Origin of the sequence: Microbacterium sp. NPDC019599, assembly GCF_040632175.1 — a bacterium.
GTDB lineage: Bacteria > Actinomycetota > Actinomycetes > Actinomycetales > Microbacteriaceae > Microbacterium.
Genome location: NZ_JBEYBL010000001.1, coordinates 226464 through 283334, shown reverse-complemented (window position 1 = coordinate 283334; position 56871 = coordinate 226464). Strand labels below are relative to the sequence as shown.

The following is a 56871-nucleotide window of genomic DNA, read 5'->3' as shown; positions in this document are numbered from 1 at the left end:
CAGGAAGCCGTAGATGCCGGTGCCGAAGGGGCCGAGTGTGACGATCCACTCACCGAACACGACGAGGCCGCCGTACACCCAGGGCCAGACGAAGTAGAGCACGATGGCGACGACGAGCGAGAAGGCGGCAGTGACGATGGCGACGGAACGCTTGCCTGAGAAGAACGAAAGCGCGTCCGGCAGCTTGGTGTCCTTGAACCGGTTGTAGCAGAAGGCGCCGATCAGACCGCAGATGATGCCGACGAAGACGTTCTGCACTTTGAGGAAGGCCGGGTCGACTTCGTTGACGTCGGCGACGCCGGTGTAGAGCGCGACGGTCTCGGGCTTGAGCATCGTCGTCACGACGAGCCACGACACGAGTCCCGCCAGGGCCGATGTGCCGTCGCCCTTGCGCGCCATGCCGAGGGCGATGCCGACGGCGAACAGCAGCGCCATGTTGTCGAGCAGAGAGCCACCGGCGGCTCCGAGGAACGCCGAGGCCACATTGGGATTGGTGCCGCCCTGGCTGATCCAGTAGCTGATGCCGGACAGGATGGCCGCGACCGGCAACACGGCGACCGGCAGCATGATCGACCTGCCGAGTCGTTGAAGGAACTTCATGCTCTTCTCCTCCTTGAAAAGTGGGGCTTACAGCCCCTGCCAATCCGGCTTGTTGTCGTAGGCGTACCGGTAGTAGTCGAGGTTCTCCAGCTTCGACGCCGCGGCTTCGTCGACGACGACGGTCGCGTGCGGATGCAGCTGGATCGCCGAACCGGGAAGCGACGACGTGATGGGGCCCTCGACTGCGCCGGCGACCGCGTCGGCCTTGCCCTCCCCGAATGCGAGCAGCACCAGATGCCGGGCGCGCAGGATCGTGCCGAGTCCCTGGGTGATGCAGTGCATCGGCACCTGGTCGATCGAATCGAAGAAGCGCGCGTTGTCGCTCCGAGTCTGGGCCGTAAGCGTCTTCACGCGGGTCTGCGACGCGAACGAGGACCCCGGCTCGTTGAATCCGATATGCCCGCCCGTGCCGATGCCGAGGATCTGCAGCTCCACGCCGCCGGCGGCGAGGATCGCCGCCTCGTAATCGTCCCCGGCGTGCTCGATGCCCGCGGGGTCGCCGTTCGGAGTGTGAATCAGGTCGGGGTTGAGACCGAGCGGCTCGACCACCTCGCGCGTGATGACGTTCCGATAGGTCTCGGGATGCCCCGGGTCGAGCCCCACGTACTCGTCCAGCGCGAATCCCCGCACGCGGGAGACGTCGACGCCCTCCAGGCGCGAGGGAAGCGCCTCGTAAACGGGAGTGGGCGTCGAACCCGTCGCCAGTCCCAGCACCACATCCGGCTGACGCCGGATCAGCGCGGCGATCTCGTCGGCGATCAGCGCGCCGGCGGCCGACTTGGAATCCACGACCACGACTTCAGCCATCGAGCACCCCGACTCCGCGGCCTCTGCGCCGCGACCGGTGCCCACGTTAGTGGGTTCCCCACCCCGGCGCCAGGGTGGTGCCGGGAACGCCGAAAACCCCCGCTCAGCGGGGGTTTTCGTGTGGCTGGGGTACCTGGACTCGAACCAAGAACAACTGAACCAGAATCAGCCGTGTTGCCAATTACACCATACCCCAAGGCGTCCGACCGGAACCGGTGCCGAGGATCAAGCTTAGCCGACGCTCGACCCTCGGCCAAACCGAGGGGTCAGGCCGGGCGCGTCACGCCGGGCGGGCCTCACCGGACCGTCACGCCGGGCGCGTCACGCCTCGCGCGTCACGCCGGGCGCGTCACGCCGGGCGCGTCACGAGAGCCCCGAGGCGACGGAGGGTCTCGGGCTTGCCGAGAAGCTCCATCGACTCGAAGAGCGGCGGCGACACGCGACGCCCGCTCACGGCGACACGCAGCGGGCCGTAGGCGACGCGGGGCTTGAGTCCGAGACCCTCGATGAGCGCGGACGACAGCGCCTCCTGGACGGCGGCCGTCGTGAACTCGGACTCGGGGACAAGCTGAAGCGCCGAGACGGACGCGACGAGCACCTCGCTCGTGTTCGCGGGGAGCGACGCGAGCGCATCGGCCTCGTGTGCGACCTCGTCCGCGAAGAGGAAGCCGAGGAGCCCGGGGACGTCGCCGAGCAGCTGAACGCGCTCCTGCACGAGCGGAGCCGCCGCGTCGATGATCGCCTGCTGCTCGGCCGTGGGCGGCACGCTGACCAGACCGGCCGCCGCAAGGTACGGCACGATGCGCGCGGCGAAGTCGGCGGGCTCCAGCATCCGGATGTGGTCGCCGTTGATCGACTCGGCCTTCTTCTGATCGAAGCGGGCGGGGTTCGGATTGACGTCGACGATGTCGAAGGCGGCGATGAACTCCTCCAGCGAGAAGAGGTCGCGGTCGGGACCGATCGACCAGCCCAGCAGGGCGAGGTAGTTGAGCAGGCCCTCGTGGATGAAGCCGCGCTCGCGGTGCAGGAACAGGTCGGCCTGCGGGTCTCGCTTGGAGAGCTTCTTCGTGCCGGTCTCGCCGAGCACGAGCGGCATGTGGCCGAAGCGCGGCACGAACGGCGTCACGCCCGCGTCGATGAGCGCCGCATACAGGGCGAGCTGGCGCGCCGTCGACGGCATGAGGTCCTCGCCGCGGATGACGTGCGTGATGCCCATGAGCGCATCGTCGACAGGGTTGGTGAACGTGTAGAGCGGCTGGCCGCCGGCGCGCACGACGACGAAGTCGGGGAACGAGCCCGCGGGGAAGGTCACCTCGCCGCGGATCAGGTCGATGTAGGTGAGGTCCTCGTCGGGGACGCGGACGCGCCAGGCGGGCTCTCGGCCCTCGGCACGGAAGGCGGCCTTCTGCTCGTCGGTCAGATCCCGGTCGAAGTTGTCGTAGCCGAGTTGCTTGGCGCGCCCGTTGGCCTCATTCCGGGCGTCGATCTCCTCCGCCGTCGAGTAGCTCTCGTAGACGGCGCCCGCCGCGATCAGCTGCTCGAGCACGCCGGCGTAGATGTCGAGGCGCTGCGACTGGCGGTAGGGCTCGTGCGGCCCGCCCTTCTCGACGCCCTCGTCCCAGTCGATCTCGAGCCACGTCAGGGCGTCGACGAGCTGGCGGTAGCTCTCCTCGCTGTCGCGTGCGGCGTCGGTGTCCTCGACCCGGAACACGAGCTTGCCGCCCGTGTGGCGCGCGTACGCCCAGTTGTAGAGCGCCGTGCGGACCATGCCGACGTGCGGCAGACCGGTCGGCGAGGGGCAGAAGCGGACGCGCACATCGGCGCCGGCTGCGGTCGTGGTGCGAGGATCGGGTGCGGCAGACATCCGGTCCAGTCTAGTTGCGGGATGCTGTCCCCTCCGGGCCCGCGAGCACCCGAGCGAGAGCCTCCAGTACCGTGCGCACCGACGGGACCCGCTCGGCGCCGTGCGCGGTCACGAGGTGCAGCGTGCGGCGCTCGCTCGACGGCAGCGGCCTCGTCACGACGCCCGGGAGCTGCGGGAACGACTCAACAGCGAGCCGCGGCAGCGTCGCGACGCCGATCCCCTGGGCCACGAGGCTCTCGACCGCGACGAAGTTGTCGGTCTCGAACGCGATGCGCGGCTCGAAGCCCGATCGGCCGCACAGCTCGAGGAGGTGCCCGCGGCACCGCGGACAGCCGGCGATCCAGTCCTCGTCCGCGAGCAGAGAGACGTCCACGAGATCGCCGTCGGCCGCGGCGTGGCCGGCCCGCAGCACGACGAGGAGGTCGTCGGCGCCGACGGACCGGACCGAGAGCCCGCTGGCGCTCGACCGGTGCGGATCGTCGCGGTCGCCGGGATAGCTGAAGGTGAGCGCGATGTCGGCGCGATCCTCACGAACCGCCGCCACGGCTTCGGGCGGCTCGGCTTCGAGGTACGTCACGGAGACCCCGGGATGCCGCTCCCCCAGCAGGGCGAGGAGCCGCGGTACGAGAGTCGGGGATGCCGAGGGGAACCCGACGAGGCGCACACGGCCGGCGCGCAGACCTCGGAGCTCCGCGAGCTCGCCGGCGGCAGCATCCAGAGCCGTCGTGACGGCGGGAGCGTGCCGCGCGAGCACTCGGCCCGCCTCCGTCAGCCGCACGGATCGGCCGACGCGCTCGACGAGCGGCACGCCCAGTCGCGCCTCGAGGCGCCGGAGCTGCTGGCTCACGGCGGGCTGGCTGTAGCCGAGGGCGCGGGCCGCGGCCGTGATCGAGCCCTCGTCCGCGATCGCCTTGACAACGCGCAGCGACTGGACGTCGAGCTCACCTTCTCCGGGAGGCCAATCGGTCATGGATGAAGCATAACGGTGCGTCATGGAATGCATGAGACACCTGTCGTGGACGAATGAGATCGGAAACGCGCAGACTCGAAGCATGACGATCGTCACCGAGAGCGCGCGGCACATCGACGTGGCACGCGACCAGTTCCCCGGCGGTCGCGGCTACCTCGCCGCGTGCACCGTCGGTCTGCCCTCCCTCGCGTCCCGCGCGGCGATCGTCGCCGATCTCGACGCGTCCCTCGCGGGACGCCCCGACCCGGCTTCGTACACCGCGGCCGTCGAGCTCTCGCGCCGCCATTTCGCCCGGCTGGTCGGCGTGGACGCCGAGCGGGTCGCGATCGGATCGCAGGTCTCGGGATTCGCGGCGCTCATCGCAGCCTCCGTGCCGACCGGCGGCGAGGTCCTCGTCCCGCAGGGTGATTTCTCGTCGGTGCTCCTGCCGTTCGTCCACGCCGGCCGCGACCTGCGTGTGCGGGCCGTCCCGCTCACAGATCTCGCCGGCGCGATCACTCCGCGCACCTCGCTCGTCGCCTTCTCGCTCGTGCAGTCGGCGACCGGCGAGGTCGCCGACGTCGATGCCATCCTCGAAGCCGCCCGCGGCGCCGGAGCGCGGACCTTCTGCGACGCGACGCAGGCCGTCGGCTGGCTTCCCGTCGACGCCGGCCGGTTCGACGCGCTCGTCTGCCACGCGTACAAGTGGCTCTGCGCGCCGCGCGGCGTCGCGTTCCTCGCGATCTCACGCGAATTCGCGGCCAGCATCCCTCCTCTGCACGCCGGCTGGTACGCGGGAGCCGACCCCTGGGCGTCGTGCTACGGCACCGAGGTCGAACTGGCATCCGACGCGAGCCGCTTCGACCTCTCCCCCGCGTGGCAGGCCTTCGTCGGCGCGGAGCCCGTCCTTGCGCTGTACGCGTCGCTCCATCCGGCTGAGCTCTACACGCACGCAGCCGGTCTGGCGGCGGCCTTCCGCACGCGGCTCGGGCTCCACTCCCCTGTGCGCGACAGCGCCATCGTCACATGGGAAGACCCGGACGGGGGCGACCTCGCGCGGCTCACCGCGGCGGGAGTCGTCGCCTCCGGTCGCGCGGGGCGCGCCCGCGTCGCCTTCCACATCTTCAACGACCTCCTCGACGTCGACCTCGCGGCGCGCAGCCTCGGGCGCTGAGCCCAAGACGCCTGCGCGTCGACCTCGCGGCGCGCAGCCTCGGGCGCTGAGCCCAAGACGCCTGCGCGTCGACCTCGCGGCGCGCAGCCTCGCGCTGACCCGCAGTCAGCCGCGCTCGACGGCGGGCGCGGGTGTGCGCCCGAGCGGCGCGAGCCCGACGACCGCGATGACGGCGATCCCCACGACGAGTGCGAGCCCGCCGTAGCCGATCCAGCCCAGCACTACGCCGGCCAGGATCGCCCCGGCCGCGGCGACGATGCTCATGACGAAGTCGCTGAGCCCCTGGCGGCGCGTGCGCATCGCCTCGGACGACGCCTCGGTGAGCAGCGCCGATCCTGCCACGGTCGACGCGCTCCACCCGAGCCCGAGGAGCATGAGACCGACCGTCACGGCGAACGTCGAGTCCTGCCCGAACGATGCCGTCAGCAGCGCCGCGACGAGGAGTCCCTGGCCGATGAGGATCGTCTGGACCCTCCCCACGCGGTCGGACAGGATGCCGAACACGGGCGAGAACGCGAACATCCCGAGCACGTGCAGGCTGATCGTGAGCCCGATGATCGTGAGGTCGGCGCCGTGATGCAGCAGATGCACAGGCGTCATCGCCATGACCGAGACCATGACGCCGTGCGCGGCCGCGACGGCGAAGATCGCGTAGCGGGCGACGACGGGCTGATCGGCCTTCGCGATCGCGTTCGAAGTGCGGGCGCTCGCCTCCTGCGCGACCGCGTGCTGGGCGGTCAGCAGCGGATCGGGCCGAAGAGCGACGAGGTAGAGGGCGATGCCCAGCACCTGCGCGACGATCGTGAAGACGTACGGGCCGGTCAGAGGCGGCATCCCGAGCGCCGCGCCGACCGCCTCACCGGGACCCGTGAGGTTCGGCCCGAGCACGGCGCCGATCGTCGTGGCCCACACGACGATCGAGAGATCTCGGCCACGCGAGGCGTCGGTGGCCAGGTCGGTCGCGGCGAAGCGGGACTGCAGATTCGCCGACTGCCCCGCCCCGATGATGAGGAAGGCTGCGAGCAGCAGCGGGAACGACTCGATCACGACCGCCGTGACGACCAGCACGACGCCGATGAGGGCGATCGCCATCCCCGCCGTGAGCGACAGCCGCCGGCCCGAGCGCCGCGCGAGCGCCGCGAGCGGGATGGCGAAGACGGCCGTGCCGAGGGTCACCGCCGCGGCGGCGAGACCCGAGAAGGAGTCGTTCCCCGACAGTTGCGCCGCGAGGACCGCGCCGAGCGACAGCGTCGCGCCGAAGGCGAGCCCGCCGAGCACCTGTCCCGCGGAGAGGATCCACACGGTGCGCCGCTGGACACGGCGCAGGTCGTCTGCGGTCAGAGCCGCAGCATCCGATTCCCGACCGTCCAAGGGGTGCCTCTACGCGGCGCGCGCGGTGTTGCGCAGGGTGCCGAGACCGGTGATCTCGACCTCGACGGTGTCGCCGGCGACGATCTGGCCCACGCCGGCCGGCGTGCCCGTGAGGATCACATCGCCGGGCAGCAGCGTGAAGGCGGCCGAGGCGAACTCGATGATCTCGGCGAGCGGGAAGATCATGTCGCTGATCGGACCCTGCTGACGGACCTCGCCGTTGAGGCGGGTCGTGATGACTGCCGATCCGGTGACGTCGAACTCCGTCTCGATCGCCGGCCCGAGCGGGCACGACGTGTCGAACCCCTTCGCGCGCGCCCACTGCCCGTCGGACTTCTGCCAGTCCCGTGCGGTCAGGTCGTTGGCGATCGTGCAGCCGAAGACGTAGTCGAGTGCGTTCTCCGCCGAGACGTTCTTCGCGATCCGCCCGATCACCGCGGCGAGCTCGCCCTCGAAGCTGATGAAGTCCGAGTGCTTGGGCAGCACGACGGCATCGCCCGGGCCGACGACCGACGTGTTCGGCTTGAAGAACAGCATGGGGGCGGCGGGTACCTCGTTGCCCAGCTCCGCCGCGTGATCGCGGTAGTTGCGGCCGACGCACACGACCTTCGAGCGCGGGATGACGGGCGCCAGGAGCGCGACGTCGCCCAGCGGCACCCGCTCCCCCGTCGTGTCGTAGCCCGCGAACATCGGGTCCCCGGCGAGGACGACCAGCTCCCCCTCGTCGACGATCCCGTACCTGATGGCGTCCTGGTGGCTGAAGCGGGCGACTCTCATCCGCTCAGCCTATCCACGCGCGAGCGTTCGCGAACGAGGCTCAGCACGCGCGCGAGCACCAAGAAAGGGGGACGGATGCCGCAGCATCCGTCCCCCGAAAGACCCGGTCAGGGCGAGGTCAGGCGTCCAGGCGGACGAGCCAGCCGTGCTTGTCCTCGCGACGGCCGTACTGGATGTCGGTGAGCTCTTCGCGCAGCTCGAGGGCGAGCGTCCCGGAGGGCTGCTCGTCGAAGAAGTCGCGGCCCTTGAGCGCGCCGATCGGCGTCACCACGGCGGCCGTGCCGCACGCGAAGACCTCGACGATGTCGCCGGAGGCCACGCCCCTGCGCCACTCGTCGAAGGCGACGGCCCGGCGCTCCACCTTGTGGCCGCGGTCCTCGGCGAGCTGGAGGATCGAGTCGCGCGTGATGCCCTCCAGGATCGACTCGGACTGCGGGGTCACGAGCGTGCCGTCCTTGAAGACGAAGACGACGTTCATGCCGCCGAGCTCCTCGACGTTGCGGTCCTGGTCGAGGAAGACGACCTGGTCGCAGTCGTTCTCGTACGCCTCGGACTGCGGCAGGAGGCTCGCGGCGTAGTTGCCGCCCGTCTTGGCTGCACCCGTGCCGCCCTTGCCGGCGCGCGCGTAGTCCTCGCTGAGCCAGATTGAGACCGGCTTGGCGCCGCCCTTGAAGTAGGCACCGGCAGGCGAGGCGATGAGGTAGTACGCGACCTTGTGCGCGGGGCGCACGCCGAGGAACGCCTCTTTGGCGAACATGAAGGGGCGCAGGTACAGGCTCTGGTCGGCCCCCGAGGGCACCCAGTCGCCGTCGACGGCGATGAGCTCGCGCAGCGACTGCAGGAAGTACGCGACCGGAAGCTCGGGGAGCGCGAGGCGGCGCGCCGAGCGCTGAAGGCGGCGGGCGTTCTGGTCGGGCCGGAAGGTGTGGATCGAGCCGTCCGCGTGACGGTACGCCTTGATGCCCTCGAAGATCTCCTGACCGTAGTGCAGGACCGCCGCGGCGGGGTCGAGCGTGATGGGGCCGTAGGGCGAGACTCGCGGACGGTGCCAGCCCCCGCGCGTCGACCAGCAGATGTCGACCATGTGGTCGGTGAAGCTCGTGCCGAAGCCCGGGTCCGCGAGGATCTCCTCGCGCTGCGCGGGAGACTTGGCGGCGAGGTTCTTCGTGACGGCGAACTCGAGCGGGGCGAGTTCGGTGTCGGTGTCGATGAGGGTCATTTCGTGTCCTGACTGAGGTCTGGCTGCGGCGACGTCGGCGCGGCTTCCAGGTTACGCCTGGAGCCGCGCGACCTATGCCTGGAGCCGGTCGGCTATCGCGTCGCCGACCTGCGCGGTGGTGCGGGCCGAGGCTCCGCGTGCGGCGATGTCGTCCTCGACCGCGCGGGTCACGCGGCCGGCTTCGTCCCGCAGCCCGAGGTGGTCGAGCAGGAGGGCGATGGACAGGATGGCGGCCGTGGGGTCGGCCTTCTGCTGTCCCGCGATGTCGGGCGCCGAACCGTGCACGGGCTCGAACATCGAGGGGAACGCGCCGTCAGGGTTGATGTTGCCCGAAGCGGCGAGGCCGATGCCACCGGTGACGGCGCCTGCCAGGTCCGTGAGGATGTCGCCGAAGAGGTTGTCGGTGACGATCACGTCGAAGCGACCGGGGTTGGTGACCAGGTAGATCGTGGCCGCGTCGACGTGGATGTAGTCTACGGCGACCTCGGGGTGCTCCCCCGCCACTTCGTCGACGACGCGCTTCCAGATGCCTCCCGCGTGCACCAGGACGTTGGTCTTGTGCACGAGCGTCAGCTTCTTGCCGCGACGCTCGGCGAGGTCGAACGCGTAGCGGACGACCCGCTCGACGCCGAACGCGGTGTTCACGGACGTCTCGTTCGCGACCTCGTGCGGCGTGCCCTTGCGGATCGACCCGCCGTTGCCGACGTAGGGGCCCTCCGTCCCCTCGCGCACGACGACGAAATCGATGTCGCCGGGCTCCGCGAGCGGGCCGGGCGCACCCGGATAGAGCTTCGAGGGACGGAGGTTCACATAGTGGTCGAGCTCGAAGCGGAGCTTCAGCAGCAGCCCGCGCTCGATGTTGGCGTCCTTGAGGCGCGGGTCGCCGGGCACTCCCCCGACGGCGCCGAGCAGGATCGCGTCGTGCCCCTTGATCGCCTCGAGGTCGGCATCCGTCAGCGTGTCGCCGGTCTCGAGGAAGCGCGCGGCTCCGAGAGAGAACGGGGTCTTCTCGAAGCGGATGCCGCTGCCTGCGGTCGAGGCATCCAGGACCTTCTCCGCTTCGGCGATGACCTCGGGACCGATGCCGTCACCCGGGATGACAGCGAGCTTCACGACGCGCGACATTGCTCTCCTTACTGGGGGCGCGCACGCCGATCAGTGCTCTGCGGGCGCGGTGCGGGACCTTCCCAGGGTAGTGGCCGCGACGACCGCCGCGATCGCGACGAGGACGGCGCCGATGAGGGCCGTCACCGTGACGCCCGAGTCGAATGCGTGGGCCGCGGCATCCCGGACAGCCTGGCCGAGAGCGCCGCCCAGGCTGTCGGCGGTGTGCATCGCGCCGGCGAGCGTCTCGCGCGAGGCATGTGCGGCGTCGGCCGGCAGCCCTGCAGGCAGGGCGAGCTGCGCGCGGTACAGGGCTGTCAGGAGGCCGCCGAGCACGGCGGTGCCGAGGACGGCGCCCAGCTCGTAGGCCGTCTCGGACACGGCGCTGGCCGCTCCCGCCTTCTCGGGCGGGGCGCTCGAGAGTATGAGCTCGTTCGAGACGGTCTCGGCCATGCCGATGCCGATGCCGAGCGACACGAAGGCCGCGATGATGGCACCCGTGCTGCCCGATCCGGCCGTCACAGCCACGACGAGGTAGCCGACGATCGACAGGACGAGGGCGCCGGGTACGACGACGCGCGCCGAGAACCGCTTCGAGATCGGGACGACGACGAGCCCAGCGACGATCATCGCGGCGAGCCCCGGCACGAGGGCCAGGCCCGCCTCGAGCGGGCTCAGCCCGACGATGAGCTGCAGATGCTGCGCCACGAAGAAGAGGAACCCGACGAGCGCGACGACGCTCAGAAGGTTGACGAGCAGGGCGCCGGTGAACGTGCCGCGGCGGAAGAGCCGCATGTCGAGCATGGGCGTCTCGGCGCGCAGCTGGCGACGGACGAACAGGATGCCGAATCCCAGGCCGACCCCGAAGAGCACCGCGATGGTGGCACTGAGGCCGTGCACCGCGAGCTCCTTGATGCCGTAGACGATCGGGACCATCGTGCCGAGCGACAGCGCGATGCTGACGGGGTCGATGCGGCCGGGATTCGGGTCGCGGCTCTCGGGGACGAGGAGCGGCGCGAGCACGAGCAGCGGAACGAGCACGGGGACGGCCATGAGGAAGACCGAGCCCCACGCGAAGTGGGCGAGGAGGATGCCGCCGACGATGGGTCCGAGCGCCGAGCCCGCCGAGAACATCGAGGCCCAGATCGCGATCGCGAGCCGGCGCTGGTCGCGGTCCGTGAAGATGCTGCGCAGGAGCGACAGCGTCGAGGGCATGAGCATGGCGCCGAACACGCCCATGGCGGCGCGCGCGGCGATCAGGAGCGCGGCGGTCGGGGCGAACGCCGCGAGTGCCGACACGACGGCGAATCCGGTCGCGCCGATGAGCAGCATCCGTCGCCGTCCGAACCGGTCCCCCAGCGTGCCCATCGTGACGAGGAGGCTCGCGAGGACCAGCGGGTAGGCGTCGATGATCCAGAGCTGCTCGGCGCCGCTCGGCTCGAGGTCCAGGGCGATCTGCGGCAGCGCGAAGCTCAGCACGGTGTTGTCGACCGAGACGAGCAGCACCGGGAGCATGAGCACGACGAGCGCCGCCCAGCCGCGCACACCGACCTTGGTGGCGCGCTCGTCGGCGATGCGGAGTTCCTGTGTGAGTGTCATCATTTCTAAACCGTCCAGCCGGTACAGTATCACGATGCGCGCTCCCCGCGCCAGGCCGTGCGGCGGATACGATCGAGCCATGAGCCGCCCTCCCCGCGCCCGCGAGAGCGTGCTCGACGCGTTCGAAGCGACGCTCATCTCGAGCGGTGAGCGCGCCGCGACGATGGATGCCACGGCTCGCGCCGCCGGAGTGTCCAAGGGCGGGCTGCTCTACCACTTCGCGTCGAAGGACGCGCTCGAGGCGGGTCTCCTCGAGCGTCTGAGGCTTCTTGTGGAGCAGGACATCACCGACATGGCGGCCGCTCCCGAGGGGCCCGTCGCCTACTTCCTGCGCACGTCGGTCATGGACGACGACGCACTGGACCGCGCGATCATCGCCGTGTCACGCCTCGCCCAGGGCGGCAGCGCCGCGGCGACGTCGGCCCTGCGCGACATGCGGACGCAGTGGCAGGAGGCCCTGCGACCGCACACGAAGGATGCCGCGGCCCTCGATCTCGTGATGCTCGTGAGCGACGGGCTCTACTTCAACAACGCGCTCGAGGGCGGTGTCATCCAGGGCGCGGTGCCCAAGGGAGAGGATCTGGACCGGCTGGTCGCGCTCGTGGAGGCCGCGGCGCGCGGCTGATCGGACCGACCGCTCCGACGCGGGGCAGGGCATCCCACGCCCGCGCAGGGTCGCGCTCGCCCAGATGCCAGAAGTTCTGGCCTCCCGACGTCGAAATGCCACAAGTTGTGGCACCTCGACGACGCTAGTCAGACCTCGGCGATCTCGATCTGCTGGAAGAGGTCCGCGCCGACGGCCTTGCGCATCTGGGCGAGGATGTCGTCCGGCACGGGCGAGTCGACCGTCAGCACCGAGAGCGCGCGTCCCGTGGCGTCCGGGTGAGCGACCTGCAGGCCGCCGATGTTGATGTTCGCGTCGCCGAGTTCCTTGCCGTAGATCGCGACGATGCCCGGCCGGTCGGCATAGCGCATCACGACGTGGTAGCGCTCGAGGGGAACCTCGATCTCGTAGCCGTTGATGCCGACGACCTTGGGCACCATGCGCGTGCCGGCGAGCGTGCCGGCGACGGTGAGCACCGTGCCGTCGGCCAGCGTGCCGCGCAGGATCGTGATGTTGCGGTAGAGCGGGCTCTCGGCCTCGACGATGAGCCGGGTCTCGATGCCCCGCTGCTCGGCGAACAGCGGCGCGTTCACGTAGGACACGTTCTCGCTCACGATGTTCGTGAAGATGCCCTTGAGCGCGGCCAGCTTGTAGACGCTCACGTCGTAGGCCGCGAGCTCGCCGCGCACCTCGATGTCGAGGCTCGTGAGGGCCGAGTGCGAAAGACCCGTGAAGAACTGGCCGAGCATCTCGACGAGGGCGATGCCGGGGCGCACGAACGGATCGATGACACCGCCCGCGACGTTCACGGCGTCGGGGACGAGATCGCCCTCGAGAGCGAGCTTGACGGAGCGGGCGACCGAGACGCCGGCCTTCTCCTGCGCCTCCTCGGTGCTCGCGCCGAGGTGCGGAGTGCTCACGACGTTGGAGAGCGCCACCAGGCGCGCTGCGGCGGAGTCGGGCTTCGGCGGCTCGGCGGTGAAGACGTCCAGGCCGGCGCCGGCGATCTCGCCCGACGCGAGGGCCGCGAGCAGCGCCTCCTCGTCGATGAGGCCGCCGCGCGCGACGTTGACGACGTACGCCGTCTTCTTCATCATCTTCAGCTGTGCTTCGCCGATCATGCCCGTCGTCTCGGGCGTCTTCGGCATGTGCACCGTGACGAAGTCGCTCTGCACGAGCACGTCGTCGAACGAGAGCAGCTCGACGCCCAGCTGCTGGGCGCGAGCCGGCGTGACGTAGGGGTCGTAGCCGACGACGCGCACGCCGAACGCGCGCAGACGCTCAGCGACGAGGGCGCCGATACGGCCGAGGCCGAAGATGCCGACGGTCTTCTCGAAGAGCTCCGTGCCGGTGAACGAGCTGCGCTTCCAGGCGCCGCCCGCCAGCGACGCGTGGGCGGCGGGGATGTGACGGGCGAGGCTCAGGATGTGCCCCACGGTGAGCTCGGCGGCCGAGATGACGTTGGAGGTCGGCGCGTTCACGACCATGACGCCCGCGGCGGTCGCCGACTTGATGTCGACGTTGTCGAGTCCGACGCCGGCGCGCGCGACGACCTTGAGAGCGGGGGCCGCGGCGAGGGCCTCGGCGTCGATCTGGGTCGCCGAGCGGATGAGCACGGCGTGCGCCTCGGCGAGGGCTGCCAGGAGCGCGGGGCGATCGGTCCCGTCGACGTTGCGCACGTCGAAGTCGGGCCCGAGGGCGTCGATCGTGGCGGGTGAGAGTTCTTCTGCGATCAGGACGACAGGCTTGGACACGGCGAAAGACCTTCGGGGCGGTGCACGACGGCAGAGGCGGTGGGACGCGCGCCACACATCAACGGGGCGGGCGGTGCCAGCCTACCGCCACCGCGCCGTGCGGCCCGACCGTATGACGGCCGTCAGCCGTACAGCGCGCTGGAGGCGGCCGCGTACGCGAAGATGTTCAGCCAGAACGCCGCGATGAGCGCAAGACCCGTCAAGAGGACGATCGCGAACTGCCCCGCGCTGCGCCGCCAGCCGATCGCGAACGCGACGCCGAACACGACGAGCGGGAAGACGACCGGCAGCAGCAGGACGAACCAGCCGTAGCCGCTCAGCCCCTCCACACCCGAGGCCTGCTGGGTGAGGAAGCCCAGTGCCGTCCAGACGACGTAGGCATAGAGCAGTGCGAAGACGCCGGCGATCGTGACGATGAGCCAGACCGGGAGGCTGGGCTTGCGTGCGGAGGAGTCGACGGCGGTCACAGCGCGGCTCCTGCCAGGACGAAGGGCCAGGGGATGAGCAGGACCGCCCCCGCGACGAGGAGCGTGAAGCGGATCCACGATCGCGTCCCCCGAGTGAGCCAGAAGACGGTGACGAACCACAGCGGCAGCGCGAGCACGGCGAGCCACAGCGTGATCTGGAAGGCGGCCGGCTCGAGGAACAGCGACGCGACGAGCTGCAGGCGGGCCGCCCCGAGCAGCCAGCCGATCGTGAGGAGGAGATAGACGCCCGCGAGGATGCCGATGCCGATGAGCGCCGCGTTCCCGAGCTGCTGCCGCGGCGGCTCGGCCCAGGTCACGGCACGCGGCTCTTCCACCGTCGGCGGGCCCACGAGGTCGCTGCCCTTGCCGACCGCGGTGTAGCCGTCGGGCAGCACCGTGGTCGCGGCATCCGTGTCCTCTGCGTGAGCGTCGGGAACGGACGAGGTCTTGCCGACGTCGAGCGTCGGGTCGTCGTCTCCGTCCCAGCTCAGGGCGTCGTCGTCGCGTCCGGGAGTCACGCATCCAGCGTAGTGGCGCCGTCCGACGGGATGACGGAGGCCCTCGCGACGGCTAGCCTCGGCTTGCACGGCGCCACGGCCGGCGCCGCGACACGGGGGTGATCGCATGTGCCGCTGGCTCGCGTACGCGGGAGAGCCGCTCCAGCCGTCCACACTGATCCTCGAGACCAAGCACTCGCTCGTCGCGCAGTCGCTCAACTCGCCGCTCGGGTTCGAGACGGTGAACGGCGACGGGTTCGGTGTCGGCTGGTACGGGAAGGATGCCGCTCCCGGCGCGCCGCCCGCGCTCTTCCACAGCATCGAGCCGGCGTGGCACGACGAGAACCTGCGCGAGCTGACGCAGGCGATCGAGAGCCCGCTGTTCCTCGCGCACGTGCGGGCTGCCGCCGGCCCCCCGATCCAGCAGACCAACTGCCACCCGTTCCGCTACGGGCACTGGCTCTTCATGCACAACGGCGGCCTCGCGCACTTCTCACGCCTGCGTCGCGACCTCATGCTCGCGGTGGACCCCGAGCTCTTCCCGCACATCCGCGGCACGACGGACTCCGAGGTGCTCTTCCACCTCGCGCTCACGTTCGGGCTGCAGGAGGATCCCGTGCGGGGCCTCGGTCGCGCCATCCGCCGCGTCGAGGAGGTCGCCGACAGCCACGGCATCCGCGACAGCGTCCAGGGGACGTTCGCCGTGTCGGACGGTGCGACGCTCTGGGCCTTCCGCTACTCGACGGCGGGGCGCTCGCGCACGCTGTTCCACTCCGCCGACATGTCGACGCTGCACGAGACGTATCCGCACAACGACCGCCTGCGACGGTTCGGGGCGAAGGCGCGCGTCGTGGTGTCCGAACCGCTCAGCGACCTGCCGGGCGCCTTCGTCGAGGTCGGCGAGTCGACCGTCACGATCCTCGACGCCGACGACTTCCGAACCGGGCCCTTCCTCGCCGCGTGACGCGCTGCACAGAGGAGCGCCGGGTGAACGGCCATTGATGGTCTTGCATTCACCCGGCGCCGAAGCATCCGACCGGCAGCGCACTCACTCGGTGGCCGGAACCGTGCAGACGAGGTGGTAGCTGCCGTCGGGGTGCTCGACCACCGCGTGCCGCCGGCAGGCCGACGAAGGAAGCTGCCCTTCGCGGATGCGGCGCTCGATGTCTTCGGCGACCCGGTCGGCGGGCCGGCCGGCGTACTCCTCGATGCGACTCTGATCGACGGGTCCCCGCTGCGGCACCGAGATGGGCTGGACGGAGGGCTGGGCGCCCGTCTGGCACGCGGTCAGTCCGAGCGCTCCCGCGGCGATCGCGGTGATCACGATGATGCGGGCGATGGTTGTCTTTCGCATTTCTGCGTCTCCTTGCTCTGCCGGCTCCGGGATCGGCCGGTCCTTCGATATCGACGGTGCGCCGCGCTCATATCCGATCGACGATCGCGCGATATCCAGTCGATATCCGGCGTCGAGCGGAGCCGTTGACCGATATCGCCTCCCAGGTCGACACTTCCCTCATGGTCGTCAAGGTGCTCGGCCCACTGGACACCGGCACTGACCCGCTCAGCCCGAGAGAGCGGACAGTGCTCTCGGCGCTGATCGTGCGCGCCGGATCGACGATCGCCCCCTCGGAGCTGGCCGAGGCCTGGTGGGGCGACGCGCCGCCGCGCACATGGGAGCAGCAGATCCGCAACTCCGTCGCCCGCATCCGGGCGCGGCTCGGCAGGGGAAGCATCGAGACACTCGGCTGGGAGTACCGGCTGTCGCTCGACGCCGACTCGATCGACGCCTTCCGTTTCGAACGCCTCGTCTCCACCGCGCGGGGCCACGTGCTGCGCGGCGAGCACGAGCGCGCCGTCGACGCATACGGGCGGGCGCTCGCCCTTTGGCGCGGCGCGCCGCTCCAGGATGTGACGCGATGGGAGCCGGGCGTCGTCGAGGCGATGCGTCTGGGCGAGATCCGCGCGAGCGCCGAAGAGGAGCTCCTGGATGCCCGGCTCGCCGTCGGCGAGCATCGCTCCGTGATCGCGGACGCCGAGCGGCTCCTGCGCGAACAGCCGCTTCGCGAGGACCGCTGGACGATCGTCGCGCTCGCGAACTACCGCGCGGACCGTCAGGCCGAGGCGCTGGCCGTGCTGCGTGCCGCGCGGGAGCGCCTCGCGGACGAGCTGGGGATCGAGCCGGGACCGAGACTCGCGTCGCTCGAGCTCGCGATGCTGCGCCGCGATCCGGCCCTCGACGTGCCCGCCGCCTCCGCACGGACCATGACGGCGTGCCCCTACCCGGGTCTGAGGCCGTTCGGGCCTGACGACGCAGATGTCTTCTTCGGCCGCGAGGACGATGTCGAGGCGCTCCTCGAACGGGTCGCACCGCGCGGCATCGTCACGATCGCCGGCGCGTCTGGGACGGGGAAGTCCTCACTCGTACTCGCCGGACTCGTCCCGCGTCTTCGTGCGCGCGGCAGCGTCGTCGAGATCGTGCGGCCGAGCGTGGGCGGAGTATCGACCCTCGGGCGTGCCGCGGAGCGCGGGCAGATCATCGTCGTGGATCAGGCGGAGGAGCTGCTCGCCATCGATCATGACGAGGTACGGGCCTTCGCACGCACGGCGCGCGCGTTCCTCGACGACGGACATGCGCTGCTCATGACCGTGCGATCCGACGCGCTCGACCGGCTGCGGGCCTTCCCCGAGATCGGCGACGAGATCGGACGCGGCATCTTTCTGCTGGGTGGGCTGTCGGATGCCGCCTACCGGAGCGCGATCGAGCAGCCGGCGCGTCAAGCGGGCCTCGTGCTGGAGCCCGGGCTCGTCGAGGTCGCGGTGCGCGACGCGGGCGACCGTGCGTCCACGCTTCCCCACCTCTCCCACGCGATGCAGGAGACGTGGGCCCGGCGCGAAGGCACGACGCTCACGGTCGACGGCTATCAGCGATCGGGCGGCATCCCCGGCGCCATCGCGCAGTCGGCTGAGGAGGCCTTCCGCGAGCTCGCGCCGGACGAGCAGGCTTCCTGCCGCAATCTGATGCTCCGGCTCATCGAGCGCGGTGCGGACGGCGTGTCCACGCGCCGTCGGGTCGTGGCGGAGCCGCTTCTCTCGGATGCCGGGCGCCGGCGTGTGCTGGAGCGCATGGTCCGCGCACGTCTCGTGACGCTCGACGGCGACGCGGTCGTGGTCGCCCACGAGGCGGTCGCGACGGCGTGGCCGAGGCTCGACGCATGGCTCGAGGAGGATGCCGAGGGTGCGCGAACCCTGCGGTCGATCGAGTCGGGAGCCGCCGTGTGGGCGGCCGGCGGCAAGGACGACGACGACCTGCTCCGCGGTGCCCGGCTGCACAGCGCCCTGACCTGGCAGGATTCGGCCGATCCCGATCTCACGCCCGTCGAGCGGGACTTCCTCACCGCCTCCGATGCGCGGGAGCAGGGCGAACTCCGCGACCTCAACGAGCGGGCCGGCCGTGACCGGCGGCGCAATCGGGTGCTCGGCGCCGCTCTTGCAGGCGCGGGCATCCTGCTCGTCGCAGCGATCGTGGCGGGCAGCTTCGCCGCGATCCGCGGTCAGGAGGCGACCGCGGCAGCCGAGGACGCGCAGATCGAAGCCCTCGTCGCGACGTCGCTCTCGCTGCGCTCGTCCGACCGTGAACTCGCCGCCCTGCTCGCCGTAGAGGCCCACCGCCGCTGGCCCGACGACGACCGTGCACGCAGCGCGCTGTTCGGTGTGATGACGGCCGCTGACGGGCTCATCAGCCGAACGCAGCCTTCAGACACCTGGCGGACCCTGACGCTCCTCGGCGACGGCTCCACAGCGCTGCAGGCGATCGACGACCCGAACGGCTCGCGGCTCGAGGTCGTCGATACCGACACGGGGGCGGTCGTGCGCACTCTGGACGCCCCGCTTCCCGAGCGAGTGCCACCTCACGATCGCACCGTGGCGACAAGCCCGAACGGTCGTTACGCAGTCATCCAGTCCCCTCGATGGGCTCCCGGGGACGAATGCTGCCTGAATCACGTCCTCGTCGTCGATCTCGAATCCGGTCAGGAGGTGGGTGCGACCCAGCTGCTCGCGGCTCGCACGAGCAGCTCGATGGCGTTCCGCAGCGACAGCGGCGCCGTGTTCCTCAGCAATCCCGTCACCTTCGACCTGCAGTCGATCGAGCTCACGACGGGCGAGGCGCGCGCGTCCTCGCCGAACGCCTTCGCAGATCACGCGGGTGAGGACGGGTTCATCAACGGCGTCGCGAACATCGGCGGGGGTCTCGTCGCCGTCGGCACGCCGCGCGAGGTCGTCCTGTATGACGAGACGACCCTCGAGGTGCGTCGTCGCGTACCGACGGAGGGCGATCTCAGTGCCTTCGTCGTGATCGGCGACGGAGCCGGCGGTCTCATCGCCTCGGGGAGCGAGGGCATCACCCGCCTGGACGGAGTGACAGGGCACGTGCTCTGGACGGCGCCGACCGTGGCGGGCCGCCCGTGCTGGGGTCTCGCGCTGGATGCGGCATCGGACACCCTCTACTGCTCGCGTCTCGGTGCAGTGTCCGCGATCGATGCGGATACCGGCCGATCCTTGGGCCGCGAGCTCGCGACGCTCGTCGACGATGCGCTCAATCTGCATCTGCGCAGCGAGGCACGCGAACTGCTGCTCAGCTCGAGAGCGGGCGAGCTCCAGCGGTGGGCGCTCGATGGCGGCGGCCCCGCGTCTGCGCTCGTCGCGCGAGGTCGTCAGCTGGTCGATGGGCTCGGCGCGGACGGCTCCGTTGCCATCACCTCCGCCATGGGCGGTGGTCCTCGGATGGCGTGGAACCTCGACACGGATGCACCCGTCGGGGACGAGGCCGAGTGGCTCGGCTGGGTCTCGGGGGATGTCATGGAGCGATGGACCGAGGCAGACGGATCGACGCTCCTCGCGCTCGACGGGTCCGAGGCTCGTCTGTCCGACGAGATCACGGACCGGCTGGGTGAGTCCTTTGCGCTCGTGCCCGCCTCGCCCGGGACCCGTTCCTACGCCGTCGGTCGGTCACCGGCGGTCCTCGTCGCCTTCGAGCCACGGACAGGTTCGCCCAGCGGGCCCTTCATCGAGGTTCCCGACGTGGAGCGGATGCAGCTCATCAGCGTGAGCGAGAGCGACGATGGCGCCCACGTCGCCTTCACCTACTTCGACGATGACACGCGGACGACGCAGACCGCCGTGTTCGACGCGAGCACCGGAGCTCTCGTCACCCGCGGCCTTCAAGCCACGGAAGGCAACCGGATCGTCGGCTCCGATGAGCTCATCACGGTCACCGACACCGCGCTCACGCGCCATGATCTGCTCACGCTCGAAGCGATCGAGTCGTTCCCCAAGCCGTTCAGCAGTGGGAATGTGATCGAGGTCAGCGACGACGGCAGGACGATGCTCGTCGTCGGCTGGGACAACCGTGCCGCCCTGTACGGCCTCGTCGGCGGGGTCAAGCTCGGCGACACGCTCGACGCGCCGAGCCCCGAGCTCGCGCAGGGCGCACATCTCTCGCGCGACGGAAAGCGCGTCGTCGCGAGCTCGCCCGAGGGCCTGCTCGTGTGGGATCTCGATCCCGCACACCACGCCCTGGCCGCGTGTGCCATCGCAGGGCGCGAGCTCACTCCGGTCGAGTGGCGCACCTACTTCGGCGACGAGCCGCAGCGCCCGACGTGCCAGGCGCAGTCCCGCTGACGGCATAGACCGGAGGACCGGCCGCTGCCGCCGCGGGTGGAGCGACGACGGCCGGCGACCTGCGCCGCGCTCACACGCTGAGTCGGGATATCCGCGGGCGATATCGGTCGGATATCCGCCGGTCGGGTCGAGTATTGACGCCGGCGGACAGCGGTTCGACACTTCGAGCATGGTCGTCAGGGTCTTGGGGCCGATGGAGACCGGGAGCGAAACGCTGAGTCCTCGCGAGCGGGCGATCCTCGCCGCGCTCATCGTGCGTGCAGGGACCGCCGTCGATCCGGATGAGCTGGCCGCCGCGGTCTGGGGCGACGAGCCTCCGGCGACGTGGGCACAGCAGGTGCGCAACGCCGTCGCCCGGATCCGCAAGGCTCTGGGCAGCTCGAGCGTCGAGACCGTCGGCTCCGATTACCGCCTCGGCCTGGATCCCGACGCGATCGACGCGGTCCGCTTCGAACGGCTCGTCTCGACCGCGCGGGGCCACGCACTCCGCGACGAGCACGATCGAGCCGTCGACGCGTATCGTCGGGCGCTCGCCCTCTGGCGCGGCAAGCCGCTGCAGGACGTGCGCGACTGGGAGCCGGCGATCGTCGAAGTCCTCCGGCTCGAATCGATCCGGCAAGGCGCCGAGGAGGAGCTGCTCGATTCGAGGCTCCAGACGGGAGAGGCGGCATCCGTCATCCCGGATGCTGAGCGCCTGGTCCGCGACGACCCGATGCGGGAGTCGCGCTGGGCGATCCTGGCCCTGGCGAACTACCGCGCCGATCGCCAGTCCGATGCGCTCGCGACGCTCCGCGAGGCACGCCGCCGGCTGGACGAGGAGCTCGGCATCGAGCCCAGTGCCCGCCTCGCCGAACTCGAGCGGGCGATCCTGCGCCGTGCGCCGGCACTCGATGCCGTCGCACCCCTGGTCCCCACGTCGAGGGACTGCCCGTATCCCGGGCTCCGCGCGTTCAGGCCCGAGGAGGCCGAGCTGTTCTTCGGGCGCGAAGACGATGTCGAGGCCGTGCTCGAGGTTCTCGGGCGCAGCCGGCTGGTCGCCATCGCGGGGCCTTCGGGAACCGGCAAGTCCTCGCTGCTCCTCGCGGGCGTGATCCCACGACTGCGGGCGCGCGGGAGGCAGGTGGAGGTCGTCCGGCCGACCTCCGAGGCAGCCGGCGACATCGCTCGGGGCGTCGAGCGCGCAGACGTCATCGCGATCGACCAGTCCGAGGAGCTCCTGCATGTGTCCGATGACGTCGTCGCGGAGGTCGCTCAGTCGACCCGCGCGTTCATGGATGCCGGCGGCACCGTCCTTCTGACCATCCGCTCGGACGCACTCGACGCCATGCGGGCCGTGCCGGTGATCGGCGAGCGGCTCGGCACAGGAGTGTTCCTCCTGGGCCCGCTCACCGAAACCGCGCTGCGCGACGCCGTCGTCGAGCCCGCTGGGAGAGCCGGGTTGAGGCTCGAGCCGGGACTCGTCGAGCTCGTCGTCCGCGACTCCGGCGACCGCTCCGCCACCCTCCCCCACCTCTCGCACGCCCTCCGCGAGACCTGGATCCGGCGCGAGGGCGTGACCCTCACGGTCGAGGGCTACCGCACGACCGGCGGGATCGCCGGTGCCATCGCGAAATCCGCCGAGGAGGTCGTCGCGGAACTCGCGCCGCACGAGCGCGAGATCTGCCGCTCGCTCCTGCTCCGGATGATCGACCGCGGCGCCGATGGTTCGTCCACCCGTCGGCGGGTCGCGATCGGTCCGCTCATCGCGGATGCCGAGAGGCTCGCTGTGCTGGAGAGGCTCACGGCGGCTCGCCTCGTCACGATCGACGGCGACTCCGCGACGATCGCCCACGAAGCGGTCGCCCGCGCGTGGCCCCGCCTGGACGCCTGGCTCGAGGAGAGCGTCGAATCCGTGCGGACGATGCGGGCCGTCGAGTCTTCGGCACTGGCATGGGACGCCGACGGCAGGTCGGACGACGACCTGCCGCGCGGGGCGCGGCTGCACGCGATCGCGGCGTGGCGCGCAGCATCCGACTCCGACGTGACCCCGCTCGAGGGCGAGTACATCGAGCGGGCCCTCGCAGGCGAATCGGCCCGTGCGGCGGCCGACCGCGCGGCGGCACTGCGAGAACAGAGGCAGAACCGACGGCTGCGATGGGCGCTGGCGGGCGCCGCAGCTCTCCTCGTCGCCGCTGTCGTCGGCGGAGGTCTCGCTGCAGTCCGCGGCCAAGAGGCGACGGCCGCCGCCGAGGACGCGAAGATCGAAGCGCTCGTCGCGACTTCCCTCTCGCTTCGCTCGTCCGATCGAGACCTCGCCGCCCTGCTCGCTGTCGAGGCGCATCGCCGCTGGCCGGACGACGACCGCGCGCGCAGCGCCCTCTTCGGGGTCATGACGGCGGCCGGGGGCCTCATCAGCCGCATCGATCACCCCGGTGCGATGATCGCCCTCGCGATCCTGCGCGACGGCGACACGGCGCTCCGCGCGATCGAAGATGACGCGGGTCCCCGCCTGGAGATCATCGACCTGGAGTCCGACACCGTGATCCGCACGCTGGAGGCGGCCCCGCCCGTAGCTGAGACCGGCGAGGAACGGACCATCGCGATCACCCCCGACGGCCGGACGGCCGTTGTACAGACCTCGTTGTGGGCGGACGAGCGGGGTCGCTGCTGCGACAATCACTTCCTCGTCGTCGATCTCGACTCGGGTCGCGCACTGCCCGCCAGTCAGGTGCTTCGTGCGCGCACGAGCGGCAACATGGCATTCAGCAGCGACGGAACCGCCGTCTTCGTGGCGAACCCCGTCACGCTGGATCTGCAGTCGATCGATCTGCGCACGGGACAGGCGCGGGCGTCGTCCCCCGACGCCTTTGAGAATCACAGCGGCGAGGACGGTGTCAGCAATGCCGTGGCGAACGTCGGAGGCGGCCTGATCGCGGTGGGAACGCCGACGGCGATCGTCCTCTACGACGAAGTGGATCTCTCTCTCCGAGGACGGCTGCAGACGGAGGGCGACCTCGGCACGACGGCCATCGTGGCCGACCGTGCCGGCGGTCTGTTCGCAGCCGGTCAAGACGGCGTCACTCACGTCGACGTGGCGACGGGTGTCATCCGCTGGGTGGGCGCGCGCGTCGAAGGGCGGCCCTGTTGGCATCTCGCAGTCGATCCGGAGTTCGGAAAGCTCTACTGCTCGAGACTCGGCTCGGTCTCAGAGCTGTATGCCGACTCCGGCCGCTCCAGCCGTCGGGAGTTCGCCGCGCTCATCGATGAGCCGGCGAGCATGTTCCTTCGCTCGGCCGCGCGAGAGCTCGTCCTCCTGTCAGAGCTGGGTCAGGTCCAGCGCTGGCGGCTCGATGGATCTGGTCCTGCTTCGACGCTCGTCGCCCGTGGCCGTCAGCTCGTCGGCGGACTGGGCGCCGACGGCTCGGTCGCCATCACGGCGCCGACCGGCGGAGGGTCGTTCCAGGCATGGGATGTCGACGCTGATCGTCCCGTCGGGAAACCGGCCGAGTGGCTCGACTGGGCCTCCCCCGATGTCATGACTCACCGCAACGACGATGGCGTCGACACTCTGCTGGCCGAAGACGGCGGGGAGGTTCCTGTCTCTCGCGACATCAAGGTGCGATTCGAGGGGGGAATCTTCCTCCAATCCGCGCCGCCGGGCGCACATGCCTTCGCATTCGTGGACGGCTTCCCCCGGTTCGTCGCGGTCGATCCGGCAACGGGTGAGGCGGGGGGACGAATCATCGTCGTCCACGACGTGCAGGACGGGATGTATCTCATCGGTGTCAGCGAAAGCGCGGATGCAGCACGAGTTGCGCTCACCTACTACGACTCAGGCCCACGCACGACCCAGACGGCGGTGTTCGACGCGCGCACAGGCGATCTCATCGCACAGGGCGCGGTAGGCACCGAAGGCAACGCGATCGTCGGATCGGATCGAATCGTGACGGTGAGCGATACGGCGCTGACTCTGCGCGACTTGGAGACACTCGAAGAGATCGAGTCGTTCCCGAAGCCGTTCAGCAGTGGCAACACGATCGAGGTCAGCGACGATGGTCGCACGATGCTCGTCGTCGGCTGGGACAACCGTGCTGCTCTCTATGGCCTGGCACAGGGCGTCAAACTCGGCGACACGATGGATGCCCCCAGCCCCGAGCTCGCCGAAGGGGCGCATCTCTCGCGCGACGGATCGAGGCTCGTCGTGAGCTCACCCGAGGGCCTCCTCGTCTGGGACCTCGACCCCGCGCTCCATGCGGAGGCCGCGTGCGCGATCGCCGGTCGGCAGTTCACGGCGGTGGAATGGCGGACGTACTTCGGCGACGAGGCTCAGCGTCCGACCTGCGAGGCCGGCTGAGGCCGCACAGAAAGAACCGGCCGCCGCCGCCCCGTGTGGGGGCGACGACGGCCGGCCAAAGCCGAGCGGGTGTGCCGGCTGGTCTCTGTGGGGACGAACTCAGCGCGCCGCGCTGCCCTCGACGTAGTCGGCGTCCTGCTGCTTCCACGCGAAGAGTGCGCGCAGATCGCGGCCGACCTCTTCGATCGGGTGCTGTGCGGCCTTCTCGCGGAGCTCGAGGAACTCGGCGGCGCCGTTGTCCTGGTCGTCGATGAAGCGCTTCGCGAAGGCCCCCGACTGGATGTCGGACAGGACGCCCTGCATGTTCTCCTTGACGCGCGGGTCGATGACGCGCGGGCCCGAGACGTAGTCGCCGTACTCGGCGGTGTCCGAGACCGACCAGCGCTGCTTGGCGATGCCGCCCTCCCACATGAGGTCGACGATGAGCTTGAGCTCGTGCAGCACCTCGAAGTACGCGATCTGCGGCTGGTAGCCCGCCTCGGTCAGCGTCTCGAAGCCGTACTGGATCAGCTGCGAGACACCGCCGCAGAGGACGGCCTGCTCACCGAACAGGTCGGTCTCGGTCTCCTCCGTGAACGTCGTCTGGATGACACCGGCGCGCGTGCCGCCGATGGCCTTGGCGTACGACTTCGCGAGGTCCCACGCGGTGCCCGAGGCATCCTGCTCGACAGCGATGATGTCGGGGATGCCGCGTCCCGCGACGTACTCGCGACGCACCGTGTGGCCCGGCGCCTTGGGGGCGACGAGGATCACGTCGACGCCCTCGGGCGCCTCGATGTAGCCGAACCGGATGTTGAAGCCGTGCGCGAACGCGAGCGTCTTGCCGGGCGTCAGCTTGTCCTTGATGTGGTCGTTGTAGATGCCGCGCTGGTGCTGGTCCGGCGCGAGGATCATGATGACGTCGGCCCACTCTGCGGCGTCGGCCACCGACTTGACCTCGAAGCCCTCGTCCTGCGCCTTCTCGGTCGACTTCGAGCCCTCCTTGAGGGCGATGACGACCTCGACGCCCGAGTCGCGCAGGTTCTGCGCGTGGGCGTGGCCCTGCGAGCCGTAGCCGACGATGGCGACCTTCTTGCTCTGGATGAGCGAGAGGTCGGCGTCGGCGTCGTAGAAGATTTCAGCCATCTTCGTGTTTCTCCTTGATTGCGGTGTGGAAAGTTGATGGATGCTGTGGGTCAGCCGCGCAGCACGCGCTCGGTGATGCTCTTGCCGCCGCGGCCGATCGCGAGCAGGCCCGACTGGGCGAGCTCCTTGATGCCGAAGGGCTCGAGGGCGCGGAGGAAGGCATCGATCTTGCCCTTGTCGCCCGTGACCTCGGCCACGAGCGCATCCGGAGCGTAGTCCACGATCTGCGCGCGGAAGAGGCTGACGACCTCGAGCACGTTCGACCGGTTCTGGTTGTCTGCGCGGACCTTCACGAGCATGTGCTCGCGCTGGACGGAGGCGACAGCATCCAGTTCCACGATCTTGATGACGTTCACGAGCTTGTTCAGCTGCTTCGTAACCTGCTCGAGGGGCAGCTCCTCGACGTCGACGACGACCGTGATGCGCGAGAGGCCGGGGACCTCCGTGACGCCCACCGCGAGCGACTCGATGTTGAAGCCGCGACGGGCGAACAGACCCGCGACGCGGGTCAGCAGACCCGGCTTGTCCTCCACGAGGAGGCTCAGCACGTGGCTCGACATGGGTCAGTCCTCCTGTTCGAACGCCGGCGCGTGGTCACGCGCGTACTGGACATAGCTGTTGCTGACGCCCTGCGGCACCATGGGCCACACCATCGCGTCGGCGCTCACGACGAAGTCGATGACGACGGGGCGGTCGTTCGTCTCCAGCGCCGTCTTAATGGCGGCATCCACGTCCTCCTCCTTCTCGACGCGGATCGCGAGGCAGCCGTACGCCTCGGCGAGCTTGACGAAGTCGGGGATGCGGACCGTGCCGTGGCCCGTGTTGAGGTTGGTGTGCGAGTAGCGGCCGTCGTAGAAGAGGGTCTGCCACTGCCGCACCATGCCCAGCGACGAGTTGTTGATGATCGCGACCTTGATCGGGATGTTGTTGATGGCGCAGGTGGCGAGCTCCTGGTTCGTCATCTGGAAGCATCCGTCGCCGTCGATCGCCCACACGTGGCGGTCGGGCTCGGCGACTTTCGCGCCCATCGCGGCGGGGACCGCATAGCCCATCGTCCCGGCACCGCCGGAGTTGAGCCACGAGTTCGGACGCTCGTACTTGATGAACTGCGCCGCCCACATCTGGTGCTGGCCGACGCCCGCGGCGTACACGCCCTCGGGGCCCGTGAGCTCGCCGATGCGCGAGATGACGTACTGCGGCGACATGAGCCCGTCGGTCGGCTGCGTGTAGCCGAGAGGGAACTCCGAGCGCAGGCCGTCCAGGAACGACCACCACTCCTCGGTGTCGGGCTTGGTCGAGGCCGCGGCATGACTGAAGGCCACCTCGAGGTCGACCAGGACGTCCTTCAGGTCGCCCACGATCGGCACGTCGGCCGTGCGGATCTTGGAGATCTCGGCCGGGTCGATGTCGACGTGCACGACCTGGGCCTTGGGCGCGAAGAGCGCCGCCTTGCCGGTGACGCGGTCGTCGAACCGCGCGCCGAGCGACACCAGGAGGTCGGCCTCCTGCAGCGCGAGCACGGCCGGGACAGTGCCGTGCATGCCGGGCATGCCGAGGTGCTGCTTGTGCGAGTCGGGGAACGCGCCGCGCGCCATGAGCGTCGTCACGACGGGAGCGCCCGTCGTCTCGGCCAGGGCGAGGAGCTCCTTCGACGCCTGCGCGCGGATGACGCCGCCGCCGACGTAGAGCACCGGCTTCTTCGCGGTCGCGAGCAGCTGGGCGGCGGCCTGGATCTGCTTGCCGTGCGCCTTCGTGACGGGGCGGTATCCGGGCAGGTCGATCTTCGGCGGCCAGACGAACGGCACCTCGGCCTGCTGCGCGTCCTTCGTGATGTCGACGAGGACGGGGCCGGGACGGCCCGTGCTCGCGACCTCGAACGCGGCCGCGATCGCGGCGGGGATCTCCTCCGCGCGCTTGACGAGGAACGAGTGCTTGGTGATCGGCATCGTGATGCCGACGATGTCGGCCTCCTGGAACGCGTCGGTTCCCATGAGGTTCGAGAACACCTGGCCCGTGATGCACACGATCGGGACGGAGTCCATGTAGGCGTCGGCGATGGCGGTGACGAGGTTCGTCGCGCCCGGGCCGGACGTCGCGATCGCGACGCCCGTGCGACCGGATGCCGCGGCATAGCCTTCGGCCGCGTGACCGGCGCCCTGCTCGTGGCGCACGAGGACGTGGCGGATGACCGACGTGTCCATGAGCGGGTCGTAGACGGGGAGGATCGCGCCGCCGGGCAGACCGAACACGTCGGTCACCCCCAGCAGCTCGAGCGACCGGACGACCGCCTCTGCGCCGGTGATCACCGGCGCGGACGCGGTTCGGGCGGGCGGCCGTGGCACGGCCGTGACGGAGTCGGCGGACATGATGGTGACCTTCGTATCTGGCGAGACGGAGTTTCTGAGGCCGTGTACTACCCCGTGACCGCTCCCTCGGAGGCGGAGCGGACGAGGCGGGAGTACTTGGCGAGGACGCCACGGGTATAGCGCGGGGGAAGGGGCTCCCAGCCTTCGCGGCGGGAGCTCAGCTCTGCCTCATCGACGAGTAGGTCGAGAGTGCGAGCCGCGATATCGACCCGTATCAGATCACCATCGCGCACGAAGGCGATGGGACCAGCGTCCACCGCTTCGGGTGCTATGTGGCCGATGCACAGGCCGGTTGTGCCGCCTGAGAATCTGCCGTCCGTCAAGAGTAGTACATCTTTTCCGAGCCCAGCGCCCTTGATGGCGGCCGTGATCGCGAGCATCTCGCGCATGCCGGGGCCGCCCTTGGGGCCCTCGTAGCGGATGACGACGACGTCGCCGGCGTTGATCTCCCCGGCCTCCAGCGCGTCCATCGCGGCGCGCTCGCGCTCGAACACGCGGGCGGGTCCCTCGAAGACGTCGCTGTCGAAGCCTGCGGACTTCACTACGGCACCCTCGGGCGCGATCGTGCCGTGCAGGATCGTGATGCCGCCCTTCTCGTGGATCGGCTCGTCGAAGCGGTGGATGACGGTGCCGTCGACCGGGTCCGGATCCAGGGCGCGGAGGTTCTCGGCCATCGTCTTGCCCGTCACCGTGAGCGCGTCGCCGTGGATGAGACCCTCGTCGAGCATGGCCTTGAGGATGACGGGGATGCCGCCGTGCCGATCGACGTCGTTCATGACGTACTTCCCGAAGGGCTTCATGTCCGCGACGTGCGGGACCTTGTCGCCGATACGGTTGAAGTCGTGCAGGCTCAGGTCGACGTCGGCCTCGCGAGCGATCGCGAGGAGGTGCAGGACGACGTTGGTGGAGCCGCCGAGCGCCATCGCGAGGGCGATAGCGTTCTCGAACGCCTCCTTCGTCAGGATGTCGCGCGTCGTGATGCCCAGCTTGAGGAGGTTGACGACAGCCTCGCCCGAGCGGTGCGCGAAGTAGTCGCGGCGGCGGTCGGCCGACGGCGGCGCGGCCGACCCCGGGAGCGAGAGCCCGAGCGCCTCGGCGACCGAGGCCATCGTGTTCGCCGTGTACATGCCTCCGCAGGCGCCCTCACCGGGCGCGATGGCGCACTCGATCCGCTTGAGGTCGGCCTCGCTCATCTTGCCCGCGAGGCAGGCGCCGACGGCCTCGAACGAGTCGATGATCGTGACGTCCTTCTCGGTGCCGTCCGAGAGCTTGACCCAGCCGGGTGCGATCGAGCCGGCGTAGAGGAAGACGCTCGAGAGGTCCAGGCGCGCCGACGCCATGAGCATGCCGGGGATCGACTTGTCGCAGCCGGCGAGCAGGACGGATCCGTCGAGGCGCTCGGCCATGATGACCGTCTCGACCGAGTCGGCGATGACCTCCCGCGACACGAGCGAGAAGTGCATGCCCTCGTGGCCCATCGAGATGCCGTCCGAGACCGAGATCGTGCCGAACTGCAGGGGGTATCCTCCGCCCGCGTGTACGCCCTCCTTGGCGCCCTGGGCGAGCCGGTCGAGGCTCAGGTTGCAGGGCGTGATCTCGTTCCAGCTCGAGGCGATGCCGATCTGGGGCTTGTCCCAGTCCTCGTCGCCCATGCCTACGGCGCGCAGCATGCCGCGGGAGGTGGTGGCTTCGATCCCGTCGGTGACGACGCGGCTGCGGGGCTTGATGTCGATGGCAGGCTGAAGCTCTTCGGGGGCTTGGGGCATAAGCGGAAGTCTATTCCCGCGGCGCACTGCGGCGGTGCGCGAGCGAGGCGAGCAGTTCCGCCATCGCGGGGATGTCGCGCACCGAGATCGCGGCCGCCGTCGGGCCTCCCCCGACGTGCACGCCGAGGTCCTGCGGCAGCAGGCGCTTGAGCGCGTCCTCGTCGGTCACGTCGTCGCCCGCGAACAGCACGGCCGCCGCACCTGTGCAGTCGCGGAGGGCGGCGACGGCAGCATCCTTGCCCTCGTGCCGGAAGGCGAACTCGATGATCCCGTGGCCCGAACGGCGTCGCCAGTGGGGCGCCTCGGCGGCGACGATGCGATCCGCCCGGCGGTTCGCGAGGTGCGCGGTCTCGGCATCCGCCCGCCTCGTGTGGACACCGAATCCGAAGGTCTTCGGCTCGATCCAGACGCCATCGAGGTCGCTCGTGGCCTGCTCGGCCTCGGTGCGCAGGCGGTCGCGCAGCTCGACGGCGCCGGGCTCGTCGACGGGGTCGATGCGCCCCTCCCCCGGGATCCAGTACTCCGCCCCGTGCGAGCCGGCCAGCAGGAGCGGCGAGTCGTCGCCGTGCTCGGCGATGAGGCGCAGGTCGCTGAGGCTCCGGCCCGAGACGAGGGCGACGAACGTGTCGGGCACAGCGACGAGCGCCTCGACCGCTTCCCGTGCCGCGGGCAGCATGCGGGCGTCCATCGGTTCGTCGATCAGCGGCGAGAGCGTGCCGTCGAAGTCGAGGGCGACCAGGAGCGGCGTCGGCGCGACGATCCGGTCGAGCGCCTCGTCGGTGGTCATCGTCATGACGTCGTCCCTTCCTTGGCGCGCCTCACGCCGTCCAGTGCCGCGAGGAACGAGTGCGACCAGCGGGCGATGTCGTTCTCGATGACCTTCTTGCGCAGGGCCCGCATGCGGCGGCCCTGCTCGCTCGCGGGCATCTCGACAGCCCGCATCATCGCTTCCTTCAGCCCGTCGATGTCGTGCGGGTTGATGCGTATGGCGCTGCCGAGCTCGTCGGCGGCTCCCGCGAACTCGCTCAGCAGCAGCACGCCGCGGTTGTCGATGCGGCTCGCGACGTACTCCTTCGCGACGAGGTTCATGCCGTCCCGCAGCGCCGTGACGAGCATGACGTCGGCGGCGAGGAAGAGCGCCACCATCTCCTCGCGCGGGTACGCCTGGTGCAGGTACCGGATCGCGGTGTGGCCGACGGTGTCGTGGTCTCCGTTGATGCGACCGACGGTCAGCTCGATCTCGTCGCGCAGCTGGATGTAGGCGTCGACGCGTTCGCGGCTGGGGCTCGCGACCTGCACGAGCGTGGCGTCCTCGACCGTGAGCCGGCCGTCCTCGAGCAGCTCGCCGAACGCCTTGAGCCGGTGGCGGATGCCTTTCGTGTAGTCGAGTCGGTCGACGCCGAGGAACACCGTCTTCGGATTGCCCAGGCCCTCGCGGATCTCCGCCGCGCGAGCGCGGATGTCCGAGCGCTGCGCGAGTTCGATGTACGACGTCGCGTCGATCGAGATCGGGAACGCCTTCGCCAGGGCCGTGCGGGTCGAGCCATCCGCCTGAGGCACGTGGATGCCGGACGCCTTCGTCTCGAAGCGCAGCTGCCGGCGCACGGCGCGCGCGAAGTTCGAGGCATCCGTGACCCGCTGGAAGCCGATGACATCGGCTCCCAGCAGTCCCTCGAGCACCTGCCGACGCCACGGCAGCTGCGAGTACAGGCCGTATGCGGGGAAGGGAATGTGGTGGAAGTAGCCGATCGTCAGGTCGGGCCGGGCCTCGCGGAGCATCGCCGGGACGAGCTGAAGCTGGTAGTCCTGCACCCAGACCGTTGCGCCTTCGGCGGAGACGGATGCTGTCGCTTCGGCGAAGCGCCGGTTCACCGCGACGTAGGCGTCCCACCACACGCGCCGGTAGCGCGGCTCGGCGATGACGTCGTGGTACAGCGGCCAGATCGTGTCGTTCGAGAAGCCTTCGTAGTAGTTCTCGATCTCCTCGGCGCTCAGCGCCACGGGGACGAGGTGCGTGCCCTCGAACTCGAAGGGCTCGACCTCGACGTCGGGCTGACCGGGCCAGCCGACCCAGGCTCCGTCGGCGCGCCGCATGACCGGCTCGAGGGCCGTGACGAGGCCACCCGGCGATCGGCGCCAGCTGTCGCCGTCCTCGTCCGAGCCTGAGACGCGGTCCACGGGCAGCCGGTTTGCGACGACGACGAGTTCTGCCAGTGACACATTCGCTCCGGTTCCGTATGGGTGGGACCAGGCTAACAGCGGGCCCGTCGTGCCTGCGGGGGCATGCGTCCGGCGGCGGCGCATGCTAGGGCACGCGCGTCCGCGGGGGAAGACAGCCTGTCGCGCCGTGCGGTTGCGGGCGTCGTGCCGCTAGCGTGGGCCCATGCGCAAGTACCTGTTCGGCACGGGCCTCCTCGGCGTCATCACGGGCGGCATCGCGCTGTTGCGCGCGCTCCAGAACAACGCGCCGTTCACGTGGCGCGTCGCGCTGGCGTGGCTGAGCTGGGCGATCTCGCTCGTCCTGGCGATCGGTGCGATCGTGGACGTCCGCCGTGCCGGCCAGGGCCAGACGGTTGCGCCGGACTCGCCCATCGCGGGCCACGAGGACAAGATCCTCCAGAAGCGGCTCAGGCGCTGAGCGGGCGCCCGCGCGTCAAGCGTGCAGCGGGATCTCGTAGTGCACGAATCCCGTGCTCGTCGCCACGCGGTCGTACAGCGCCCGCGCCGTCTCGTTCGACTGCTGCGTGAGCCAGTAGACCTTCCGGCATCCGGCGTCGTCGGCCCATGAGCGGACATGCTCGATGAGCGCGCGCCCGACGCCCCCGCCACGCGTGGCCGGTGCCACGAACAGGTCTTCGAGATAGCAGTACGTCGTCGTGGTCCAGGTCGCGCTGTGCGTGAGCCAGTGCACGATCCCGACGGCCCGGCCGTCGGCATCCCGTGCGACGGCGCCGTGCAGCTCCTCACCGGCGATGAGCCGCTCGAAGGTCGCGTCTGTCACCTCGTCCGACAGGGATGCCTCGTAGAAGGTCAGATAGCCGCGCCACAGCGCGAGCCACTCGTCGCGGTCGGATACAGCGAGGGGCGCGATCGTCGTCACCCGCACGACGCTACCGCGCCCCTCGCTCTCGTGCTCAGCGCGTCAGGATGAGTGCGTCGCCCTGGCCGCCGCCACCGCACAGCGCGACGGCGGCTGTACCGCCTCCACGGCGCACGAGCTCGTGCACGGCGTGCACGACGAGCCGGTTGCCCGACGCTCCGATCGGATGTCCGATCGCGATCCCGCCGCCGTGCGGGTTCACGATATCGTCCGAGAGCCCGAGCTCGGCCTGCGACCGCGCGACGACGGCGCCGAAGGCCTCGTTGATCTCGACGAGGTCGAGATCGTCGACGGACAAGCCCTGCTTGCCGAGCGCCTTCTCGATCGCCCGCGCGGGCTGCGAGTGCAGCGAGTTGTCGGGGCCTGCGACCTGGCCCGCCGCGCCGACGACGGCGAGCACGGGCCAGCCCTGCTCGTCGGCGTGCGAGCGCGTCGTCAGCACGACCGCAGACGCCCCGTCCGAGATCTGCGACGAGTTGCCCGCCGTGATCGAGCCGCCCTCCGCGAACGCGGGGCGCAGGTTCGCGAGCGTCTCGACCGTGGTCTCGGGTCGCACGCCCTCGTCCTTGGTCACGATGACGGGGTCGCCCTTTCGCTGCGGGATCTCGACGGGGACGATCTCGGCCTCGAAGAGACCGTCGGCTTGTGCGGCCGCGGCGCGCTGGTGCGACCTCGCGGCGACAGCATCCTGAACCTGACGTGTGATCTCGAGGCGGCCGTTGTGCCGCTCGGTGGACGCGCCCATGCTCTCGCGGTCGTAGGCGTCGGTGAGTCCGTCGTAGGCCATGTGGTCGAGCACCTCGACCGAGCCGTACGCCCAGCCGTCGCGGGAGCCGGCCAGCAGGTGCGGTGCGCGGGTCATCGATTCCATACCCGCCGCGACGACGACGGTCGCGTCGCCGAGCTTGAGCATGCGCGCGGCGTCGATGACGGCCGTGAGCCCCGAGAGGCAGACCTTGTTGACCGAGCCCGCGTGGACGTCCCAGCCGATGCCGGCGCCGACGGCGGCCTGCCGAGCGGGGTTCTGTCCCGCCCCGGCGGGGAGCACCTGACCGACGAGCACGGCGTCGACGGCCTTCGGCGGGATGCCGCCCTGGGCGAGCGCGCCCTTGATCGCGATGGAGCCGAGCTGCACCGCAGTGAGCGGCGCGAGCTGACCCTTGAGCCGCCCCTGCGGAGTGCGCGCGGCGGCGACGATGACGACGTCGTCGTTGTTGTTCATGCTTCGATCCTCATCTCGATACGCTCGTTCCTCGCTACTCGATGGCCGGGGGCGACGATGAGCTCCGGCTCGGTCGCCGCGACGACCTCGTCGACTGTCACCCCGGGGGCGAGCTCGACGAGCACGAGGCCTTCCTCGGTCACGTCGATGACGGCGAGGTCGGTGATGATGCGGTCGACGACGCCGCGGCCGGTGAGCGGCAGCGAGCATTCGTCGACGATCTTGGCGGAGCCGTCGCGTGCGACGTGCTCCATGAGGACGATGACGCGCCCGGCGCCGTGGACGAGGTCCATCGCGCCGCCGGGACCCTTGACCATCTTCCCCGGGATCATCCAGTTCGCCAGGTCGCCGGACTTCGACACCTGCATCGCGCCGAGGATCGCGGCGTCGATCTTGCCGCCGCGGATCATGCCGAAGCTCGTCGCGGAGTCGAAGAACGCCGCGCCCGGCAGCGTCGTGACGGTCTCCTTGCCGGCGTTGATGAGGTCGGGATCGACGTGCTCCTCGGTCGGGTACGGGCCGACGCCGAGGATGCCGTTCTCGGACTGCAGCACGACCGTGACGCCCTCGGGCACGTAGTTCGGCACGAGGGTCGGAAGGCCGATGCCGAGGTTGACGTACGCGCCGTCGCCGAGCTCGCGCGCCGCGCGCGCCGCCATCTCGTTGCGGGTGAGGGCCATGTCAGTTCTCCGATCCCTGGGCCTGGGTGACTGTCCGACGCTCGATGCGCTTCTCGATCCCGGATCCGACTTCGATGATCCGGTGCACGAAGATGCCGGGGAGGTGGATGCTGTCGGGGTCGAGTTCGCCCGGCTCCACGAGCTCTTCGACCTGCGCGATGCACACGCGCCCGGCCATCGCCGCGAGGGGGTTGAAGTTGCGCGCCGACTTGTTGAACACGAGGTTGCCGTGGCGGTCGCCCTTCAGCGCATGGACGAGCGCGAAGTCGGTGGTGATGGCCTCCTCGAGCACGAACTCGCACGGCTCGCCCGCGAAGTCGAACGTGCGGACGTCCTTCTTCGGCGAGGCCACCGCGATGCCGCCCTGACCGTCGTACTTGCGCGGCAGGCCGCCCTCGGACACCTGCGTGCCGACGCCCGTCTGCGTGAAGAAGGCCGCGATGCCGGAGCCTCCTGCACGGAGCTTCTCGGCGAGGGTCCCCTGCGGCGTGAGCTCGAGCTCGAGCTCACCCGACAGGAACTGCCGCTCGAACTCCTTGTTCTCGCCCACGTACGACGACGTCATCTTGCGAATGCGCTTCGCGTTCAGCAGGACGCCGAGACCCCAGTCGTCGACGCCGCAGTTGTTGCTCACGATGCTGAGGTCGCTCGTCCCCTGGGCGAGCAGCGCCTCGATGAGGGCGATGGGGTTGCCCGAGAGCCCGAACCCGCCTACTGCGAGGCTCGCTCCATCCGGGATGTCGGCGACGGCCTCCGCCGCCGACCCCACGGTCTTGTCGATCACGTGTCACTCCTTCGTCGCGCGTGCGCTCGCCCGCGACTGCGCGGGTCCCGTCCATCCTGCGCCCGGCGAGGTCGGGAGCGGGCGACCGCGCTTGCCATGTGGATGCGAGGACGCCTAGTGTCCATATCGTGGACACCACCGCGAACCGGAGCGTGCCCGGCGCGCAGTCGGTGGCGCGCGCGGCGCGCGTGCTGCGGCTCGTCACTTCTGCCGGCGACGACGGGCTCGCGGTCGCGGACCTCGCTCGCCGCGCTGAGCTGACCCGCCCGACCGCGCACCGGCTCCTGACCGCCCTGCGCCACGAGGGCCTCGTCGACCAGGACGAGCGCACGGGACGATGGATGCCGGGACCCGAGCTCTACTTGATGGGCACGGTCGCGGCATCCCGCTACGACATCACGGCCATTGCACGCGACATCGTCCGCTCGCTCGCCGTGCGGACGGAGGAGAGCGCGTTCCTCTCGGTCCGCCGCGGCGACGAGACCGTATGCCTCCTGCGCGAGGAGGGCAGCTTCCCGATCCGGTCGTTCGTGCTCTCCGAGGGCGTGCGCTTCCCGCTCGGCGTCGCGTCGGCCGGCCTCGCGATCCTCGCGTTCCTCCCTCCCCACGATGTGGACGCGTACTTCGAGCGGCATCCCGAGCTCGGCGAGCGATGGGGATCCTCGCACTCCGAGCCGCGGCTGCGCACGAGGCTGCGCGAGACGCAGGCCCGCGGCTACGCCCTGAACCCCGGCCTCATCGTCGAGGGCAGCTACGGCCTGGGCGCCGCGGTGTTCACGAAGGAGGGGCACCCGCAGTGGGCCCTGAGCCTCACGGGTGTCGAGTTCCGCTTCGGCGCCGATCGCCTCCCCGAGCTCGGCCGCACCCTCCTCGCGCACGCCCACCAGCTCACGACCCGCGTGGCCGCGGGAGGGCGCTGACGCGGCTCAGTCGCGTGCAGCCTCGAGCTCGCGCTCGATGACCGAGGCGACAGCATCCGCCCCCTCCGCCGACATCACGATCGTGTAGTGGTTGAAGCCCTCGACGCGCTCGTGACGCACGCCGGGGATGGCGGCGAGGACGCGCTCGAGGTGCGCGGGCGGGTAGAGCCCCGGCTCCTGGTCGAGCAGGCCGCGCGGCACCGTCACGAGAACGGCGGGATGCCGCAGCTCGGCCAGCGCGTCCCTCAGCGCCGACCCCGTGTTCATGTCGATCGTGTCGTCGACGGTCGTCGAGTAGCTCGTCGCGGGGCGGAACGCGTCGCCAGCCGGGACCAGGTCGTAGGCGAGGTAATCCTCGAGCTCGGGCGTCCAGTCCTGCTGGAAGGCGGGATGCTGTCGCCAGAAGTCGAGGTACTCCCGCACGTCGGCGAACCTCATCGAGAGCCGCGCAGCCGTAGGACCGAGGATCGTCGAGACGAGCTCGTCCGGATCGAGTCCCTGCGGTACGTCGAGCGGGAGTCCGCCGTCGACGAGGACGAGACGTGACACGCGTTCGGCGTGCCGGTGCGCGAAGACGACCGCCACGAAGCCGCCCATCGAGTGGCCGGCCACCACGGCCCGCGGAACGTCGAGCGCATCGAGGACGGCGGCGAGATCGGCGGCGTGCACAGCCATGCCCGCAGGACCCTCGAGCTCGTTGCTGCGGCCACGACCGCGCAGGTCGGGAGCGATGACCCGCACGCCGGGCAGCCGCTCCGCGACGAAGGGCCACGCACGGTGGGATGCTGTCACTCCGTGCACGGCGAGGACATCGGCGCGGGCGGGGCCGACGGGGTCCCAGACGCCGACGCGCAGCATCCCACCCGCCACGGGGACGTCGACCGTCCGGTGGGTGTGGGTCGTCATCGCGCCGTCCACCCGCCGTCCATCGTGTAGGAGGCGCCCGTCACCATGCCCGCCTTTTCGGAGGCGAGCCATCCCGCGAGCGACGCGACCTCGTCGGCCTCGACGAGGCGCTTGACGGCGATCTCGCCGAGCATGACCTTCTCGACGACCTCGCTCTCGGGGATGCCGTGGATGCGCGCCTGATCGGCGATCTGCTTCTCGACGAGTGGAGTGCGGACGTACGCGGGGTTGATGCAGTTGCTCGTGACGCCGTGCGAGCCGCCCTCGAGCGCCGTGACCTTCGACAGCCCCTCGAGCCCGTGCTTGGCCGCGACGTACGCCGATTTGAAGGCGCTCGCGCGCAGCCCATGGGCGCTCGAGATGTTGATGATGCGACCCCAGCCGCGCTCGTACATGCCTGGCAGCGCCGCGCGGATCAGGAGGAACGGCGACTCGAGCATGAGCCGCAGGATGAGCCGGAACATGTCGGGCTCGAACTCGTGGATGGGTGCGACCTTCTGGATGCCCGCGTTGTTCACGAGGATGTCGACATCCAGGACGAGGTCGTCGAGCGCCGCCGTATCCGCGAGGTCGACGACCCACGCCTCGCCGGAGATCTCGGATGCCGCCGTCTGCGCCGCATCGGCGTTGAGGTCGGCGATCGTGACGTGGGCGCCGCGCCGTGCGAACTCCCGCGCGCACGCGAGCCCGATGCCGCTCCCTCCGCCCGTCACGAGCACGCGCCTGCCCTCGAGATCCTGCTCCGTCACGGCTCCTCCAACCCGCCCGGCGGCCTGCTGCACGGGTAGTGCGAATTTATGAACCGGTGCTCGGCATCGTCAACCCGTACAGATGAATACCTACGGTATATAGCGTGGGTATGCTTATCGAGTGACCCATCAGCACGACATCGAGACCTTGATCGTCGCCGCGCACGCCCTCACGCGCGTCGCGGCCCTGGAGACGCAGAGCGACACCCCCGCAGCGCAATGGCGGACGCTCACGATCCTGCGCGCCCGCGGTCCCCTCCGCGTCGGCGATCTGGCCCGGCTGAGCCGCGTCACCCAGCCCGGCATGACGCGCCTCGTGGGCCAGATGGACGACCTCGGCCTGGTCGAGCGGTCGACGGATGCCGCGGACTCGCGCGTCACGATCGTCACGGTCACTCCCCTCGGCCTCGAGGCGCTCGAAGCGTGGATCGTGCAGCTCACCTCGGCTCTCGCGCCGCATTTCGAGGACCTCACGGAGTCCGAGTGGGACGCGCTGCGCACAGCCGCCGCCATCCTCGCGCGCAAGACCGCGGCTGTGGAGGTCGCCCGATGAGCGGGGGCGCGAGCGTCAGCGTGTGGCGCCAGCCGGGCCAGGTATGGGCCGTCGCATTCGCCTGCGTCGTCGCCTTCATGGGCATCGGCCTCGTCGATCCGATCCTGCCCGCGATCGCCGAGTCGCTCCACGCGAGCCCCGTGCAGACCGAGCTGCTCTTCACGAGCTACCTCCTCGTGACCGGCCTCGCGATGCTCGTCACGAGCTGGATCTCCAGCCGCATCGGCGCGAAGGCGACGCTCCTGACCGGGCTGGGGCTCATCGTCGTGTTCGCGCTCCTGTGCGCCCTGAGCGGCAGCGTCGATGCCATCATCGCGTTCCGCGCCGGCTGGGGCCTGGGCAACGCCCTCTTCATCTCGACCGCGCTCGCGACGATCGTCGGCGCAGCCTCGGGCGGAAGCGGCGCCGCGATCATCCTCTACGAGGCCGCGCTCGGCCTCGGCATCGCGATCGGACCGCTCCTGGGCGGCATCCTCGGGGAGGTGAGCTGGCGCGGCCCGTTCTTCGGCGTCGTCGCGCTCATGGCGATCGCGTTCGTGGCGGTGCTCGTCCTGCTGCGCGGACCGGTCGAGAAGCGCGCGCCCGTGCCGCTCTCGGCGCCGTTCCAGGCGCTCCGCCGGCCCGCGCTCGCGATCCTCGCCGTCGCGGCCCTGTTCTACAACATCGGGTTCTTCGTGCTCCTCGCCTTCTCGCCGTTCCCGCTCGGTTTCGGGGCGATGGGCATCGGGCTGACGTTCTTCGGCTGGGGCGTCGCCCTCGCCGTGACGAGCGTGTGGGTCGCTCCCCTCCTGCTGCGCCGATTCGCACGCACGACCGTCATGCTCGCCGTGCTGCCGCTGCTCGCCGTGGACCTCCTCGCAGCGGCCGTGTTCGTCGAGAGCAGCGCCGCGCTCGTGGCGTGCATCGTCGTCGGTGGCCTGCTCCTCGGCGTCATGAACACGGTCCTGACCGAATCGGTGATGGAGGCGACCGACCTGCCGCGCTCGGTGGCGTCCTCCGCGTACTCGGCCGTGCGCTTCCTCGGCGGCGCCGCCGCTCCCCCACTCGCGGCGCTCCTCTGGCACGCCTACGGCGCCGCCGTGCCCTACGTCTTCGCCGCGGCATCCGTCCTCGTCGCGGCGGGCACGCTCGCCGTCGGCCGCAAGGCTCTCCGGCACATCGACGAGGTCGAGGCGGATGCTGCCGACGAGGCCACCGCGGTCCTCGTGGGCGACGCTGCCTGAGCCGCACCCGTGCCGAACTCCGGCAGCGTGTGACGACACGCCGGGCGTTCGCGGACGTCGCGGCGACTCGTGCACCGCGGAGCCGGAGTTCGGCACGCCCGACCGCCTGTCTCGCAGCGCCGAAACGAGAAATGGGCCCCGCTGACGCGGAGCCCATTTCTCGTTGGTGCACCCCCTGGGACTCGAACCCAGAACCCACTGATTAAGAGTCAGTTGCTCTGCCGATTGAGCTAGAGGTGCTCGTTTCGCACTTGGCGAACCGAGGGTCAACGTTACATCACGATCCCGCCACATGGAAATCGAGGCATATGCGCGCGATTATCCTTGATCAGTGCCCTCCCCCCTCCCACCCGGGTCCTTCGCCGCGCCCTTCGACGGCGACCTCGGCGACGACCTCGCGTTCGCGCTGAAGCTCGCGGATGCCGCGGACGCAGCGTCGATGGCACGCTTCGACGCACCGGATCTGGACGTCCAGACGAAGACGGACGCGTCGCCGGTGACGGAGGCGGATCTCGCGACGGAGCGCGCGATCCGTGAACTGATCGAGGCGGAGCGGCCCGACGACGGCGTCTTCGGCGAGGAGTTCGGCGCGACCAGCAGCACGGGAAGCGCCGACCGGCAGTGGGTCATCGATCCGATCGACGGCACGGCGAACTACCTCAAGGGCATCCCGATGTGGTCGACCCTCATCGCACTGAGCATCGACGGAGTCCCCCGGGTCGGAGTCGTGAGCCAGCCCGCGATCGGGCGACGCTGGTGGGCGGCATCCGGCCTCGACGCGTGGACGAACACGACCGACGGCGCAGAGCGGCGCATCTCGGTCTCGGGCATCGACTCGATCGATGCCGCGAGCGTGAGCTTCCAGAGCATCGGGCAGTGGCGCGGCGCCGGCGAGCTCGACGCGCTCGAGCGCCTCACGGCGGCCGTGTGGCGCGACCGCGGCTACGGCGACGCCTGGCCGTACATGCTGCTGGCCGAAGGGCGTCTCGAGCTCGTCGCCGAGTTCGACGTCAAGGAATACGACGTCGCCGCCCACGTGCCGATCATCACGGAGGCAGGCGGACGCTTCACGTCGTACTCCGGCGCCGACTCGATCTCCGAGCGCTCGTCGCTCGCGACGAACGGCATCCTCCACGAGGCCTTCCTCGCTCTCCTCCACTCCCCCGCCACCCCGGAGCCTCTTCGATGACCCGATCCCTCACGCGGCTCGCCGCGATGCTCGCCATCGCCTCGACCGCGCTGCTCGCGAGCGCCTGCGCCCCTTCGGCCCCCGTCACCGAGCCCGAGCCCAGCGAGACCGTCGACGCGAGCGTCGAGTCGCCGGCGCCCGAGCCCGAGACCACGCCCGACGTCGAGCCCGCGGCGACGGAGGAGCCGACCTGCGAGACGATCATCCCGCCCGAGACGGCGGCCGACTTCGCATCGCTGGGCTGGACGAATCTCGCCGACATCTTCCAGGTCGCGAGCGTCCAGATCCCCGAGGGACTGCAGTGCGTGTGGGGGGATTTCAGCACGGCGACCGACCACGTGCAGATCTACGGCTGGGCCCCGATCACCGCGGAACAGGCCGCGACCGCCGAGAACGAGCTCGTCGCCGACGGATGGATCCGCGAAGACAGCGCCGAGGGCGTCTACATCACCGAGAACCCCGAGACAGCTGCCAACGTCGACGAGCAGGGCTACGGACTGACGTACCTCTTCGGTGACGGCTGGGTCAAGTACGCCGATACGAAGCAGGGCATCGTGCTCGTGGAGTGGTCGCAGGGCTGACCCGCCATGGCCCTCGGCGCGACGATCCACACCTTCGACGTCCAGCTCGCCGACGTCGATCGGGGCGTGTACGAAGACCTCACGCTCCGCGTAGCGCGGCATCCATCCGAGACGGACGCGTTCATGCTGACCCGCGTGCTCGCCTACTGCCTCGAGTTCGAGGACGGCATCGCGTTCAGCGAGGGGATCTCGGCGACGGACGAGCCGGCCGTCCTCGTCCGCGATCTCACGGGCCGTCTCACGGCCTGGATCGAGGTCGGGGCGCCGGATGCCGCGCGCCTGCACTCCGGGAGCATGCAGGCCGATCGCACGGTCGTGTACACGCACCGCGATCCCGACAAGGTCGCCGCGGCGTGGACAGGCAAGCGGATCCACCGCGCCGAGGCGATCGCCCTGCGCAGCTTCGATCCGGGCTTCATCGATGCCGCTGTCGCCGTCCTCGCGCGCCGCAGCACCATGACGCTCTCGATCATCGAGCGTCGCCTGTACCTCGAGCTCAACGGCGAGACCCTCGAGTCCGCTGTGCACGAGCGGCCGGCCGTCTGACGGACGGGATGCTGTCCCCTCGCCCCTCCGTCGGGAGAAGGCGGATCGCCCTCAGCTGACGGCGACTGCGATCGAGGGTCGCGCGCTCCGGGCCCCACCCAATATCGTCGGGCTATCGCGCCCACTCGGGCGTCGATGTCTCCTGGCGGCACGACGCGACACGCCGCCGAGGCGGCTCGGAAGTTCCACCGAGACGATCCGGAGTTCCTCATGTCGGTCCCCTCCACCCGGCGACTCGTGCTCGCCATGACCACGGCGACCATCGCCCTTCTCACGGCTCTCGCCGCCGCACCGCCGGCCACCGCGGCGCCGCGCGCGACAGCATCCGCCACCGCGGCCGCGCCCATCAGCGTCTCGGCGGCCGCCGCGATCGACGGCCGCTACATCGTGATGCTCAAGCCGATCGCCGCCGTTGAGGCTGCGATCGCGAAGCTCGCGACCCACCTCCCCACCGGAGCGATCACCCGCACCTACGCCGCGCTCGGCGGATTCGCCGCGAAGCTCACCCCCGCTCAGGTCGCGGTCATCGCGAAGAGCCCCCTCGTCGAGTCCGTCGAGCAGGATTCCGTCGTGACGACGCAGGAGACGTGGGGACTCGACCGCATCGACCAGCCGAGCCTTCCGCTCGACGACAGCTACAGGCCGTCCGGCACGGGTGCGGGCGTCCGCGCGTACATCATCGACACCGGGATCCAGACCGCGCACCCCGACTTCTCGGGCCGCGTCACGAGCGGCTACACGTCGATCAAGGACGGCCGCGGAACCGAGGACTGCAACGGCCACGGCACGCACGTCGCCGGCACGGTCGGCAGCACGACGTACGGTGTCGCGAAGTCGGTGTCCCTCGTGGCCGTCAGAGTGCTCGGCTGCAACGGCTCGGGGTCGAACTCGGGCGTCATCGCCGGAATGGACTGGGTCACGGCGCACGCCGTTCGCCCGGCCGTCGCGAACATGAGCCTCGGCGGGATCTACAGCATCTCGACCAATCTCGCCGTCAAGCGCATGACCGACAAAGGCATCACGCTCGCGGTCGCCGCAGGCAACGACAGCGCCTCGGCGTGCTACTTCTCCCCTGCGTCGGCGGGCTCCGCGCTGACCGTCGCAGCGACGACGCGCACCGACGCACGCGCCTCGTTCTCGAACTACGGCGGATGCGTCGACCTGTTCGCGCCCGGAAAGGACATCACCTCGACGTGGATCGGCGGCGCGACCAAGACGATCTCGGGCACGTCGATGGCGTCTCCGCATATCGCCGGCATCGCCGCGCTCGTGCTGCAGGCCGATCCGTCGGCGAGCCCGGGGACCGTCGCGAGCACGATCAAGGCTGACGCGGCCCGCAACAAGGTGAGCAATCCCAGCGGCACCCCCAACCTCCTCGGCCAGGTGCCGTAGCGGGCTCGATACCCTGGTCGGCGCCGTGGAGGTCAGCCGGGCAGGAAGTTCTCGCGCGCGAGCGGGGCGATCTCCAGCTGCTCGGCATCCGCCCGCGAGATCCAGCGGAGCTCCGCGATCTCGGCGCCGATCACGGGATGCTGCTCTCCGAGCTCGACCTCGAACACGTCGGCCACGACGAGGAACCCCGGTTCGTTCGCGGCATCCGCCGTGAACACGCCCAAGGGTCGCAGCCTCGCAGCCGGGACATCCACGCCGAGCTCCTCCAGGAGCTCCCGGCTGAGCGTCTGGCTCGCGCTCTCGCCGGCCTCCGGCTTGCCCCCCGGCTGCATGAACGCGGTCGTCCCCGCCTTGCGGACGAGCAGCAGCCGGCCTTCGTCGTCGACGATGACGGCCGCCGAGACGCGGATGCTGCGCTGCACGGCGGGAGGAGCATCCGGAATCGTCACGCCAGCACGCTAACAGGTGGCACGCAACCGGGCATCGATAGAATCGCGTGTGCCTCCCGAGATCCCCGACGCCTCCGACCTGCCGCCGAGCGGCATCGACCCGAGCGATCTCGAGGTCACCCTCCGAGTCCTGCACGGCATGGCCGGCCTCGACGAGACGCACCCGGATTTCGTCGCCGTGCGGCGCGCCACGGCGAAGATGTTCAAGGCCGTCAAGAAGGTGCGCCGCCAGGAGATCCGGGATGCTGTCGCCCAGGCCGACCGCGCCGTCGTCGCGGCGACGGCCACCGGGGCGCCGGACCGCATCGACGACGAGACGCGCGGCATCCCGATCAGCACGCGCACGACCGCTCCGACCGCCGGGATCCTGAAGAAGGCCCGCGGCTGCTACATCTGCAAACAGCCGTACACGATCGTCGACGCCTTCTACCACCAGCTCTGCCCGACCTGCGCCGCCCTGAGCCACGCGAAGCGCGAGGCCCGGACGGACCTCACGGGCAAGCGCGCGCTGCTCACGGGCGGCCGGGCCAAGATCGGCATGTACATCGCGCTCCGGCTGCTCCGGGACGGCGCCCACACGACTATCACGACGCGCTTCCCGCGCGACGCCGTGCGCCGGTTCAGCAGCCTGCCGGATGCTCCGGAGTGGATCGACCGGCTCAAGATCGTCGGCATCGACCTGCGTGATCCGGCGCAGGTGATCGGCCTGGCCGAGGACGTGGCCGCGGCCGGAACCCTCGACATCCTCATCAACAACGCCACGCAGACGGTCCGCCGCTCTCCCGGCGCCTACCAGCCGCTCGTGGACGCGGAGCTCGCCCCCCTGCCGAACGGTCCGCTTCCCGAGCTCGTGACGTTCGGCCACACGAACGACCGGCATCCGCAGGCCCTCGAGCGCTCGGTGACGGCGCACCCGATCCTCGCCGCGGCCGCCGCCCGTGCCGACGAGCTCACCGAACAGGCGATGGCCGCGGGATCCAGCTCGCTCGAGCGCCTCGCCGCCGGGACCGCGATCGACGCGGGCGGCCTCATCCCCGACCTCGACCACTCGAACTCGTGGGTGCAGCGCGTCGATGAAGTGGACCCGCTCGAGATGCTCGAGGTCCAGCTCGCCAACACGACGGCGCCGTTCCTGCTCGTGTCGAAGCTGCGACCGTCGATGGCGGCGAGCCCCGCGCGGCGCACGTACGTCGTCAACGTGAGCGCGATGGAGGGGGTCTTCAACCGCGGCTACAAGGGCCCCGGCCACCCGCACACCAACATGGCGAAGGCCGCCGTGAACATGCTCACCCGCACGAGTGCGCGCGAGATGTTCGAAACCGACCGCATCCTCATGACGAGCGTCGACACCGGCTGGATCACGGACGAGCGCCCGCACCCCACGAAGGTGCGGCTGGCTGAAGAGGGCTTCCACGCGCCGCTCGACCTCGTCGACGGCGCGGCGCGCGTGTACGACCCCATCGTGCGTGGCGAAGCGGGCGAGGACCTCTTCGGGGTCTTCCTCAAGGACTACGCCCCGAGCAAGTGGTGAGCCGGATCCGGCTTCCCGAGCCGGGGCACCGCGTCGTCGTGCGCTACCTGCTCCCGTCGGGGCAGGCGACCGACGCCCTCGGCGAGCTGCTGAGCGCGGATGCCGACACGGTCGTCGTGGACGGCAAGCGCGGCGTCGAGGTCATCGCGCGCGCCGACATCATCGCCGCGAAGGAAGTCCCTCCACCGCCCGGGCCACGACGGGCGGTCATCGAGTAGGCACGTCCTAGAGGAAGTCGTCGAGCTCCGAGAGCTCAGGGCGATCGTGGTCCGGAAGGCCCACCGGCGGGTTCTCCATCAGATCGATCTTCTCCCGCATCTCGAGGACCGCGCCGTCGTTCGTCGGGGCGTGCGCGCGTGTTGTGGCGGACTGGACCGCGAGCATCGTCGCACCGTCGAGCAGGAACGTGACGTCGGTCTCGTTCCCCTCCATGTTGATCGCGCGAAGCGTCACCGTGTCGCCACCGCCCGAGGCCGCCACCATGCTCGCGAACTCGATGAGGGTGTCGGCGGACTCATCGTCCATTAGCAGGGACTTCTCGCCGTACGACACATGCTTCATGCGACCACTGTGACCCCGTGGGCGCGGATCGGCGCAGGGCCTTGACATCGCCCCCGGCGTCGGCGGCTCGCCGGCCTCACGCCGACGCGAGCCTTCCGCCCACGGCGGAGATCGCGGGTGCGAAGAAGTACCCGCCCCCCGTCGCCGTGACCCACTCGCGGTCGACGAGGACCGCCTCCCGATCGCCGGACGCCGAGGTCACCTCGAACGTCCGCCTGCGGTCCCCGTACACGTCGCTCTGCCCGATCACCGGGTCATGGCCACCGGTGTTCGGCTGATGCGGTGAGTTCGCCCAGCGGCGGGTGACGAACTCGAACTGGTCCTCGATCGAGGCCATGTGCGCGACGAACATGAGGCCGCGCTCCGCCGCGACGAGCTCGGGGGAAGGGTCCTCGACACCCGCGAGCGCCGGGCCGTACGGGATGCCGCGCCGCAGCATGAGCCGCAGGAACGTGTCGGCAGGGGCGCCGAAGTCGGTCCCGCTGTCGCGCGGATTGACCTTGCGGATGTGCCCCGCCACGGGACACGCCTGGCCGAACAGGTCGGCCTTCGCGCGGGGATGCCGGTCGCCCCGGTAGCCGCCCTCGACGAGCTCCTTGCTCGGCGTCCAGGAACGGGTGTCGTCGTCGAACTGGAAGTGGCTGTTCGCGAACTCGTCGCCGGCCAGGCGCAGGTCGTCCGCTTCCGGCGATCGCGAGAGCGGCGCACCGCTCGGCCAGCGGCCCACCATCATCGAGGCGAAGTGGACGGTGGTCGTGCCGTGCTCAGCCGCCGCGCGAGCCGCGAAATCCCAGAACGCCGGCACGTCCTGCTCGAGCCGCCGGCACACGAGGTACGAGCCGTGCTTCGCCCAATCCGGGACGGTGGGCTCGTCCTCCGCGGGGACGAGCGGATCGGCGGGATGCTGTCGCGGCATGCCCAGCACGAACTGCCCGGGCCAGATAAGCGGCTGGCCGGCCTTGCCGAAGATGCGCGAGTGCGGATTGCGCGCGTCGAGGTAGCGCGGCGCGAGGTGCTCGCCGTCCTCGGTGACACCGCGGATCCCGGGCTGAGAGACGCCGTCCTTGAAGCCGAAGTGCTCGTGGCCCGAAAGCACTCCGGGGAGGTTCGCCCCCACCTGCTCGAACAGCATCCTCACTCCGCTGCGCGCTCCGGTCTCGACGATCTCGGCGGCTGCGCACTCGGCATCCTCCGGCTTGTCGGCGGCGACCGTCACGAGGAAGTCCGCCTCGCCTGCGGTGCCACCCACCCGCCACTGGTCCCGATGCCCGGGATGCCCCGGCTGGGCCGGATCGCCCAGGAGCGTCGAGCGGGCGGCCATGCCCTGGCGGAACGCCTCGTCGCCCATCTCCGCCAGGGCCTCCTCGCCCAGCAGCTTGACGATGCCCGAGGCAGAGATGGCGAAGGCCGTCCACGTCGCGGTCGTCGAGGGATCGGCCGAGCCCGACAGCATCCGCTCCCGCCGGAACTCGCGGCGAAAGTCCAGCACCTCCCGCATGCTGCTCAGCCGCGGTGCGAGCCACTGCAGCCAGGCCCGAGCGCCCCACACGTCGTCGATCGCGAGGAAGAGGAATCGCTGGTGGTCCTTGTTGAAGCCCGGGATGACGTTCCCCTGGATCTCGGCGGTCATCGCTGCGTCGAAGAGCGGCTCGCCCCCCTCGGCCTCTCCGCCCAGGAGCGAGCGCGACGCCTCGGTGAACTGCGTCGATGCGGGCAGTGTGATCCCGGAGAGGCGCTCGACAGGGCCGGACAGCAGGCCCGCGAGGGCCTCGGCTCCTTCGCCGCTCACGCGGCCTCCCCCGCGATGACGCGGGCGGAAACCGTGATGTGCTCGGCGAGCTGCGCCCCGAACTCGATGCGGCGACCGCCGATCGCGATATCGCCGACGCGGAAGCCCTCCGCTTCGGGCACCTCGTAGACGACGCGAAGCGCCGCCCCTCTCGACCCGCGCTCGACCGTCCAGTAGTCGCCGACCGGCGACCCGTCGGGGCGCGTCCACCCCGAGTCGTCCCAGCCGATGATGGAGATGCCCGGAGGGTTCGCCGTCGCCACGTGGAGCCCCTGCCGCGACATCGCCCAGATCTCCACGTTGATGCGGGCATCCGCCGCTGTCGTGCGCGAGTAGGGCAGTTCGTCGAAGCCGTCGATCGCGTGCTGCGACGGCTCGACCTCCTGCGAGACGCCCAGAAGGTCCCGCATCGAGTTGATCGGCATGATGAAGTGCATGATCCCCCGAGTGGTGTTCCAGACGTTCCTCGGCTGGTAGACGCCGCCGCGGAAGAGGTCGGCCGTCCTGACCTCGCGCGACACATGCCGGCGGTAGAGCTCGACGACGACATCAGGATGCCGTCGCGCGAGCAGCTTCCAGTACTCCGGGGTCTCGCACGTGAACGTGACGCGCATGATCTTGCCGTCCACCCGCTCGACGTGCCACTCGAGATACTCGATCTGGGCGTCGCGGGATTCCGCCTGCTCGTAGGCCGTGCGACGGTCGTCGCGGTGCTCGACGAGGAGCGGCCGGGACATCCCCGTCCACGTGATGGCGCGCTCGTATCGGGCGCGCACGGCTCGCCGTGCGGGATTCACATAGGCTCCGCGCCCGCTCACCTCGGTCGAGTCGGCGACGAGCCGGCTCACGACCTCGTGCCACCGGTCGGGGAAGTCCGAGTCGCCTCCGACATCGTCGATGCCCGCAGGGGTCGCGAACCGCGTGAGCTGCATGGTCGAGAAGCTAGCAGTCGCGCGGGAACGGCAGAGGGCCCGACCCTCCGCGAATGATCGCGGGGGGGTCGGGCCCTCTGGCGTGACAGCGGATTGGTGGAGATGGGGGGAATCGAACCCCCGTCCATCGCTGGGTCTCTGCGTCTTCTCCGGGCGCAGTCTGTGGATTCGTTCTACTCGGCCCCGACCCTTGTCACAGACATCTGAGTCGACGAGCCCATCCTGAGAAGAGTCCCGCGTGACGCTCAGGCGACGTCACGCAGCAAGATCCCTAGATGACGCCAATGACCGTGACGGGATCAGTCACGGATTGACGGACTCGGGCTCGCTGCTCAGGCAGCGAGGGCGAAGTCGGACTGCTTCTTTTCGGCAGTTATTGGTTTGCAGAGGTCGTTTACGAGATAACCCTGCATCCTCGGCCCGCTTCTCGCAGATTCGCAGGCGATGTCGAAACCGATCATCCCCATGCATCCTCGTGTCGGAGGACCGCTGTCACGCTGTGGAGTTTCCAACCCGGATGCTGTCGCACCCGAGCACATCACACTACAACGCTTTGCCGACAGAGGCCATTCCCGGCGCCGCCCCGCTAACCTGCACAGGTGAGCAAGCGGTCGATCTGGATCCTCGTCATCGGTGCGATCGTGCTCGTCGCGATCGGCGCAGCCGTCGTGCTCGCCCTCGCGAACCCGGGCGGCGAACCCGCGCCGACGTCGTCGCCGACAGCATCCGGCACTCCCGCTCCCTCGGAGACACCCGCCCCGAGCCCGACGCCGACCCCGACGCCGTCCGAGACGGCAGCTGCGGCCACGTGCGAGAACACCTCGACGGCGGAGTTCCAGGCCATGATGGCCGGCAACGGCTGGATCTCGTGGGAGACGCAGGACGAGCAGATCGGCGCACGTCCCTTCGACTCCTTCCCGGGCGGCGCGCCCGTCGACCAGCTCATCTGCCGATGGGGCGAGTCTCCCGACATCCCGACAGACAACCTCATCGACCTCGCGTGGGCGCCCCTGACGGGCGACGAGACCCTCGCGGGGCAGGAGGCGCTCGTCGAGGCGGGCTATGCGCGCGAGGAGTCCGTCGAGGGCGCCTGGCTCACGATCCCCGGCGGTGACGCGTACTTGTTCACGGGCACCGACGTCCGCTGGGCGGTCACACGAGAGGACATCGCCTACATCAAGGCGCCCGGCGAGGAAGGTTGAGCGAGCCCCGCGTAAGGTCGGAGCCATGAGCGAAGTCGTCATCACGGTCCGCGGCGAGCACGAGATCCGCATCCTCCCCGAGCGAGCCGTCGCCCACATCACGGTCGTCGCCGAGGGCCCCGAGCGAGGTGCCGTCGTGGAGCGCATCGCAGCGCTCGCCGAGCCCGTGCGCGACGACCTCATCGCGCGCAAGGAGGCGGGTGCCGTCCATGAATGGACGAGCCAGCGTGTGTCGGTGTGGTCCGAGCGCCCGTGGAACCAGGACGGCAAGCGCCTCGCCCTCGTCCACCACGCGACAGTGGAGCTCACGGCGACGTTCACCGACTTCCTCGTGCTGTCCTGGTGGGCGTCCGAGGTCGTCGAGCAGGAAGGCGTGCAGCTCGGCTGGATCGACTGGCAGCTCACGCCCGAGACCCGACGGGCGACGGAGAAGGATGCCGCGACCCGGGCCGTGGGCGTCGCGGTAGCGCGCGCCACGGCGTACGCGGAGGCGATCGGCCTCGCGACCGTCACCCCCGTCCAGATCGCCGATCTGGGACTCCTCGCGCACGACGGAGGCGGCCCCGAGGCGGCACCCATGATGGCCAAGGCGATGCGCTCGGCCGCCTTCGACGCGGTCGGCGGAGCCCCCGCGGTGACCCTTCAGCCCGAGGAGATCACCGTCAGCGCGGCCGTCGAGGCGCGCTTCTCCGCCCGATGACCGACGAGGTCACGGGGGTCTCGGCATCCGGGGGCGTCGTGCGGCCGGGCATGGCGGAACGGCTGTCGCGCATGATCCAGCTGGCGACGGTGTCCGCCGAGCGCGAGCAGCGCGGACCGGGCCCGTTCGAGGACTTCATCGCGCTCCTCGCGGAGCTGTACCCGCTCGTGCACGGGCACCTGGAGCGGACGCGCGTCGGCGAGCTCGGCATCCTCTTCCGCTGGCCGGGGTCCGCCGCGAGTGAGCCGGTCGTGCTCATGGCGCACTTCGACGTCGTCCCCGTGGACGAGAGCGACCCCTGGACCTTCCCGCCGTTCGAGGGTCGCATCCACGACGGGTGGGTCTACGGGCGCGGCGCGCTCGACGACAAGGGACCGCTGCTGGTCGTCCTCGAGGCGGTGGAGAACCTGCTCTCATCGGGTTTCACGCCCGCACGTGACGTGTACCTGTCGTTCGGTGGCGACGAGGAGGTCTTCGGCGCGGCCGCGCGCGACCTCGCGGCCGCCGTCCGTGAGCGCGGCGGCATCCCCTGGCTCGTCCTCGACGAAGGCGGTGCCGTCGTCGACGCGCCGCTCCCCTTCGTGCGCGGCCCCGCCGCGATGGTCGGGGTGGGCGAGAAGGGCGTGCTGACGCTGCGCCTCTCGGCGCGCGGCGACGGCGGCCACGCCTCGGCGCCGCCCCGGATCACGGCGGTCGGGCGCATCGCACGCGCCGTCGACCGCCTGGGCCCCGCCACCTTCCGGGCTCGGACGCCGGCCGCCGTCTCGCGCATGCTGCAGCTCTTCGCGGACCGCGCCGACGGCCCCTCCCGAGCGCTGTACCGGATGCTGTCGCGCACCCCCGCCCTCACGGCTCGCGCGTTCGCGGCGATGGGCGGCGAGCCCGCCGCACTCGTGCGCACGACCGTCGCCGCGACGATGCAGTCCGGCGGGACAGCGGCGAACGTGCTGCCGTCTCAGGCATCCGCGACGCTGAACCTGCGCATCGCCCTCGGCGAGACGGTGGAGAGCACCGTGCGCCGCGTGCGCCGCCGGATCGCCGACGCGAAGGTCGACGTGACCGTCGTCGAGGGCGACGACCCGTCCCCCGAATCGGCGACCGACTCGGCCCCGTTCGCGCTCATCACGGAGGCCGTGCGGGCCTCGCACCCCGACGCCGCGACCGTTCCGTACGTCATGATGGCCGCGACCGACTCCCGGCACTTCCACCGGTTCAGCCCCGCCGTGTACCGCTTCGCGCCACTCGAGATGAGCAAGGCGCAGCGGGCCGCGATCCACGGCGTCGACGAGCGCGTCGAGGTCGCAGCGCTGGAGCGGGGCGAGCTGTTCCATCGCACGCTTCTGCAGCGGCTACAGTGATCTGACCCCTCGACGAGCTGCGTACGGGAAGCGATCCCGACAACCCGACGACGAGCTCGGGGACCGGGAAGCGAAGGAGCACCGATGACGCAGCGCGTCACCCTGGGCACGCTCGCCGGCGTCGTCGGATTCCTCGCCTTCGTGGAGTTCACCAGCGGCGTCCTGCAGGGCTACTACACGCCGATGCTGACCGACATCGCGCGGCATCTGGGCATCCACGACGCCGACCTGAACTGGCTCGAGGGCAGCCAGCTCATGCTCTCGGCGCTCGTCGTGCCTGCTTTCGCGAAGCTCGGCGACATGGTCGGCCACAAGCGGATGCTGCTCGTGTCGACGGGGGTGACCGCCGCGGCATCCCTCGTTCTGCCCTTCACGACCTCGTTCCCGCTCTTCCTCATCGCGTGGTCGATCCAGGGCTTCTACACGGTGTGGCTTCCGCTGGAGATCGCGCTCATCTGGTCGCGGGCGCGCAGGCTCGAGAACAAGTCGGCGATCACGGCGCGGGCCGCCGGATTCCTCGTCGCGGCGCTCGAGACCGGCGCGATCATCGGTGCGCTCACGGGCGGCGCGCTTGTCGGCACGCTGCCGCTCACCGTCGTCCTGATCGTTCCGGCGCTCATGGTCACTGCGTGCTTCTTCGTCATCTGGTTCGGCGTCAAGGAATCGCCCGAGCCCACCGGCGGGCGCCTCGACGTCGTAGGCCTCACGCTCATCTCGCTCGCGCTCATCGCCTTCACCGGCGGCCTGAGCCTGCTGCGCCTCAACGGACCCGGCGACCTCGTCGCCTGGGCCGTCGTCGCGCTCGGCATCCTGCTCGTCATCCCGTTCGCCCGCTGGGAGCTGCGCCACGACGATCCGCTCATCGACGTGCGGATGTTCGCCTCCCCCGCACTCGGACCGGTCTTCCTCACGGCGGGACTCTTCGGCGTGAGCGTCCTCGGCGCGCAGGTCCCGCTCTCGACCTTCGCACGCACCGATCCCGCGGTGTACGGCTACGGCCTGGGCATCTCCGGCTTCGCCGTCTCGCTCATCATCGGGATCTACCTCATCGCGATGATCACCGGCGCGCTCGTCTTCCCGCTCATCGCGCGGCGCCTCACGCCCCGCGTCACGCTCATCGGGGCCGCGACGCTCGTGGGGGTCGGATTCCTGCTCTTCCTCCCCTTCCACGACGCCTACGCGCAGGTGATCACGAACATGGTCATCGTGGGGCTCGGGTCCGGCGCCCTCGTCGCGGCCCTGCCCGCCGCCGCGGCATCGGCAGCGCCGCACACGCAGACGGGCGTCGCGACGGGTCTGACGAACTCGGTCAAGACGGTCGGCGGCGCGATCGCGTCCTGCGTCTTCGGCATCGCGCTGTTCCACGGCGCGACGGGCGCCGGCGTGGCCGCGGAGGGTACGGCGGGGTCGTTCTCGGGCTACCTCACGGTGTGGATCGTGTGCGGCGTGACGGCGCTCGTGGCCGCCGTGCTGCTCGTGTTCGTGCCGAAGCAGGCGTTCACCGACACGCCGGATGCCGAAGCAGCCGATTCGGCCGCGCCCCCTGCCGTCGTCTGAGCGCCGGCGAGGGCGTCCGGGCTATTCGCCCAGGCGGTTGCGGCTGCGCATCGCGCGCTCGGCCTCGCGCTTGTCCTGACGCTCCCGCAGCGTCTGGCGCTTGTCCCACTCGTGCTTGCCCTTCGCGACGCCGATCTCGACCTTGGCGCGGCCGTCGGAGAAGTACAGCTTCAGCGGGATGAGCGTATAGCCGCCCGCCGAGACGGCGTGCGACAGCTTCACGATCTCCTCCTTGTGCAGGAGCAGCTTGCGCGTGCGCTTGGCCGAGTGGTTCGTCCAGTGTCCCTGCGAGTACTCGGGGATGTGCACGGCGTCGAGGTACGCCTGTCCCCCGTCGATGTACGCGTAGCCGTCCGAGAGGTTCGCGCGCCCCTGGCGCAGCGACTTGACCTCGGTGCCCGTCAGGACGAGACCGGCCTCGTACGTCTTCTCGATCGAGTACTCGTGATGCGCGCGACGGTTGGTCGCGATGACCTTCTCACCGCGTTCCCTGGGCATGACTGGACTCCCTGATTCCTGAGCTCGTCGATTCCTGAGCTCGTCGAAGGATGGCTGGACGGCCTGCCAGTCTATCTCAGGCCCGGAGCCAGCGCCGGATCGCGAAGCCGGCCGACAGAGCCGCGAGCACGATCCCGATGAGGATCAGGACGGGGACGACGGCCCACGCCTCGGGGATGCCGACCCACGTCGTGACGAAGTCGACCCGGTTGCGCAGGTACTGGTTGACCCCGAAGTGGACGCCCAGGAGGACCGCCGCGCTCGCGAGGACCGACCCGAGCAGCGCCGCGAACACGCCTTCGAGGATGAACGGCGTCTGGATGAAGCCGTTGGACGCGCCGACGAGCCGCATGATGCCGAGCTCTCGGCGCCGCGCGTAGGCCGAGAGCCGGATCGTCGTGGCGATGAGCAGCACGGCCGCGACGAGCATGAGTCCCGCGATGCCGACCGCGATGTAGGTCGCGACCGTGAGGGCCGAGAAGAGCGGCTCGAGGTATTGCAGCTGATCCTTCACCTCCTCGACGCCGTCCATTCCGCGGAAGGCCTCGATGATGACGTCGGACTGCGTTTGATCGATGAGGTTGACCCGGTACGTCTCGTTGACCTGCTCCGGCGTCACGACGCTCGCCGCCTCTTCGCCGACGAGGTCGAGCAGCTCCTGGTACGCCTGCTCGTGGTCGACGAACTCGTAGGTGCGGATGAGCGGCGCGAGCGCGTCACCCTCGAGCTTGCCCTTGACGGCGTCGAGCTGCTCCTGCGTCGCTGCCCCGTTGGCGCACGTCGCGGTCTGCGAGACCGAGGTGCACATGTAGATCGCGACCTGCGCCCGGTCGACCCAGAAGTCGCGCATCGTGCCGATCTGCAGCTGCATGAGGATCGCCGCACCTACGAAGGTGAGCGAGACGAACGTCACGAGGACGACCGAGATGACCATCGAGGCGTTGCGGCGCAGGCCGTTCAGCGCCTCGGACAGGACGAGTCCGAGCCTCACGTCGTCGGCCCCACTTCGTCGTCGGGGTCGACTTCGCCCAGTCCCAGCCGGTCGGCCAGCCCGAGCTCGGCGACGTCCAGCTCGAGCTCCTCGACGACCGGGATCGGCGCCGTGCGCGGGCGCGCGTGGCCGTCGTCCGACTGCTGCTCGCGTGCCGCCTCCGCCTCGGCTCCCGAGGCGGCGGGCTCGGGAATGACGACGACGTCACCCTCCGGCGCGGCGGGCGCGGCATCCGGAGCCTCGTCGTCGGCGCGATCGGCCGTCGCCGTTGCCGCGGCCATCGCCGCGTCGACGGAGGCGGAGTCCACGGTGCCGCTCTCGACGATCTCGCGGTGCAGCTCGAGCACGGCCGTCAGCGCCGCGACGGCCGCCGCGCCACGCTCGGGCTCCGGCGCGAGGTTCGGCAGGCTCGACGTGTCGCCGTAGCCGCCATGGCGTTCGTCGCGAACCATCTCGCCGTTGCGCAGCTCGATGACACGCCGCTGCATCTGATCGACGAAGCCGGCCTCGTGGGTCGCCATCACGACCGTCGTGCCGCCCGCGTTGATGCGCGCGAGCAGCTGCATGATGTCGGCGGAGGTCGCGGGGTCGAGGTTGCCGGTCGGCTCGTCGGCCAGCAGCACCTGGGGCCGGTTCACGAGAGCGCGCGCGATCGCGACGCGCTGCTGCTCGCCGCCGGAGAGCTCATGCGGGAAGCGCCGCTCCTTCCCCTTGAGTCCGACGAGCGCGAGCACTTCGGGCACGGCCTGCTGCACGAACGCGTGCGACGAGCCGATGACCTGCAGCGTGAAGGCGACGTTCTGGAACACCGTCTTGGTAGGCAGGAGCCGGAAGTCCTGGAAGACGGCCCCGATGTGGCGGCGGAAGTACGGGACCTTGCGGCTCGCGAGCGTCGTGAGGTCGCGACCCAGCACGACGACCCGGCCGTCGGACGGGGTCTCTTCGCGGAGGATCAGGCGCAGGCACGACGACTTCCCCGAACCCGACGCTCCGACCAGGAAGACGAACTCGCCGCGGGTCACTTCGAAGTCGACGTCGTGCAGAGCTGGCTTCGCGGTGCCGCGATAGCGCTTCGTGACGTTTTCGAACCGGATCATGGCCCCACGAGCCTAAGCGGGCAGACCCCGGCGCGTCCGAGCGACACCCGCGCCGACAGCATCCGTTACCCGATCCCGCGGTCCCGGAGCTCGACGAGGGGTCAGTCCTCGTCGTCCTTGCGCTTGCGCCACCGGATGCCGGCCGCGATGAAACCGTCGATGTCGCCGTCGAAGACCGGTGCGGGGTTGCCGACCTCGTGGCCCGTGCGGAGGTCCTTCACGAGCTGCTGGCCGTAGAGGAAGTACGAGCGCATCTGGTCGCCCCAGCTGGCCGTGATGGTGCCGGCGAGCTCCTTCTTCTTCGCG

At 70.3% G+C, this 56871-nt stretch carries 52 protein-coding genes, 2 tRNA genes and 1 other RNA gene (2 of these 55 running past the window's edge); 19 read left to right on the top strand and 36 right to left on the bottom strand.

All coding sequences use genetic code 11. The annotated features are described in order from the left end of the window. The 5 genes from nagE to ABZ477_RS01305 all read right to left on the bottom strand — a co-directional run. A protein-coding gene (gene nagE, locus ABZ477_RS01325) for an N-acetylglucosamine-specific PTS transporter subunit IIBC (RefSeq protein ID WP_360126674.1) crosses the window boundary here: on the bottom strand, positions 1–600 show its 5' end (the start). The gene continues 1326 nt to the left of window position 1, outside the view; 600 of the gene's 1926 nt are visible here — the first part of the coding sequence; it begins with the start codon at positions 598–600; its stop codon lies off the left edge, out of view. Positions 601–627: 27 nt separating this feature from the next. Then, positions 628–1407 carry a glucosamine-6-phosphate deaminase gene (locus ABZ477_RS01320; RefSeq protein ID WP_360126671.1) on the bottom strand — a complete coding sequence of 260 codons (780 nt, stop codon included), beginning with the start codon at positions 1405–1407 and terminating at the stop codon, positions 628–630. A gap of 121 nt (positions 1408–1528) precedes the next feature. Next, a tRNA-Gln gene (locus ABZ477_RS01315) sits at positions 1529–1603 on the bottom strand. 153 nt (positions 1604–1756) lie between these two features. Further along, the gene (gene gltX, locus ABZ477_RS01310; protein WP_360126668.1) at positions 1757–3271 is read right to left on the bottom strand and encodes a glutamate--tRNA ligase; all 1515 of its coding nucleotides are present in this window, start codon (positions 3269–3271) and stop codon (positions 1757–1759) included. 10 nt (positions 3272–3281) lie between these two features. Continuing rightward, positions 3282–4241: a LysR substrate-binding domain-containing protein gene (locus ABZ477_RS01305; RefSeq protein WP_360126665.1), complete on the bottom strand. Its 960-nt coding sequence runs from the start codon at positions 4239–4241 to the stop codon at positions 3282–3284. An 82-nt stretch (positions 4242–4323) separates the two neighbouring features. On the opposite strand from ABZ477_RS01305, the gene ABZ477_RS01300 reads away from it, so the two are divergent. Next, the gene (locus tag ABZ477_RS01300) at positions 4324–5394 is read left to right on the top strand and encodes an aminotransferase class V-fold PLP-dependent enzyme (RefSeq protein WP_360126662.1); all 1071 of its coding nucleotides are present in this window, start codon (positions 4324–4326) and stop codon (positions 5392–5394) included. Between the two features lie 105 nt (positions 5395–5499). Here ABZ477_RS01300 and ABZ477_RS01295 read toward each other — a convergent pair whose 3' ends face one another. The 5 genes from ABZ477_RS01295 to ABZ477_RS01275 all read right to left on the bottom strand — a co-directional run bounded on the left by ABZ477_RS01295 (position 5500) and on the right by ABZ477_RS01275 (position 11467). After that, complete coding sequence (locus ABZ477_RS01295) at positions 5500–6765, bottom strand: MFS transporter (RefSeq protein ID WP_360126659.1); 1266 nt, start codon at positions 6763–6765, stop codon at positions 5500–5502. Between the two features lie 9 nt (positions 6766–6774). Next, positions 6775–7542 carry a fumarylacetoacetate hydrolase family protein gene (locus ABZ477_RS01290; RefSeq protein WP_360126656.1) on the bottom strand — a complete coding sequence of 256 codons (768 nt, stop codon included), beginning with the start codon at positions 7540–7542 and terminating at the stop codon, positions 6775–6777. Positions 7543–7660: 118 nt separating this feature from the next. Then, entirely contained in the window at positions 7661–8761 is a 1101-nt protein-coding gene (locus ABZ477_RS01285; protein WP_360126654.1) for a branched-chain amino acid aminotransferase, read from the bottom strand. A 72-nt stretch (positions 8762–8833) separates the two neighbouring features. Continuing rightward, a complete protein-coding gene (locus ABZ477_RS01280) occupies positions 8834–9886 on the bottom strand; it encodes a 3-isopropylmalate dehydrogenase (protein WP_360126651.1) in 1053 nt (350 codons plus the stop codon). A gap of 30 nt (positions 9887–9916) precedes the next feature. Beyond that, positions 9917–11467, bottom strand: a complete 1551-nt coding sequence (locus ABZ477_RS01275; RefSeq protein ID WP_360126648.1) for an MFS transporter — start codon at positions 11465–11467, stop codon at positions 9917–9919. Positions 11468–11543: 76 nt separating this feature from the next. Between ABZ477_RS01275 and ABZ477_RS01270 the strand changes: the two genes are divergently transcribed. Beyond that, positions 11544–12089, top strand: coding sequence for a TetR/AcrR family transcriptional regulator (locus tag ABZ477_RS01270; RefSeq protein WP_360126645.1), 546 nt, complete (start codon positions 11544–11546; stop codon positions 12087–12089). A 128-nt stretch (positions 12090–12217) separates the two neighbouring features. Here ABZ477_RS01270 and serA read toward each other — a convergent pair whose 3' ends face one another. The 3 genes from serA to ABZ477_RS01255 form a co-directional block, all read right to left on the bottom strand. Then, positions 12218–13822, bottom strand: a complete 1605-nt coding sequence (gene serA / locus ABZ477_RS01265; RefSeq protein WP_360126642.1) for a phosphoglycerate dehydrogenase — start codon at positions 13820–13822, stop codon at positions 12218–12220. A gap of 122 nt (positions 13823–13944) precedes the next feature. After that, on the bottom strand, positions 13945–14289 hold the full coding sequence (locus tag ABZ477_RS01260; protein ID WP_360126639.1) for a bacitracin resistance protein: 345 nt from the start codon (positions 14287–14289) through the stop codon (positions 13945–13947). Beyond that, on the bottom strand, positions 14286–14807 hold the full coding sequence (locus ABZ477_RS01255) for a DNA polymerase III subunit gamma/tau (RefSeq protein WP_360126636.1): 522 nt from the start codon (positions 14805–14807) through the stop codon (positions 14286–14288). The genes ABZ477_RS01260 and ABZ477_RS01255 overlap by 4 nt, the downstream gene beginning before the upstream one ends. A 106-nt stretch (positions 14808–14913) precedes the next feature. Here ABZ477_RS01255 and ABZ477_RS01250 point away from each other — a divergent pair, with 106 nt between their 5' ends. Next, on the top strand, positions 14914–15750 hold the full coding sequence (locus tag ABZ477_RS01250) for a class II glutamine amidotransferase (RefSeq protein WP_360126633.1): 837 nt from the start codon (positions 14914–14916) through the stop codon (positions 15748–15750). An 84-nt stretch (positions 15751–15834) separates the two neighbouring features. On the opposite strand, the gene ABZ477_RS01245 is transcribed toward ABZ477_RS01250, so the two are convergent. Next, the gene (locus tag ABZ477_RS01245) at positions 15835–16140 is read right to left on the bottom strand and encodes a hypothetical protein (protein WP_360126630.1); all 306 of its coding nucleotides are present in this window, start codon (positions 16138–16140) and stop codon (positions 15835–15837) included. A gap of 161 nt (positions 16141–16301) precedes the next feature. Here ABZ477_RS01245 and ABZ477_RS01240 point away from each other — a divergent pair, with 161 nt between their 5' ends. Together ABZ477_RS01240 and ABZ477_RS01235 are read left to right on the top strand one after the other, a co-directional pair. Continuing rightward, positions 16302–20465: a BTAD domain-containing putative transcriptional regulator gene (locus tag ABZ477_RS01240; protein WP_360126627.1), complete on the top strand. Its 4164-nt coding sequence runs from the start codon at positions 16302–16304 to the stop codon at positions 20463–20465. A gap of 169 nt (positions 20466–20634) precedes the next feature. Further along, positions 20635–24798: a BTAD domain-containing putative transcriptional regulator gene (locus ABZ477_RS01235; RefSeq protein ID WP_360126624.1), complete on the top strand. Its 4164-nt coding sequence runs from the start codon at positions 20635–20637 to the stop codon at positions 24796–24798. Positions 24799–24897: 99 nt separating this feature from the next. Here the strand turns inward: ABZ477_RS01235 and ilvC are convergent, their stop codons facing one another. From ilvC to ABZ477_RS01205, 6 genes are read right to left on the bottom strand one after another with little or no spacing between them, the layout of a single operon-like run. Then, positions 24898–25923, bottom strand: coding sequence for a ketol-acid reductoisomerase (gene ilvC / locus ABZ477_RS01230; RefSeq protein ID WP_360126621.1), 1026 nt, complete (start codon positions 25921–25923; stop codon positions 24898–24900). Between the two features lie 50 nt (positions 25924–25973). Continuing rightward, complete coding sequence (ilvN, locus tag ABZ477_RS01225; RefSeq protein WP_360126618.1) at positions 25974–26483, bottom strand: acetolactate synthase small subunit; 510 nt, start codon at positions 26481–26483, stop codon at positions 25974–25976. A gap of 3 nt (positions 26484–26486) precedes the next feature. Next, positions 26487–28289: an acetolactate synthase large subunit gene (locus tag ABZ477_RS01220; protein WP_360126615.1), complete on the bottom strand. Its 1803-nt coding sequence runs from the start codon at positions 28287–28289 to the stop codon at positions 26487–26489. A gap of 47 nt (positions 28290–28336) precedes the next feature. After that, positions 28337–30055 (bottom strand): dihydroxy-acid dehydratase, encoded by a 1719-nt coding sequence (gene ilvD, locus ABZ477_RS01215; protein WP_360126612.1) that lies wholly within the window; start codon positions 30053–30055, stop codon positions 28337–28339. 10 nt (positions 30056–30065) lie between these two features. Beyond that, a complete protein-coding gene (gene otsB, locus ABZ477_RS01210; RefSeq protein WP_360126609.1) occupies positions 30066–30848 on the bottom strand; it encodes a trehalose-phosphatase in 783 nt (260 codons plus the stop codon). Beyond that, a complete protein-coding gene (locus ABZ477_RS01205) occupies positions 30845–32275 on the bottom strand; it encodes a trehalose-6-phosphate synthase (protein WP_360126606.1) in 1431 nt (476 codons plus the stop codon). The genes otsB and ABZ477_RS01205 overlap by 4 nt, the downstream gene beginning before the upstream one ends. Positions 32276–32438: 163 nt before the next feature. Here ABZ477_RS01205 and ABZ477_RS01200 point away from each other — a divergent pair, with 163 nt between their 5' ends. Then, positions 32439–32693, top strand: coding sequence for a hypothetical protein (locus ABZ477_RS01200; protein WP_360126603.1), 255 nt, complete (start codon positions 32439–32441; stop codon positions 32691–32693). 15 nt (positions 32694–32708) lie between these two features. On the opposite strand, the gene ABZ477_RS01195 is transcribed toward ABZ477_RS01200, so the two are convergent. From ABZ477_RS01195 to ABZ477_RS01180, 4 genes are read right to left on the bottom strand one after another with little or no spacing between them, the layout of a single operon-like run. Further along, entirely contained in the window at positions 32709–33155 is a 447-nt protein-coding gene (locus ABZ477_RS01195) for a GNAT family N-acetyltransferase (RefSeq protein ID WP_360126600.1), read from the bottom strand. A gap of 34 nt (positions 33156–33189) precedes the next feature. Then, positions 33190–34377, bottom strand: coding sequence for an acetyl-CoA C-acetyltransferase (locus ABZ477_RS01190; protein ID WP_360126597.1), 1188 nt, complete (start codon positions 34375–34377; stop codon positions 33190–33192). Then, positions 34374–35057 (bottom strand): CoA transferase subunit B, encoded by a 684-nt coding sequence (locus ABZ477_RS01185; protein WP_360126594.1) that lies wholly within the window; start codon positions 35055–35057, stop codon positions 34374–34376. The genes ABZ477_RS01190 and ABZ477_RS01185 overlap by 4 nt, the downstream gene beginning before the upstream one ends. A 1-nt stretch (position 35058) precedes the next feature. Then, complete coding sequence (locus tag ABZ477_RS01180) at positions 35059–35841, bottom strand: CoA transferase subunit A (RefSeq protein WP_360126591.1); 783 nt, start codon at positions 35839–35841, stop codon at positions 35059–35061. A 128-nt stretch (positions 35842–35969) separates the two neighbouring features. Between ABZ477_RS01180 and ABZ477_RS01175 the strand changes: the two genes are divergently transcribed. Continuing rightward, positions 35970–36761, top strand: coding sequence for an IclR family transcriptional regulator (locus ABZ477_RS01175; protein ID WP_360126588.1), 792 nt, complete (start codon positions 35970–35972; stop codon positions 36759–36761). Between the two features lie 6 nt (positions 36762–36767). Here the strand turns inward: ABZ477_RS01175 and ABZ477_RS01170 are convergent, their stop codons facing one another. Further along, positions 36768–37667 carry an alpha/beta hydrolase gene (locus tag ABZ477_RS01170; protein WP_360126585.1) on the bottom strand — a complete coding sequence of 300 codons (900 nt, stop codon included), beginning with the start codon at positions 37665–37667 and terminating at the stop codon, positions 36768–36770. Continuing rightward, positions 37664–38416, bottom strand: coding sequence for a 3-hydroxybutyrate dehydrogenase (locus ABZ477_RS01165; RefSeq protein WP_360126582.1), 753 nt, complete (start codon positions 38414–38416; stop codon positions 37664–37666). Before ABZ477_RS01165 ends, ABZ477_RS01170 begins: the two co-directional genes overlap by 4 nt. 121 nt (positions 38417–38537) lie before the next feature. On the opposite strand from ABZ477_RS01165, the gene ABZ477_RS01160 reads away from it, so the two are divergent. Both ABZ477_RS01160 and ABZ477_RS01155 read left to right on the top strand, forming a co-directional pair. Next, positions 38538–38969 carry a MarR family transcriptional regulator gene (locus tag ABZ477_RS01160; RefSeq protein ID WP_360126579.1) on the top strand — a complete coding sequence of 144 codons (432 nt, stop codon included), beginning with the start codon at positions 38538–38540 and terminating at the stop codon, positions 38967–38969. Next, entirely contained in the window at positions 38966–40192 is a 1227-nt protein-coding gene (locus tag ABZ477_RS01155) for an MFS transporter (RefSeq protein ID WP_360126576.1), read from the top strand. The genes ABZ477_RS01160 and ABZ477_RS01155 overlap by 4 nt, the downstream gene beginning before the upstream one ends. A 164-nt stretch (positions 40193–40356) precedes the next feature. Here the strand turns inward: ABZ477_RS01155 and ABZ477_RS01150 are convergent. After that, positions 40357–40432 (bottom strand) — tRNA-Lys (locus tag ABZ477_RS01150). Positions 40433–40523: 91 nt separating this feature from the next. Here ABZ477_RS01150 and ABZ477_RS01145 point away from each other — a divergent pair. From ABZ477_RS01145 to ABZ477_RS01130, 4 genes are all read left to right on the top strand, one after another. Next, complete coding sequence (locus tag ABZ477_RS01145) at positions 40524–41381, top strand: inositol monophosphatase family protein (protein ID WP_360126573.1); 858 nt, start codon at positions 40524–40526, stop codon at positions 41379–41381. Further along, entirely contained in the window at positions 41378–41962 is a 585-nt protein-coding gene (locus ABZ477_RS01140) for a hypothetical protein (protein ID WP_360126570.1), read from the top strand. The genes ABZ477_RS01145 and ABZ477_RS01140 overlap by 4 nt, the downstream gene beginning before the upstream one ends. A gap of 6 nt (positions 41963–41968) precedes the next feature. Further along, entirely contained in the window at positions 41969–42508 is a 540-nt protein-coding gene (locus tag ABZ477_RS01135) for a YaeQ family protein (protein ID WP_360126567.1), read from the top strand. A 210-nt stretch (positions 42509–42718) separates the two neighbouring features. After that, positions 42719–43900, top strand: a complete 1182-nt coding sequence (locus tag ABZ477_RS01130; protein ID WP_360126564.1) for a S8 family peptidase — start codon at positions 42719–42721, stop codon at positions 43898–43900. Between the two features lie 32 nt (positions 43901–43932). Here the strand turns inward: ABZ477_RS01130 and ABZ477_RS01125 are convergent, their stop codons facing one another. Continuing rightward, positions 43933–44349, bottom strand: a complete 417-nt coding sequence (locus ABZ477_RS01125) for an NUDIX domain-containing protein (RefSeq protein ID WP_360126561.1) — start codon at positions 44347–44349, stop codon at positions 43933–43935. Between the two features lie 49 nt (positions 44350–44398). Between ABZ477_RS01125 and ABZ477_RS01120 the strand changes: the two genes are divergently transcribed. Together ABZ477_RS01120 and ABZ477_RS01115 are read left to right on the top strand one after the other, a co-directional pair. Further along, on the top strand, positions 44399–45880 hold the full coding sequence (locus tag ABZ477_RS01120) for an SDR family NAD(P)-dependent oxidoreductase (RefSeq protein WP_360126558.1): 1482 nt from the start codon (positions 44399–44401) through the stop codon (positions 45878–45880). Next, positions 45877–46098: a hypothetical protein gene (locus ABZ477_RS01115; RefSeq protein WP_360126555.1), complete on the top strand. Its 222-nt coding sequence runs from the start codon at positions 45877–45879 to the stop codon at positions 46096–46098. The genes ABZ477_RS01120 and ABZ477_RS01115 overlap by 4 nt, the downstream gene beginning before the upstream one ends. Positions 46099–46105: 7 nt before the next feature. On the opposite strand, the gene ABZ477_RS01110 is transcribed toward ABZ477_RS01115, so the two are convergent. The 4 genes from ABZ477_RS01110 to ssrA all read right to left on the bottom strand — a co-directional run bounded on the left by ABZ477_RS01110 (position 46106) and on the right by ssrA (position 49627). Continuing rightward, on the bottom strand, positions 46106–46441 hold the full coding sequence (locus ABZ477_RS01110; RefSeq protein WP_360126552.1) for a hypothetical protein: 336 nt from the start codon (positions 46439–46441) through the stop codon (positions 46106–46108). 76 nt (positions 46442–46517) lie between these two features. After that, positions 46518–48230, bottom strand: coding sequence for a Dyp-type peroxidase (locus ABZ477_RS01105; protein ID WP_360126549.1), 1713 nt, complete (start codon positions 48228–48230; stop codon positions 46518–46520). Beyond that, a complete protein-coding gene (locus tag ABZ477_RS01100) occupies positions 48227–49162 on the bottom strand; it encodes a hypothetical protein (RefSeq protein ID WP_360126546.1) in 936 nt (311 codons plus the stop codon). Before ABZ477_RS01100 ends, ABZ477_RS01105 begins: the two co-directional genes overlap by 4 nt. 94 nt (positions 49163–49256) lie before the next feature. Continuing rightward, positions 49257–49627, bottom strand: a transfer-messenger RNA (tmRNA) gene (ssrA, locus tag ABZ477_RS01095). 134 nt (positions 49628–49761) lie between these two features. Between ssrA and ABZ477_RS01090 the strand changes: the two genes are divergently transcribed. The 4 genes from ABZ477_RS01090 (at position 49762) to ABZ477_RS01075 (ending at position 53979) form a co-directional block, all read left to right on the top strand. After that, positions 49762–50364 carry a hypothetical protein gene (locus ABZ477_RS01090; protein WP_360126543.1) on the top strand — a complete coding sequence of 201 codons (603 nt, stop codon included), beginning with the start codon at positions 49762–49764 and terminating at the stop codon, positions 50362–50364. Positions 50365–50389: 25 nt separating this feature from the next. Beyond that, on the top strand, positions 50390–51064 hold the full coding sequence (locus ABZ477_RS01085; protein WP_360126540.1) for an SIMPL domain-containing protein: 675 nt from the start codon (positions 50390–50392) through the stop codon (positions 51062–51064). Beyond that, the gene (locus ABZ477_RS01080; RefSeq protein ID WP_360126538.1) at positions 51061–52422 is read left to right on the top strand and encodes a M20/M25/M40 family metallo-hydrolase; all 1362 of its coding nucleotides are present in this window, start codon (positions 51061–51063) and stop codon (positions 52420–52422) included. Before ABZ477_RS01085 ends, ABZ477_RS01080 begins: the two co-directional genes overlap by 4 nt. A gap of 84 nt (positions 52423–52506) precedes the next feature. Further along, on the top strand, positions 52507–53979 hold the full coding sequence (locus ABZ477_RS01075; protein WP_360126535.1) for an MFS transporter: 1473 nt from the start codon (positions 52507–52509) through the stop codon (positions 53977–53979). A gap of 21 nt (positions 53980–54000) precedes the next feature. On the opposite strand, the gene smpB is transcribed toward ABZ477_RS01075, so the two are convergent. From smpB to prfB, 4 genes are all read right to left on the bottom strand, one after another. Next, positions 54001–54477 carry an SsrA-binding protein SmpB gene (gene smpB / locus ABZ477_RS01070; RefSeq protein ID WP_360126532.1) on the bottom strand — a complete coding sequence of 159 codons (477 nt, stop codon included), beginning with the start codon at positions 54475–54477 and terminating at the stop codon, positions 54001–54003. Between the two features lie 76 nt (positions 54478–54553). Next, on the bottom strand, positions 54554–55468 hold the full coding sequence (ftsX, locus tag ABZ477_RS01065) for a permease-like cell division protein FtsX (RefSeq protein ID WP_360126529.1): 915 nt from the start codon (positions 55466–55468) through the stop codon (positions 54554–54556). Next, positions 55465–56565, bottom strand: coding sequence for a cell division ATP-binding protein FtsE (gene ftsE / locus ABZ477_RS01060; RefSeq protein WP_360126526.1), 1101 nt, complete (start codon positions 56563–56565; stop codon positions 55465–55467). The genes ftsX and ftsE overlap by 4 nt, the downstream gene beginning before the upstream one ends. Before the next feature lie 101 nt (positions 56566–56666). Beyond that, on the bottom strand, positions 56667–56871 hold the 3' end of the coding sequence (prfB, locus tag ABZ477_RS01055) for a peptide chain release factor 2 (protein ID WP_360126523.1). Its footprint extends 908 nt past the window's final position; the window shows 205 of its 1113 coding nt (coding positions 909–1113); the start codon falls outside the window, past its right edge; its stop codon occupies positions 56667–56669.

Excerpts from the sequence above, each read along its gene's own strand:
- ABZ477_RS01320 (WP_360126671.1), bottom strand. The coding sequence starts at position 1,407 with ATGGCTGAAGTCGTGGTCGTGGATTCCAAGTCGGCCGCCGGCGCGCTG.
- gltX (WP_360126668.1), bottom strand. The coding sequence starts at position 3,271 with ATGTCTGCCGCACCCGATCCTCGCACCACGACCGCAGCCGGCGCCGAT.
- ABZ477_RS01305 (WP_360126665.1), bottom strand. The coding sequence starts at position 4,241 with ATGACCGATTGGCCTCCCGGAGAAGGTGAGCTCGACGTCCAGTCGCTG.
- ABZ477_RS01300 (WP_360126662.1), top strand. The coding sequence starts at position 4,324 with ATGACGATCGTCACCGAGAGCGCGCGGCACATCGACGTGGCACGCGAC.
- ABZ477_RS01290 (WP_360126656.1), bottom strand. The coding sequence starts at position 7,542 with ATGAGAGTCGCCCGCTTCAGCCACCAGGACGCCATCAGGTACGGGATC.
- ABZ477_RS01285 (WP_360126654.1), bottom strand. The coding sequence starts at position 8,761 with ATGACCCTCATCGACACCGACACCGAACTCGCCCCGCTCGAGTTCGCC.
- ABZ477_RS01280 (WP_360126651.1), bottom strand. The coding sequence starts at position 9,886 with ATGTCGCGCGTCGTGAAGCTCGCTGTCATCCCGGGTGACGGCATCGGT.
- ABZ477_RS01275 (WP_360126648.1), bottom strand. The coding sequence starts at position 11,467 with ATGATGACACTCACACAGGAACTCCGCATCGCCGACGAGCGCGCCACC.
- ABZ477_RS01270 (WP_360126645.1), top strand. The coding sequence starts at position 11,544 with ATGAGCCGCCCTCCCCGCGCCCGCGAGAGCGTGCTCGACGCGTTCGAA.
- ABZ477_RS01250 (WP_360126633.1), top strand. The coding sequence starts at position 14,914 with ATGTGCCGCTGGCTCGCGTACGCGGGAGAGCCGCTCCAGCCGTCCACA.
- ABZ477_RS01245 (WP_360126630.1), bottom strand. The coding sequence starts at position 16,140 with ATGCGAAAGACAACCATCGCCCGCATCATCGTGATCACCGCGATCGCC.
- ABZ477_RS01240 (WP_360126627.1), top strand. The coding sequence starts at position 16,302 with ATGGTCGTCAAGGTGCTCGGCCCACTGGACACCGGCACTGACCCGCTC.
- ABZ477_RS01235 (WP_360126624.1), top strand. The coding sequence starts at position 20,635 with ATGGTCGTCAGGGTCTTGGGGCCGATGGAGACCGGGAGCGAAACGCTG.
- ilvC (WP_360126621.1), bottom strand. The coding sequence starts at position 25,923 with ATGGCTGAAATCTTCTACGACGCCGACGCCGACCTCTCGCTCATCCAG.
- ilvN (WP_360126618.1), bottom strand. The coding sequence starts at position 26,483 with ATGTCGAGCCACGTGCTGAGCCTCCTCGTGGAGGACAAGCCGGGTCTG.
- ABZ477_RS01220 (WP_360126615.1), bottom strand. The coding sequence starts at position 28,289 with ATGTCCGCCGACTCCGTCACGGCCGTGCCACGGCCGCCCGCCCGAACC.
- ilvD (WP_360126612.1), bottom strand. The coding sequence starts at position 30,055 with ATGCCCCAAGCCCCCGAAGAGCTTCAGCCTGCCATCGACATCAAGCCC.
- otsB (WP_360126609.1), bottom strand. The coding sequence starts at position 30,848 with ATGACGATGACCACCGACGAGGCGCTCGACCGGATCGTCGCGCCGACG.
- ABZ477_RS01200 (WP_360126603.1), top strand. The coding sequence starts at position 32,439 with ATGCGCAAGTACCTGTTCGGCACGGGCCTCCTCGGCGTCATCACGGGC.
- ABZ477_RS01190 (WP_360126597.1), bottom strand. The coding sequence starts at position 34,377 with ATGAACAACAACGACGACGTCGTCATCGTCGCCGCCGCGCGCACTCCG.
- ABZ477_RS01185 (WP_360126594.1), bottom strand. The coding sequence starts at position 35,057 with ATGGCCCTCACCCGCAACGAGATGGCGGCGCGCGCGGCGCGCGAGCTC.
- ABZ477_RS01170 (WP_360126585.1), bottom strand. The coding sequence starts at position 37,667 with ATGACGACCCACACCCACCGGACGGTCGACGTCCCCGTGGCGGGTGGG.
- ABZ477_RS01155 (WP_360126576.1), top strand. The coding sequence starts at position 38,966 with ATGAGCGGGGGCGCGAGCGTCAGCGTGTGGCGCCAGCCGGGCCAGGTA.
- ABZ477_RS01140 (WP_360126570.1), top strand. The coding sequence starts at position 41,378 with ATGACCCGATCCCTCACGCGGCTCGCCGCGATGCTCGCCATCGCCTCG.
- ABZ477_RS01135 (WP_360126567.1), top strand. The coding sequence starts at position 41,969 with ATGGCCCTCGGCGCGACGATCCACACCTTCGACGTCCAGCTCGCCGAC.
- ABZ477_RS01130 (WP_360126564.1), top strand. The coding sequence starts at position 42,719 with ATGTCGGTCCCCTCCACCCGGCGACTCGTGCTCGCCATGACCACGGCG.
- ABZ477_RS01110 (WP_360126552.1), bottom strand. The coding sequence starts at position 46,441 with ATGAAGCATGTGTCGTACGGCGAGAAGTCCCTGCTAATGGACGATGAG.
- ABZ477_RS01100 (WP_360126546.1), bottom strand. The coding sequence starts at position 49,162 with ATGCAGCTCACGCGGTTCGCGACCCCTGCGGGCATCGACGATGTCGGA.
- ABZ477_RS01085 (WP_360126540.1), top strand. The coding sequence starts at position 50,390 with ATGAGCGAAGTCGTCATCACGGTCCGCGGCGAGCACGAGATCCGCATC.
- ABZ477_RS01080 (WP_360126538.1), top strand. The coding sequence starts at position 51,061 with ATGACCGACGAGGTCACGGGGGTCTCGGCATCCGGGGGCGTCGTGCGG.
- ABZ477_RS01075 (WP_360126535.1), top strand. The coding sequence starts at position 52,507 with ATGACGCAGCGCGTCACCCTGGGCACGCTCGCCGGCGTCGTCGGATTC.
- smpB (WP_360126532.1), bottom strand. The coding sequence starts at position 54,477 with ATGCCCAGGGAACGCGGTGAGAAGGTCATCGCGACCAACCGTCGCGCG.
- ftsE (WP_360126526.1), bottom strand. The coding sequence starts at position 56,565 with ATGATCCGGTTCGAAAACGTCACGAAGCGCTATCGCGGCACCGCGAAG.